The sequence below is a fragment of the Williamsia sp. 1138 genome (assembly GCF_002095435.2).
Lineage (GTDB): Bacteria > Actinomycetota > Actinomycetes > Mycobacteriales > Mycobacteriaceae > Williamsia.
Window position 1 is genome coordinate 1 of sequence record NZ_MJEJ02000048.1, and the last position, 57,671, is coordinate 57,671.

Here is a 57,671-nt window from a genome sequence, read left to right on the forward strand (position 1 = left end):
CCAGCGAACTCCGCGACTTCATGGAACACGCCAAACAACTCCCCGACTGGGCCGACGAACAAAAACTCGTCAGCGCAGTCAACTTCAACCAAAAACGCGGCACCTACCTCGGCGTCCTCTACGGCTTCGCCAGCGGCATGATGAGCACCGTCATCCCCAAAGAAGCCCGCGCGGTCTACTACTCCAAAGGCGGCGCGGACATGAAAGACCGCATCACCAAAACCGCCAAACTCGGCTACGACATCGGCTCACTCAACGCCTACCAACCCGACGGCGAAATGGTCGTCACCTGCGTCAAAACCCGCCTCGCACACGCCGCCGTTCGCCATTTGCTACCCCAATCGCCGCACTGGGTGAACTCAGCACCCGAAGACATACCCATCAGCCAAGCCGACATCATGGTCACCTGGCACTCACTGCCCACCACGGTGATGCGCAACCTCACAAAGTGGAAAGTCCCCATCGCCGCCGACGAATCCGAAGGGTTCCTGCACTCCTGGCAACTGGCCGCGCACCTACTCGGCGTCGAAGACCAATACATCCCCTCCTCCTGGAACGAAGCCGACTCCCAAGCCAAACAAGTCCTCGACCCCATCCTCGCCCCCACCCCCGAAGGCATCAAACTCGCCGACATCCTCCTGAGCCTGGGCATGAACCTCGACCTCACCCTGCTCAGCAGACCCATCCTCGGCGCCCTCACCCGCTTCATGCTCGGCAACGACATCGCCAACTGGCTCCACATCCCCACCGAACCCGTATGGACACCACTACTCGAAACCGCCTGGGGCCCCTACGTCATCGTCCGCGAAGGCGGACTCGACCTCGGCGTACCCGAAGAAGCCTACTGGCTCTTCGACGAATTCCTCCGCCAATTCGTCCTGTTCTACATGTCAGAACTACGCATGCCCATCAACATCAGCATCCCCGTCATCAACAACCCCAACCACCCCTGACGCGCGTCGCGTTCTGGTGAGTACCGGGATACCGGCCATGCAGCACGATCGCACCCGGCAGAGATGGCACAGGATCGGCTTCCTCACGCTCGTGCTGGCACTGCTCGGGACAGCCGGTGTCACAACGGGTTCGGCAACTGCTTCACCGACGCAGTGTCCGGCACTGTACGTTCTGGCCGTGCCCGGCACCTGGGCGAACGGAGACCAACCCGGGGTCCTGAATGAGGTCACCTCTGATCTGGGGCCCGAGACGGCAGTGCAGTACGTGGGTTACGACGCGACCGCATTCCCTTGGGAGAAGGCGATCTACGGCAAATCGAAAGCGCAGGCAGCGGCGAACGCAACCGGTCTTGCCGCTGCGATGCTGCAGCGTTGCCCCGGTACCAAGATCGCACTGACGGGTTACAGCCAAGGTGCCGACGCGGCCGGCGACGTCGCCTCCGAGATCGGCACCGGCCGCGCGGCGATCAGCCCATCGAATGTGGCAGGCGTCGTCCTGCTGGCCGACCCCCGCCGCTCTGACAAAGACAACGTCATCGGTCCGCAACTGACCGGGGAGGGGAGCGGTGGCGATCGGCCGGGCGGGATGGGCTGGTTGCGGCCGCGCTCGTTCAGCCTGTGCGCACCAGAAGACCTGTATTGCAATCTGCCGCAGGACTACTACGTGACAAGGATCGTCGGATATCTCGCGGAGACGAGTGATCCGACACCCAGCCAGATCAGTCAGTACCAGGTCGAGGCGGGAGCCATTCTGCAGGAGCTGCTCACCCACGGAGGACCGGCCGCGGTGGTTCGCGAGGTCAGTGACGTCCGTGCGCGAGAGCAGATCCGCATCTTCGATGAGTTCCTGCGATCAGGCGCTCACGCGAACTACACCACATTCCAGGTCGACGGTGGAATCACCGCCGCGCAGTGGGCTCGGACGTATCTCGCCGGCCTTGCATGACCGTCACGGAAAGGACATGACGATGGACCAACCACTGCTCGAGCGCAGTCTTGCACTCGTAGCCGACACCGACCCCGACTTCACCGTGCACTTCTACGAACGCCTCTTCACCGAGCACCCCTCGGTACGGCAGCTTTTCGGCGATGAGATCCGTCCTCAGGCGACCATGCTGCAACGGGCCATCGTCTCCGTTCTGGAGCATCTCGACGACCCCGAATGGCTGCGCACCTCTCTGGGTTCGCTGGGTCGAGTGCACGCGTCGCTCGGTGTCACACCACAGATGTACGGCTGGGTGGCAACAACTCTGGTCGACACGATGGCCGACGTCGGCGGCGAGAAGTGGACCGACGACATGTCGACCGCATGGAAAGACGCACTCACCGCCGTCGCCGCCATGATGCTCGACGCCTACCCAGCCGACCCGAGCGACGACGGACCCGACAGCGAACGATCACTCAGCGGCAGCGGCCGCCACAGGAGGTAGAACAACATGGGCGCAATGCAACCTTGGCACATCATCGTGGTGGTGGTGGTGTTTCTCGTTCTGTTCGGATCGAAGAAGCTACCTGATGCAGCACGAGGACTCGGCCGATCGATGCGCATCTTCAAGAGCGAGGTGAGCGAGATGCAGAACGAGTCAGGGCCGGAGCAAAACGCCACGCGCGGCGAACTCGAGGCCGGATCGACGGGTCACGCCACTCAGGTTAATACGAATGGCGCCGGAGTAGCGACGAACAGCATCCGACCGCCGACACCCTAGAAAATCCGAAAGTAATTGCGCTGCAGTCGTTGTGTCTTGCGCAGAATCGACGCAGTCACCCAGCGTACGTGGGGGCTGTTGGTGCCCGCCCGTTGAACCGAGCGGGCACCAACACTTTCCGGGGGTCAGCGACGCCAGCCGGTATGCCAGGTCAGATTGTTGGGAATCTCGGTCAACCCGGCGTAAAAGGTGCCCGACGGAGATGCCGCGGCGCGTCCGGAAAATTGATCGATGGCGGCGCCGAAAGTCAGCCCACTATCCGGGTCGGGTTGCCAACCGGTCACCGCATCAATCGTGCCGCCCAAATGCGCATCGTGAAGGACCTGTGCCTCATCAGAACTCAAGTGCACGTATCCCCCACCTGGCGCCGGCGTCACCGCAAACGCCGATGCGATCGGCGCCGCCGCCATTGCTCCCGCGCCAGCAATGATCAGTCCCGCAGAGACTGCAGCTACACGTCGTTTCACATTCATCATGGTTCCTCCCCAAAGTTGCAGACCGTCCGCGACATACGGGCGGCCGTTCGGTACAGCGAACCCTACAGCTACTTTGCTAACGTGAATATGTAATTTATTGTGATACACGCCATAGGCATGGCATCCAAGAGCGAGCGCGGACACGCGGCTATCTAACGGCACACTCGACACGCCGGAAAATCGGGCGGTACGACAACGTTTGCGTCGGGTAGGTCAGCGCCCGAGGCCGATAGACAGTGGGCCCAGCGTTCTGGGCTGCCCAGGCCGAATGAGACTGTGACCTTCGAAGGGGGTTCTGACGTGATGTTTGATAGCGTTGTAGCGCAACATGTTCAGATCTTCAGGTTCCGACTCCTGGGTGACTTGTTCGATCGCGACGGTAGCGAGGTCGATCACACTCCCATTCTGGGGCGGCCACGGCGTGTGACCATCGGTAGGTGCCTACGACTCGTCCGCAGATCCTGTCGGCGATTGACGATGCGGCGCTCGCCGAGGGCATAGTTCTTGATGACTCTCAGCGGCAGCTCGTCCATCGTCTCGCCGACCTAGATGTGACGACGCAGCGTCGACGCCGGCCGTGCCCGCGGGGGCTTTATGTGTACGGCTCGGCGGGGCGGGGCAAGTCATGGCTGGCCAATGCGTTCTATGACGCAGCACCCACACCCCGGAAGATCCGAATCCATTTCCACAGCTTCTTTGACGACCTCCATCGCCACATGCACACCCATCGACACGATCCATCAACGATGCGTCAGGCACTCGACGATGTGATCGGACAAAGCCAATTGTTGTACTTCGACGAACTACATGTGCACGACTCCGGAGATGCTCGGCTTCTCACTCGCATGCTCGAACACGTCCTCACTCGTCGCGTGACGATTTTGGCGACATCGAACTACGCACCCGAAGACCTGCTGCCGAACCCCATCTGGCACCACATCTTTGAACCGGGAATCGACCTGATCAAGACCCACTTCGACATACATCACCTTGCCGGCCACACCGACTACCGCGCAGCTACACGCTCCGGCACCTCCGCCGGCTTCTCCAACAGCGACTGGACAAGTACCGCACCTACACAGGAACTTCCATACCCCAGCGAGCTGCCAATGCTGACTGTCGGCAGCCGCGACTTCTCGGTCCTCGCCGTCCGTGACAACCAGCTGTTTGTATCGTTCCCTCAGCTCTGCGACTCACCGCTGTCAACGATCGAATATCTCAACTGGGCGCGGACTTACACCCGATGGACGATCCTCGACATCCCCGAGTTCGCTTGTGTCTCACCCGAAGCCCAGCAACGCTTCATCAACCTCATCGACATTCTGGTCGACACCGACGTACAGGTCACCTTCGTGTCAGCGCATACGCTGACCGCCTTCCTCGACGCCGCGTCGCCGCGACCAGACGCCTTTCGCATGGCAAGCCGCTTACAGTTACTACGCAGACACGGACAAGCACATCGTGCGTCGACAGATGTCCTCTGAGCAGCCATCGACGTCTCACCCAAGTCGATGGGTGCTCCAGGCTGCAACGAGGGGAATGCCTCCGATGGGTCAACGCAGCCAAGGTGGACATATCCGCGGATGTCTAGGTGCACCCATGTCACGCGCAGACAATGCCAACAGCGGGGAATCCGCAGCTACTGTGACTCATGCAATCGGCGCGTCGGGCGAGACTGCGGTGTCGCCGCGGAGGACCTACACCGTCTGGGTCAGCGCCTCCTGCCTCCGACGTAAAACGTTCGCACCCAAGCGACATGCCTACAGCCACCGCCACGAGGAACAGCCGAATACCATGAACGCCAGAATCCAGATCGTGACGGCCTGCCTCGGCCTCGTTACAGCGCTTATATGCACGGTCACTGCATGCACCACCAGCGACGGCGACGCTGGAAGGCTCAACAGCTCCACGGACCGCGCAAGCACGACGCTCGCGACCAGGCCAGGCCCGCCTGTCCCGGTGGACGCCGCGGCCCCCGACGATCTCGTCCCCCAGCTCCCGGTCATCCTCACCGTCGACGGCCAGATTTTCACCATCACCGAACGCGACGGCGGACACGACTACACCTGGGACACCGGCCCCAACCCCGGCTATGGGTTTTCGGAAAGCGCACCGATGACCGCACAAGTGCCGGAACAGGATGCAACGAGAATCCGACCCACGCCACCGCCATCCAATACGCTCAGCCATTACCGAGCCAGCATCCGAGACTTCCTCGACGCGATCGACCCCAACACCGGATACCTCGAGGAATAAGGCGCCGAATCACTCAGACAACTTGGAGTAGTCCACACATTCGACGTAATCTAATTGTGCTGCAACGGATCATGTCAGGATTGTGTAGACCATCGCGATCAGAGCGCCCACGCCGAGGACGCGACCAGCACCACCCACGACGGTGTTCTCATGCCACCGAGCCAATTGGGCTCGACTTGAACGCAATTGCCACCGATCAACTGCTGCCGAAAAGGCCTGGACCGATGCAGACCGAGCCCGTGCAGGGTGACCCCGGTGGCCGGTAGGTAATAGTGATCGACGGGCCCTCAAGAGTGGCTCCGTGGTAGCCGTCGGACAACAACGAAGAGCCGCCGCCGCCGGAGTGACCAAGCGATCCGCCGCCGCCGCCGTACAGTCCTCCGCCACCACCGGCCCCGCTGAGAATCGACTGCGCCACCGGGAAATCGGCGACAGATCCACCGGTTCCGCCGACACCTGGCCGCCCGGGTAGCCCATCGCCGGGTATGTTCTCAGACCTGCCCCCGGCACCGCCCGCGGTCTGCGTCCCCGCATGACCACCCCATTCCGACGGGCTCGGGGAATCCGCGTTTCCACCATTTCCGTAGTAGCTCCCACCACCGCCGCCTGCGGCGATCAGTACCCGTGAATCCAGATCAGTGGGATCGGTGCGGATATCCGACGCCCCGCCCCCGCCCGCCCCAGGCGCATAGTCGTTGCGCCCCGGCCACTTGGGGTTTCCTGCCGTGCCGCCGCCGTTGAACCCACCCACCCCGGGGCTGTCATCGGGCCCCACGCGAGTGTCGCCGCCATCGCCGGCTACCACCGGGTGCAGCGTGCGTGATCCTGCTGGGACAGCCACGGTTCCGTTCACCACAGCTCCTATCCCACCGGAGTAATAGCGGTTGTCGCCCTCGATGTAACTACCGCCTCGCCCACCGATGGCTGTCACAGTCACCGTCGCAACACCTTCGGGCAGTGTCAGTGCGTGCGTCCCCGTGGAGTAGGTGCATGTCACCACACCTGAGGAACCCGCCTGGACGCATTCCGCGGGCAACGGAGCGGCTCCTGCACTACCCGGCCACACCAGCAGGGCACCTAGCACCGCCACCGATCCGGCTACCGCGATTCCGGGCCGATACCAGTTAGTTCCCGAAGCGCCCCGTTCGCGATCGCGTGGGAGTAGCCCGTTTTCAGTCGACATCCGCCTTGCCCCTCCGTCAGTTCGCAACATCGGATAGAGCGTAACTCTATCGAAGTGTTGAAGGTGACCAAACCGGCAAAGCACTGGCCCGTTACAGCGTACGACGACAACGAACTCGATAAAAGGAGAGTGAGATCTACCGATATCGTCGGCCACGTCTGAGTCGGCCGCGACGACCGCTTTCACCAGCCAGTGGTAGTCGCACGCCTCTCAGGAACACAGCTGGAGCCGAACGGCTCCAGCTGTAGTGCAGGCAGTTTCGTCTCTCACGCACTGTTGATCGCATCGACAGCGACCCGCAGCGTTTACCCGTAGCGAGCGTCATTTCCTGCTAGGAAAGAGAACATGAGGCGGATAGGGGTGCTGGTGGCGGCGATCGCAATTGTCATAGTCGGCTGCTCGTCAGAGGACGGAACCGAGAACTCGCCGGCCCCGAGCTCACCAACGACGTCCGCGGCACCATCGACGACGACACCACAGCCACCACCGCCTCCGCCTGCACCACCCCCCGCCACTGAGCCGACGTACGAGGCTCCTGCCACTGTCGAAGAAGCTGAGCCAACAATCCAACCTGTCACCCTCGGCGACTACTGCTCATCCCGGGGCGCCTCGGCGCCGACTGCGGACGGGTCGACAGCATACTGCGCGCGGCTGGCCGGCACAGATGCGTACGTCTGGGCGCTGACACCGGGAGTGGCGTCGAATCCGGATTTTCCGCTGCCAGGCAACGGGACTTCCGCGCCTGGTGACGTCTGCTACGACCTGTCCGCGACAACCATCAACTCTCAGGGCCAGACCTTGTATTGCAATCCGTCAGTGGACGATCAAGGCGCTGTAAACGTTCTGCGCTGGGAGCTGACGCCCTGACCGTGGGCGCCGGGTTGTTGATCATGTTGAGACTGTTGACCGTCGCACGAGCTTGCGGCAAGCAATCTACCGCAGGAAAAACGTCTACCCTCGCGCCATATCCACGAACCGGCTCAAATGCAGTTGGTGCGCAACAGTAATCGTCGCTGTCGGACCGTTACGGTGCTTACCCAGGATGATGTCGGCTTCACCCGCACGTGGGTCGTCACGCTCGAACGCGTCAGGTCGGTGCAACAGGATGACCATGTCGGCATCCTGCTCCAGCGAGCCCGACTCGCGAAGGTCAGAAATCATGGGACGCTTGTCAGTTCGCTGTTCGGGACCACGGTTCAGCTGACTGATCGCGACCACCGGGACTTCAAGTTCCTTCGCGAGCAGCTTGATGCTTCGCGAGAACTCCGAGACCTCCTGCTGACGAGATTCGACCTTCTTGCCCGACGACATCAGCTGCATGTAGTCGATGACCACCAGCTTGAGGTCGTGCTTCTGCTTCAAACGCCGTGCCTTGGCACGGATTTCCATCATCGTCAGGTTGGGCGAGTCGTCGATGAACAGCGGCGCCTCAGAGATCTCGCCCATCCGGCGTGCGAGCCGTGTCCAGTCGTCGTCGCTCATCTTGCCCGAACGCATGTCGCCGAGCTTGATCTTCGCTTCGGCCGAGAGCAACCGCATCACGATCTCGGTTTTGCTCATCTCCAGCGAGAACATAGCGCTGGTCATGTGATGCTTGATGGAACATGAACGCAAGAAGTCCATGGCGAGCGTGGAGTTGTGGGTCGGGATCATCGACTCACCGGCGAGGTACATGTGGTCGACGTTGTCGACCTGGACGCACCGCACGGGGACGCTGGCGATGGGGCGTACGTCGACGATCGTACGAGTACGCCGAACACTTCTTGAAAGTTCTTTGTGTAGCAACGCTTTCTGCGCGGAAAAGAAGACCTTGTCGACGGTTTCAAATGTGACTGACGTCGCCTCAGACCGCATGTCGACGGAATAGCCCAGGCCCGACACGAGGTCGCGAACCTGCATCGCCAAGGCGGCAGGCCCCCGGAACTCGACTGCGCCCGATTCGGCGACGTCGCCGGCAACATCTAGCAGACCGGCCAACAAATCCAGACGTTGCGCTGCTGACCCCCGCAGGTAGTCGGCCGAAAGATGATCGATATCAAGTGCGTTGAGAGAATCCACGGCGGCGACGCCGTCGACACGCATGGCAACATCCGGCGCCGCGAACTCCAAGGTTCCGCGCGAACCGACCCAAGCGCCTACCGCGTAGGCGTCGACATTCAAGTCGGCGAAGTGCAGCTCCAGCGGATCGACGTTGGCTACGGTCGGTGCCTGGCCTGCGGCCAACGCCGCTGCGATCTCGGCGGTGGTCGACACCGTTGAGTCCGCCAACCACTGATGCTGCTCATCGGCGACGATCACTGAACCATCAGAGAACTCGACCTCATAGCAAGGCCGACCGGCCATCACCTCGGTAGCGGCAACAACGCGCGTGGGCTTGCCGTCGGCGCCTATCAGGTGATCGCCGACCTGCACCTGCCCCATGGTGGTCCATCCCGACGGCGTGGCCAACGGTGTGTCGAGGGCCAAGGCTTTTCCGACACCCGGCCTCGCAGCCACGATGATCATCTGACCTGCGTGCAGACCGTTGGTGAGTTCGTCGAGATCGTGGAAACCCGTTGGCACACCGAGGGACAGACCACCACGCGACGCGATGGAGTCGATCTCGTCCATCGTCGGCTGCAGCAGCTCTTCAAGGGCCACATAGTCTTCTGCGGTCCGGCGTTCGGTGACTTCGTACACCTCGGCCTGCGCGCGGTCGACAACCTCAGCGACGTCTTGACCGTCGGCTCCGGCGTAGCCGAACTGAACGATGCGTGTGCCGGCTTCGACCAGCCGACGCAGGATGGCCTTCTCCGCGACGATTTCCGCGTAGTAGCCGGCGTTGGCAGCGGTCGGAACCGTCGAGATCAGGGTGTGCAGGTACGGGGCGCCACCGATGCGGCGCAGCTCTCCCGCACGGTCCAGTTGCCCCGCCACGGTGACGGCGTCGGCGGGCTCACCTTTGGCGTACAGGTCGAGGATCGCGTCGTACACGGCCTGATGCGCGGGACGGTAGAAGTCGCCGGGGCGAAGCTTCTCGAGAACGTCGGCGATCGCGTCCTTTGACAGCATCATGCCGCCGAGGACGGATTGCTCTGCGGCCATGTCTTGAGGAGGCTGACGACCGAAATCCTCACTCGGGGGAGCCTGCTCTCGAGCCTCGGCATGCCCACGGTCGTCGACTACGGCCAAGACGCCACCCCTTCTCGCTTACCTGTTCGAAATCAGTCTCGCAGGACTGTCCGACAAGTCCCGACCAGCTCCGGTCACGCCGGTCCGTCAATCCACTCGGCCAGACACTAAGGGCTCGGGGCGGACCTGCCAAACCGAGCTGTGCACCACCCTGTGCACCAACTGTGGACGCTCCGCGCATACCTGTTAGCGCCCTGTTGGGAACTTGTGGATAAGTCGACGACTTTCTTCAGTTTTGCCACTTCAGGATGGGTTTCGCATATTTGGACACTGTGGATACCTCTCCGGCGGCGTGTCTCTCCAAGTCCGCTTTCGGCGTGTTCCTTTTCGTCGGCCAGTTCCACGGCAGCCCGACTGCGCCTCGGTGTCCCTCGATCGGGTGAACATCTTGACCGGCTCTGAATTGATCGTTACGATCACGCCTCCCGCACCGGCCAACCCGCCACATCTCGAGCCGCGAAGTGGTGCAATGATCATCACGCAAGCGATGCTGGGGAGGCATTCATGAGAAAGCTCATCGGTGTGTTGGCAGCGCTGGTCGCCACGGCCGCGATGCTCTCGGTCGGCTCGCCGGCTTCGGCCGCGCCAGGGCCCGACTACACACAGGTGCCCGACCTCTCCGGCTACGCGGCGGTCGACCCCGCTTCATACTTCTCACTCGACTACAAGGACAACGGGCGGACCTTCTTCGTCACCCCGGGCGGTCGGGTGTGTGCGCTCGGGTCCGGGTACGCGTACGTCGGCTGCAACGGCCGGCCCGGCGGTGCACCCCGCGACGCCGTGGGCGTGGCCATCTCAGGAGGCCAAGAAGGCCCGTACTGGGTTCCCCGGGACACGGCGTACAGCACAGTTCCCCAAGGATGGTTCCAACCACCGTTGCTCGATGTCGGGCAGTCGATCACGGTCGCCGGTTCGACGTGCGCGGTGAGCCCGGTCACCGTCACGTGCGTCGGCGGTCCCCGTGCGTTCACGCTCGCGCAGTCGTGGTTCAAGTTCGTCTACCCGGCGGGCGACAAGTACCACGACAACAACATCGACCCGAAGTATCTGCCGGCAGATCAGCGCTAGCGCGAACCCTGATCTCGCGTAACTCCTGACCTAGGCCCCGTTCAGCTCGTCCTGGTACGTCTTCATAGCGCTGATCATCGCGCTGAACACCCGGTGTGCAGCCTCGAGATCCTGGTCCGGGAGTTCGGCGAGCGCGTCGTGCGTGTGCTTTCCCAGGGGCGCGAAAAACGCTCTGGCCACCGCCATCCCATGATCGTCGTAGTGCAACATCACTTTTCGACGGTCCTTCTCGTGCGCCTCACGCCGGATGTGCCCGGACCCGATGAGCCGTTCGACGAGATGCGTCACCGCACCGCCGGATACCTGCATGCGCTGCCCGAGCGCGCCGGACGTCAGTGGCTCGCCTGCCGAATCTGCAACCATGACGTGCAACAGAGCGCGAAAATCATTGGCACTGAGATCGTTCAGCCCGGCGAAGACTCGCGAGATCTGATCCGATTCCGCCGAGAGCGCCCGCACGTCAGCCGACATCTGAAACTCCAACTCGGCACGCGGGTCCCCCGAAGGGACTTGCTCGGACATCGTTTCCTCCTGCCGGCGGTGCAACCCCGCCGGAAGATAGTTTACTTGCTCAATATTTGAAAATATGAGATTGTCTGAAATATGGCGATAAAAGACACGTCAGTTGATTCTCGCACCCTTTGGGATCAGCTTGCCGCCTCAGTGACCGGACGACGATCGTGGTGCATCGCACTCGTGATCGTCCTGATCTCGATCGCCGCAATGGGCCTCATCGGTGAGAACGACTCCGCCGGCGAGGCTCCCCAGTCGCTGCCGGCCAACGCCGACTCCGCGGAGGTCAACGAACTACTGGAACAGTTCCCCGACTCCGACGTCGCCCCAGCGGTTCTCGTCGTGGTCCGCGGCGACGGCAACGCCTTGTCCCCGGCCGATCAGGAGGCCGTCGCAGCAGCCCAGCAGCGCATGCTCGCCGTCGAGCGGTCAGTTCCCGCAGACAGCCCCGCCGGCCCGCCGGTGGTGCTCTCACCGGACCAGATGGCAGCGATCTCGATCGTGCCGGTGAGTGCCGACCTGAACGGGTTCAAGCTCACCGACCTCGTCGACGAGCTTCGCGCCGCGGCCGACGACGGATTGCCCAGCGACCTCACCACCTACGTGACCGGCGGCCCGGCGTTCGGCGCCGACACCGCCAACTCGTTCTCCGGCGCCAACGTCACCTTGCTCGCGGTCACCGCCCTGGTGGTCGCCCTGCTGCTGATCGTCACGTATCGATCACCGGTGCTGTGGTTGGTTCCGCTCATCGTCGTCGCCTTCGCCGACAGGCTGGCCAGTTCCGTCGGCACCGGGTTGGCCGAACTCACCGGACTGTCGTTCGACGGCTCCACCTCAGGCATCACCAGCGTCCTCGTGTTCGGCGCCGGCACCAACTACGCCCTGCTGCTCATCTCTCGCTACCGCGAGGAACTGCGCGCCGAGCCCGACCATCGAATCGCGTTGCGACGGGCGGTCCGCCACGCCGGACCGGCCATCCTGGCGTCCAACGCGACGGTGGTCCTGGCACTGCTGACCCTGCTGCTCGCCGTCCTCCCGAGTACCCGGAGCCTCGGCGCACTGGCCGCAGCGGGTCTCGTGGTGGCGGTGATCTTCGCGCTGCTGGTGCTGCCTCCGCTGCTGGCCTTGTTCGGCACCAAACTCTTCTGGCCGTTCGTACCGAAGGTCGGCGATCCGGTGCCCACCGAGGGTGGTGCCTGGTTCCGTATCGCGGGTGCCGTCTCCCGACACCCCGCGCGAGTGCTCGCCGTCGCCCTGACCGCACTGATCGCCTGTTCGCTCGGACTGGTCGGGGCGAACATCGGTCTCTCCCAGACCGAACAGTTCCGGGTCAGTGCCGACTCGGTCGAGGGTTTCGACAAGCTGTCCGAACACTTTCCACCCGGACAGTCCGACCCCACCACCGTTGTCGCGAAAACATCAGCGGCCGGGCAGGTTCAGGGAATCATCGAGTCCACCGACGGGGTGGTGTCCGTGACGGAGAGCGGACAGTCCGATACCGGTTTCACGAAGTGGTCCGTGGTGCTCGACGCAGACCCGGCGTCGCAGCAGGCCTTCGACATCATCGACGAGTTACGCACCTCCACCGGAGAACTGCGCGGCGCCAATGCACTGGTCGGCGGATCAGACGCCAAAGCCCTCGACATCCAAAACGCCTCCGAGCGTGATCGATTGGTCATCATCCCGCTGATCCTTGCGGTGGTGTTCGTCATCCTGATCGTGTTCCTGCGAGCGCTGGTCGCGCCGGCGGTCTTGGTTGCGACGACGGTCCTGAGCACCCTCGCCGCCATCGGCATCGGTAGCCTCATCAGCGAACACGTCTTCGGATTCCCAGGCCTGGACAACAACGTCCCGCTCTACTCGTTCCTGTTCCTCGTCGCCCTCGGCATCGACTACACCATGTTCCTGGTGATCCGCGCCCGCGAGGAGACCCCGGAATACGGTACGAGACAAGCGATCATCCGAGCGGTCGCGTCGACCGGAGCCGTGATCACCAGTGCCGGAATCGTTTTGGCTGCTGTCTTCTGCGTGCTCGGCATCCTGCCGCTGATCACGCTGACCCAGATCGGGATCATCGTCGGACTGGGTATCCTTCTCGACACTTTCCTGGTACGAACAGTGGTGATACCAGCTCTCTTCAGCCTGATCGGGCCACGCATGTGGTGGCCCGGCAATGTGGATACACAAGCGCGTCCACACCCGCAGTTACAACCGCAACAGAATTAGGAGATGGCAACCATGGCGTTCTCACCTCGAAAACTCACCCGCGCAGTGATCGGCGGTATGGCACTCGCGTTCGCGCTCGCCTGTGCGGCCCCGGCCTCGGCCGACACCAGTTCACTCCCCCAGCCGCTGAAGCCGGTGGCCAAACTGGACACCACGAAATACCTCGGGACGTGGAACCAGATCGCCGCAATCCCGCAGCCGTTCAACCTGATCTGCGCGCGCGACACCCAGGCGCAGTACGACCTGATCGACGCGAGCAACATCCGGGTCGAGAACACCTGCACCACATGGACAAACGGAGAGAACAAGATCGTCGGCAACGCGCGCGTCAACGACGCCGTCACCGGCGCGCAGCTGCACGTGAGCTTCCCGGGTGTCCCGACGCAGGAGTCCAAGGACGGCCCCACCAACTACGTCGTCACCTACATCGCCGACGACTACTCCTGGGCCTTCGTCGGAAGCCCCGAACGCACCTCGGCATTCGTGCTGTCCCGGTCGCCGAATGTGACCACCGCCCAGTGGAAGCAGATCCGCAAGATCGCTGAGGATCGCGGCTACAACGCCTGCACGATCCTCACCTCACCGACCACCGGTGGCTCCAACGAGATCCGCCCACTCTGCACGGTCTGACCTGAGCTGAGCTTCCTGGCTCCCACTCCCCCACCCGTTTTTGCGCCACCCACCGATTACGACAGGTGGAGCGCCCGAAAACGGGTGGGCGGGGGCCTATCAGAGCCACCCGGGAACACAACACTTCCAGATACAACAAACCCCCGACCATATGGCCGGGGGTTTGCTGTCTGACTTGTCTGTGACTACTCGCCGGCAGCCACGGTCAGGCTGAACTTGGCGGCGATGTTGCCGTGCAGGTTCACCACGACCGGGTACTTGCCGGTGGCCTTGATGTGGCCCTCGGGCAGTTCGACGGTGCGCTTGTCGAGAGCCGGTCCCCCGGCAGACTTGATCGCGCCCACGACGTCAGCCGTGGAGACCGAACCGAACAGCTTGCCGGAGTCGTGGGTCTTGACGCCCAGCTTGACCTCGGACAGGCCTTCGATGGCCTGCTTGAGCTCGTTGGCGTGCTCGACGCCACGAACCTCGCGGAGATCCCGCGAGCGGCGGATGCCGTCGACCTGCTTCTGTGCTCCACGGGTGGCGACGATGGCCAGTCCGCGGGGCAGCAGGAAGTTACGGCCGTAGCCGTCTTTGACCTCGACGGTGTCGCCTGCGACACCCAGGTTCTCAACCTCTGCGGTGAGGATCAGTTTCATGTTCTTGGTCCTTTCCGCTTATCGAGAGGTCGAGGTGAAGGGCAGCAGGGCAACTTCGCGCGAGTTCTTGACGGCGATGGCCACGTCCCGCTGGTGCTGGACGCAGTTACCGGTGACCCGACGCGAACGGATCTTGCCACGATCAGACAGGAAACGACGCAGCAGCGCGGTGTCCTTGTAGTCGATCAACAGGTTCTTCTCTTTGCAGAAAGTGCAGGCCTTGGCCTTGACGATCTTTTCTGCACCACGGACCTTCCGTCCGCCTTTAGCTTTTCCAGCCATGTGTACATACTCCAAAAGTGTTCTCTGGCCGCGGCATGTGACTGCCGCGCCCGAGGATGTTCGTCAGAACGGTGGTTCGTCGTCCCCGCCGCCGAAAGATCCGCTCGCCGGGGCGCTGCCCCACGGATCGTCGTTCTGCGCAGCGCCGCCGCCGCCGGAATTGCCTCCGCCGCCGCGGTTTCCACCGCCGACGCCGGATCCGGCATTGCCGCCACCGCCGCCTCCACCGCGCGAGGCCCGATTGACCTTGGCGGTGGCATAGCGAAGCGAGGGACCGATCTCGTCGACCTCAAGTTCGACCACTGTGCGCTTCTCACCCTCACGGGTTTCGTACGACCGCTGCTTGAGCCGGCCGGACACGATCACGCGTGAACCCTTGGTGAGAGACTCTGCGACATTTTCGGCGGCATCGCGCCAGATGTTGCAGCGCATGAACAGCGCTTCGCCGTCTTTCCATTCGTTGGTCTGCCGGTCGAACGCCCGCGGCGTCGAAGCCACGGTGAAGTTCGCGACGGCGGCACCCGACGGCGTGAACCGGAGTTCCGGATCTGCCGTGAGGTTCCCAACGACGGTGATGATGGTGTCGCCTGCCATGTGTATCTCCCGAGTTCAGTTGCGATTGCGCAGTGGTTGGGGTCGATGTGCACCGAGTGAGCCCCTAGTCAATAAGGAACCCTAGAGCCCGGTACCGACACGCATTGGACGTTCAAGAGACCCGATCGGTTCTCTCGAACATCCAGCGGCTACTTGGCCGGTTTCGCGGCAGCCTTGGCTGCGTGCTTGGCAGCAACCTTGGCGCGACGTACCTTGGCACGCTCGTCGACGCGCATCACCTTGGTGCGCAGCACCGACTCGTTCAGCTTGAGCTGACGATCGAGCTCGGTGACGGTTTGGGGTTCCGCATTGAGATCGACGACTGCGTAAATTCCCTCGGTGTGCTTGAGAATTTCGTAGGCAAGACGGCGCTTGCCCCAGACATCGACGCCTGCAACATTTCCGCCATCCTGGCGAATCACGTTGAGGAAGGTATCCAACGATGGAGCAACAGTTCGCTCATCCAGGTTGGGGTCAAGAATGACCATCAATTCGTAGTGACGCATAAGACCTCATCACCTCCTATGGACTAGGTCGGCCACGGACGTTCCGTGGCAGGAGGGTCGCCGCGTCGGCAACGCTGGCCAGGCTACCTCAACTGACCGTGACCAGCGAAATTCGCCAATCTGCGCACTGAAACTGAATCTGCAGTTAGTTTCTGCGAATGAGCACCCCGACTGTGATAGCCGTCACCGAAGACCTGACCGCCGACTGGCTGACCGGAGTGATCGGCGGTGGTTCTGTCGGCGCCTTCGAGACCACCCGGATCGGGACGGGTCAGATGAGTGAGAGCCACCGGGTCAGGGTCCGCTACGACGACGGGGGCGGGCCGGAGTCGGTGGTGTTGAAGATCGCGGCCTCCGACGAGACGAGTCGCTCGACCGGGGTCTCGCTCGGACTCTACGAACGCGAGGTCCGTTTCTACGCCGACATCGCCGGTTCGATCGGCCCCGGCGCCTTGGCCCGCTGCCACCACGCGAGTTACGAAGCCGACTCGGGAACATTCGCCCTGGTGCTCGAGGACGCGGGGCCGGCGGAGGTCGGCAACGACATCCTGGGCGCCACCCTCGGCCAGGCCGAACTGGCGGTACGGGCCCTGGCGCGCATCCAATCCGCGGTCCTGGGCAACGACGAGCTGGCCGCCACCGACTGGCTCAACCGCGAGGCGCCGATCAACCAGGCGCTGCTCGCCTCCCTGTTCCCGGCTTTTCTCGATCGGTACGGGAGCCGGTTGGACCCACGACATCGAGACCTGGCACAGCAGATGGTCGACAGCTGGGACGCGTATCTCGCCGAGCAGCAGGCCATGCCGCATCAGAGTCTGATCCACGGGGATTTCCGCCTCGACAACCTGCTCTTCGGGCAACCCGGCGCGGCCCGACCCGTGACGGTCGTCGACTGGCAGACCGTGGCGTGGGGCCCGGCGACCAACGATCTGGCGTATTTCCTCGGGGCGTCATTGCCGACCGAGCTGCGACGCGCGCACTTCGACGATCTGCTGCAGATCTACTTCGACGGGCTCGGTGGGCGCGGTCCGGCCTCGGTCGACGAGGTGCGCGACGGCGTTCGCAAACACACCTTCTTCGGCATCTTGATGACCATCGTCCCTTCGGTGATCGTCGAGCAGACGGACCGCGGCGACGAGATGTTCATGACGATGTTCGCGCGGCACTGTGAACTCGCCCTCGACCTCGAGTCCGCGGCGACGCTGCCCGCTGCCCGGGCCCTCGAACCGCTGGCACCCGAGCCGACGGACGAGTTCGCCCATACGCCCGGCGACGAACAGCTGTGGAACGAGAGCTGGTATTTCGACGTCGCCGACGCCGAGGCCGGAGTCGGCGCCTACGTCCGGATCGGGGTGACCCCCAACCAGAAGAGCTCCTGGTACACCGCGATGATCTGCGGGCCTGGGCGCCCGACCGTCGCCGTCCTCGACTTCGATCTGCCCACTCCGCAGGATCTGAGCTTGTCCACCGAGAATCTGCAGGCAACTCACCGTTTCGACGAACCCCTCACCACCGCGTCGGTGACCCTGCGGGGGCGAGGCGAGGCGTTCGACGACCCCGCAGCAATCCTGCGCGGAGAGCATGGCAGGGCCGTCGAGGTGCGCATGGACCTGCAATTCACCAGCGCGGGCGACGCGTACCGGTACCGCGTGACACCGCGCTACGAGATTCCCTGCCTGGTCACCGGGACCATCGCCGTCGATGGCGAGGTCATCTCGCTGCAGGAGGTGCCGGGGCAGCGCGACCACTCCTGGGGTGTCCGCGACTGGTGGGGCATGGACTGGGTGTGGAGTGCGCTGCACTCTCCCGATGGCACCCATCTCCACGGCCTCGACCTCCGGATACCCGACCTTCCACAGATGAGCATCGGCTACGCACAGCTGCCGGGCCTGCCCCTGGTCGAGCTGAGCCGGCACGTCGCCGACTCCGAGTTCACCGACGACGGCCTGCCCATCTCGGCACTGCTGGAGATCGAACCGGGAAACGCCGCGCTCACCTTCGAACCCCTCGGACACGGGCCGCTCCGCCTGCAATCCGAGGACGGCAAGGTCGCCTACTTCGCCCGCGCGTGGGGGCGGGTGACCAGCGCCGACGGGACGATCGGGGTGGGCTGGATCGAATGGAATCGCAACCAGATTTCGTAGGGCCAGATGCGCGCCCTTACTCTGTAGCCCATGCCATCGCCACCCCGCGCTTCGACGTGGGAAGAGGCGACCCCCAAGGAGCCCTCTGGCCAGGCACCTTCGTGGCGAACCCGCATCAGCGCAGGACGCGGCGAACTCATCCTCATCCTGCTGATCTCGTTGCTGGTCAGCTCCTTCTTCATGTGGTTGAGCTATCTGGGTAAGGCCACGTGCGGAGGGGCGCCCTTCGACGAGTTCGGCCGCAGCTCCGTCTGGCCGGTCGGTTCGGGCGAGATCGTGATGCCCTGCTACTCGGATCTACAGTTCCTGTGGGTCGGCCGCGACATCAACAATCACATCTTCCCGTTCATCCACGGCGGAATCGACGACAACGGCGTGCTCTACGGCGGCGTCGTCGAATACCCGGTGCTGTCCGGACTGCTGATGTACATCGGCGCCAGCGGCGCCCACACCGACATCGACTTCCTGACCCAGTCGGCCATCTTGCTCGCACCGTTCGGCGTTCTCATCGTCATCCTGCTCGCCCTGCTCGCGCGCTGGTGGGTGTTGCTCTGGGCCGCGACCCCGCCACTGATCCTCTACGCCTTCCACAACTGGGAATTGCCCGTCGTCGCGACCACGGTCGGCGCGATCGCGGTGATGGTGCTCGGCGCACGGATCAACAGACGCACAGGTAGACCGTGGATGTCGTTGCGTACCAGCGCGCTCTGGGCCTCGTTCATTCTGTCGATCGGGTTCTCACTCAAGATCTATCCGGGCCTGTTCGTCCTCCCGTTGGCCATCTTCGTGCTCACGCGCGGTATGGCACCGAGGTCACCCGGGGACCAGGATGATTCTCGGATCCGCCTCGACTGGGCGGGCGCAGGCGCGGTGGCCGGCGTCGCGGTCGCGACCGTGCTCGCGGTGCAATTGCCGTTCATGATCGCCGGATTCGAAGGCTGGCAGGCGTCCCTGTCGTTCCAGGGCAAACGCAAGGCAGACGTCGACACCAACTCCATCTGGTACTGGGGCCTGCGGCATTTCACCGGCAGCGGACCCAGCGACGACCCGAGCCTGTACAACTCGATCGTCGGGGTTGCCTCGCCGCTGCTGATCATCGCCTCGCTCGCGTTGGCGGTGTGGTTCGGCGTACGGCATTGGCAGCGCGGCAACGTCTTTCCCTGGATCGGCGTCAGCGCAGCGATGCTGGCCGGCTTCATGCTCTTCCACAAGGTGCACTCGCCGCAGTACACGCTGTGGATCCTGCCGTTCTTTGTTCTTCTCAAAGTCGACTGGCGCGTGATCCTGTTGTATCTCATCGGTGATCTCGCCTTGGATCTCACCATCTTCCGGATGTTCGGAATCCTCACCCGCGGCGACGACATGACCTGGTGGGTCATGGGTGGCGTGCAGCTCGGCGTGTGGTCTCATGCGCTCTGCCTCGCGTTCCTGATCTACCACTTCGTGGGCAGAGGGCTACGCGTGCCGCCTGAAATACCCTCGACGGCCGGGCAGCGGAGCGCTACCGTACCGGCATGACCTGGTTGAGCGCCCCCGTCCTGTCCGGCACGCGAGTCACATTGCGGCCCTTCGAGCTTTCCGACGCGGCCGACCTGGCTGCTGCCGTCGACAACCCTGAGCCGTTCCGCTGGACGACCGTCCCCGCCGGCGAGCAGGAAGCCCGCGACTACATTCAGACCGCTCTCGACACCCCCGATCGGGTCGCCTTCGCCGTCGTCGACGAGGCGACCGACCGGATCGTGGGCTCGACCAGCTACTACGACATCAGCCCCGTGAATCAGGCGCTCGCCGTCGGCTACACCTGGTACTCGGCGGCGGTGCAGGGCACGACCGTCAACCCTGATGCGAAACTGCTCCTGCTGCGCCGCGCGTTCGAAGATCTGGGCGCGGTGCGAGTGGTGTGGCACACCGACGAGCGAAACGCCCAGTCACGGGCGGGAATCGCGAAACTGGGCGCCACCTTCGAAGGTTTGCTCCGCAAGCACAAGCCGTTGGCGGGCGGCGAGTGGCGGACCACCGCGCAGTTCGCGATGACCGATGACGACTGGCCCGCTGCGCGGGCGAAACTCCAGGAACGCCTGCGCTGAGTTCAGGTCCGGGGCTCGGAGTCCTCGACAAGTAGCGGACCCGTCGCCGGGTCGTCGTCGCGGTGGCGGACCGTGGGTGTGCGGCGCGGCCACGGCATCCGATCGGGTGCGAGATCCAGAACGCCGCCGCCGGGGTCGTCGGCAGACAGTCGCCGCCACCCGTGCCCACGGCGAACCAGGTCCTCGGTCGGATGATAGATCTGCCAGATGACCAACGCGCACAGCGCGATCACGGCGATGTCGCGGATCACCACGGCCGTGAGGAACCACTGCTCGGGCAGCCCGTCACCGGTTTCCTGGAACAGGTACCACATCATCCGCGGCACCCATACGAGTGAATCGATCACCATCCAGGCCAGCAAGATCCGGGTGTGAGGTAACGCGAGCACCGCCAACGGCACCAGCCACAGCGAGTACTGCGGGCTCCACACCTTGTTGACGAGCAAGAATCCGGCGACGGTCAAGAACATGAGCTGCGCCAGTCGCGGACGCATGGGAGCGTGAAACCCTATGAACGCCACCACGAGGCAGATCAGGATGAACAAGGCCATGCTGATCGCGTTGAGCAACGACGGCGCTTGCCCCGGCTGATTGCCCCACTGATACCCGGAGACCGCCGAGATGACGTTGAAGAGGGTGTCGGGGTCGGTTCCACGTTCTGAGTTGTAGCGGAAGAACTCTGACCAGCCGCGCGGATACAGCACCATGATCGGCAAGTTGATCACCAGCCAGGTCGCGGCGGTCATCACCGCGGTGATCCCGAAGTCGCGAACCTTGCCAGCCCGCAGGCACAGGATGAGCAGAGGGATCAGCAACAGCCCGGGATACAGCTTTGCAGCCATCCCGATCCCCAGGAAAAGTCCGGTGAGCCAGGGGTTTCGACGCGACCACGCCAACATGGCCACGGCCAGCGCGGCGGTGGCGATGGCGTCGAAGTTCGTGAAGATGTGCACGATCACCAACGGCGATGCGGCGGCCAGGGCTGCGGCCCACACGCGGCGCTGCGCGGTCAGCGCGGTGGCCCAGATGGTGACTAGCCAGCACAGCGCGAGACCCAGCGCGACCAGGTTGAAGAACAGCACCACGTCGAGAGCCGCAGGCACGCCCCAGTTCTCGTGCGCCCACTCCCACCCCTGCGCGGTTTGCGCCGCGGCGTACATGAACATGCCCGTCGCCACCGGGTACTCCATGAACCGCTGCTCCTGGCCGCCGTTTCCGTCGTCCTGGAACCAGGACGACTTGTACGGCAGTGCACCCTTGTTGAGTTTCTCGGCACCGTAGAGAGGGATGGTGTCGGCGTAACACATCGCCGTGTACTGGCGGTGGTTGTCCCAGTCCAGACCCAGGACCTTGGTGGTCTTGTCCGGAGCCTGTTGCAGACACCCGGCTTTCGCGAACCACCCGAGGGCCAAAAACACCAGGGCGATCAGCAGGATCACCCGGATCGGCGTCCAGCCGGGACTGCGGCCCACGACTGCGTGCAAGCCGACGGGGCCACCGATCACCATGCTGCCCGGAGCCACGATGGCATCGCTGCGACTCGGCAGGATTCGGGTGCTCGCCTCGCGCCGATCGGGAGCGAACTCCGTCGGCGACTCGAACAGGTCGAGCGAATCGGTCGTCAGCGACTGCTCGGCGCGCACATCATCATCCCGGGCCCCGACTCCGCTCTCCGAGTCCCCCTCAGTCGTCACGAACCGTCGCCTACGGGCTACCGCGGCCCGGGCCGCCCTCTTCGGGAGGCAGGGTCGGTGCCGTCTCCGTCTCTGTGTCGGGATCCGGGTTCGCCTGCCCCGGCAGCGGTATCACCACGCCCGGCGCAAGGGTCACCCCCGGCTGGGTGGTCGTGGTCGGCGGGGCCGTCGTCGTGGTCGGCGGCCTGCTGCGGGTTGTCGTGTAGGTCTCGGGCGGCGGCTCGTAGGGCACGCCTGCGACCCCACCGATCTCCGTGGGCTCCGGGAAGTTCTCGATTGGCTGGCCATCGAGCGCACGGTTCATGGCGGTGCGCCAGATCTGGGCGGGCAGTCCCGATCCGTAGATGGTTGCGCCGCTGTAGTTCTTCAGCGCACCACCCTTGTCGGTACCGACCCACACCGCCGTCGACAGCTGCGGGGTGTAACCGACCATCCAGGCATCCTTGTTGAGGCCGGTGTCCCCGAGCTGGGTGGTTCCGGTCTTGGATGCCGACGGGCGTTCGCCGCCATCAAGTGCGTTGCCGTTGGAGTACGCCGCGATCGGTTCCAGTGCCGCGGTGGTGTTGTCGGCGACCTCGGCGGGGAGCCGGCGCTCACCCTGGTTTTCGGTGCGCTCGTACAGCACCTCACCCTTGGAGTTCTCCACCTTCTGCACGAAGTGGGGGGAATGGAACATGCCCGACGCGGCGAGGGTGCCGTACGCCGAGGCCATGTCGATGACCCGCGAATCGTACTGTCCGAGAACCACGCCACCCTCGACGCCGCCGTCCGGGTTCTGCAGGGTCTTGACCCCATTGCTGGAGACCTCGGGGATGCCCGCGCGGTGGGCCGCTTCCGCGACAGCGTTGGGTCCGCCGTTGAGGTCCATCATCAACCGGTAGTAGACGGTGTTCAGCGACATCTTCATCGCGGTGGCCAGGTTGCAGCTGCCGCACGATTCGCCGTCGGAGTTGTTGACGGTGAATCCGCCCGCGCCCTCGAAGGGCGCCGAGCTGTAGTTCTTGGACAGCGGGATACCTTGCTCGAGGGCGGCCACGAGCGCGAAGACCTTGAACGAGGACCCGGTCTGCAGGTCGGCCTGGGCGTAGTCGTAACCGTTGCCGTCGTTTCCGCCGAAGTAGCCCTTGACCCCACCGGTGCGTGGATCGATCGACACCACTGCCGTTCGGATGTCGTTGGGTTCGCCTTCGCGTAAGTCGTTGGCGCTGCTGACGTTGGCGTTCTGCACCTGCGGATCGATCGTCGTGGTGACCCGAAGCCCGCCGGTACGGATCTCCTCCTCGGAGATGTTGAGCGTACCCAGCTCGGCCAGTACCTGCCGCTTGATCAGGCCGTTGGGGCCGTTGCTCGCCGGGTCACCCGTCTCGGCCTGCTGCTCGACGACCTTCGGGTACTGCTGCGCGAGACGGTCTTCCTCGGTGATGGCCCCGGTGGTCACCATTCCGTCGAGGACATAATTCCAACGGCCCTCGGCTGCCTGCAGATTCGTCGCGGGATCGTAGTACGACGGGGACCGGATCGAACTCGCCAGGACCGCGGCTTCGGGCAGGGTGATGTCGCGGATGTCCTTGTTGAAGTACGCCTTCGACGCCGCCGAGACGCCGTAGGCGCCGCGACCGAAGTAGATGGTGTTGAGGTAGGCGGCGAGGATGTCCTGCTTCGACCATTCGTTGGCCATCTTCGTGGAGATCGCGAGCTCGCGGAACTTGCGCTGGTAACTGGCCTCGTCACCGGTCAGCACGTTCTTGACGTACTGCTGGGTGATCGTCGAGCCGCCGCCGGCGTCTTCGCGGCCGGTGATCTTGCCGAGCGCTGCGCGACCGTAACCGCTGATCGAGAACCCGGCGTTCTCCTCGAACTCGCGGTCTTCTGCGGCGATGACCGCCTGTTGCAGGACGAGCGGGATCTCTTCGATCGGGACGTCGGTGCGGTTGCCCTCGGGCGGCACGATCTTGGCGATCTCGCCACCGCGGGAATCGACGACCGTCGCGATCTGGCTCTGCTTGATGTCGCCGGGTGCGGGCACGGACAGATCGGCGTAGGTGAACAGGAACACTGCCGCCATCACCAGGACGAACCCCGGCAGCAACGCGCCACCGAGTCCGACGATCCAGGCGATGACCTTGTGCAGACGTCGCTTCTTCTGCGCCGGGGTCCGGCCAGTCGACGCGGGACGCCCGCCGTCGTGCTCCGAGGTCCAAGTGGACCTGTTCGGTCCGTCAGGGCCGCTGTTCACAGATACTTCTCCATACCTTCGTTGCCCAGTACTTCTGGGCCACCGGCAGTGTCCACTTGCGATGAACCACCACCGGCTGAATTGTTTGCCACGCGTCCACCGGCCACCTTGCGACTGCGTCGCACTCGTGGCCGTGGCGGCAATCCAGATACGTACGACTGGACCAAATGGTTCCAGCTACATGTCCGGCACACCTCCACCACATGTACCGAGAACTCCTCCTGGCTCACTGCCAGGCGCAGGATCTCCTCGGTCGTCCGGGCTGATCCCGAAACCTGTCCGAGCTTCTCGCCGAACACCCACGACACGATGGTGACCTGCTCTTTTCTGCAGATCGGGCACCGAGTCGCGGAGGGTCGGCCGTGAAACTTGGCCGCTCGCAGCAGATAGGGGCTGGCATCGCAGACCTCGGCGACCCCGGTACGTCCGGAGTACACCTCGGCCAGCCGAGACTTGCGCTGTAACGCGTAGTCCACCACCTGTCGCTGCAATCGCACTCGTCAAGAGTACGTGCCACCACTCGGCGGTCGTCTGCGGTTGTCGCAGGGGCCCGGTCCGAACACCGACCCCGCCACCGGCATCAACACCGCACGCCTCAGGCCGTTCCGCACGGTCAGCGGAGGACATCTGGACGCTTTCTGGCCGATACCGCTCGGATCGCCCCAGTTCAGACGCAGTTTCCCACCCGGTTATATCGGCGCGATACATTCGGGTGTACTGTTTAGCACACAGGTTTCTGCAACACGTTGAATGGAGGTGTCATCCCGATGCTCGAACTCGCAGTACTCGGTTTGCTCCTCGAGTCCCCGATGCACGGCTACGAGTTGCGCAAGCGGCTCACCGGTCTTCTCGGGGCATTCCGAGCGTTTTCGTATGGATCGCTGTACCCGTCGCTGCGCCGTATGCAGGCCGACGGATTGATCGCTGAGGATGCCGGCCCACAGGGAACGCTCAAACGACGCGCACGTCGCGTCTATGCGCTCACTCCCAAGGGACGCGAGCGGTTCGCTGAACTGGTCGCCGACACGGGTCCTCAGAACTACACCGACGACGGCTTCGGAGTGCACCTCGCATTCTTCAGCCGGACCCCCGCGGAGGCGCGGATGCGCATTCTCGAGGGTCGCCGCCGGCAGGTGGAGGAACGTCGCGAAGGTCTTCGTGAGGCCGTCGGACGCTCCAACCGCACAGTGGATCGCTACACGAAGCAGCTCCATCAACTGAGTCTCGAATCCAGCGAACGTGAAGTCCGCTGGCTCAACGAGCTCATCGCCGCCGAGGGATCGGAGCGAGTCGAGGACCCGACAGCAGCGTCGCGTAACCCCGGCCCGCTTCCCACCGAGACGGTCCACGCAGAACCAGAAACAACCTCAGTTACACCACACAAAGAAGGGGAACCCGACCATGGGTGACAACACCAATTCAGTTCGCGTGGCGATTGTTGGCGTGGGAAACTGCGCCTCATCCCTGGTCCAGGGCGTGCAGTACTACCAGGATGCCGATGAGAACGCAGTCGTTCCCGGCCTCATGCACGTGAAGTTCGGCCAGTACCACGTTCGCGACGTGCAGTTCGTCGCCGCGTTCGACGTGGATGCCAAGAAGGTCGGATTCGATCTCTCGGACGCCATCTTCTCCAGCGAGAACAACACCATCAAGATCGCCGACGTGCCGCCGACCGGTGTCACCGTCCAGCGCGGACACACCCTCGACGGACTCGGCAAGTACTACCGCGAGACCATCACCGAGGCCGACGGCGAGGGCGCCGACGTCGTCCAGACCCTGAAGGACGCCAAGGTCGACGTCCTCGTGTCGTACCTGCCCGTCGGATCCGAGCAGGCCGACAAGTTCTACGCACAGTGCGCCATCGACGCGAACGTCGCGTTCGTCAACGCTCTCCCGGTCTTCATCGCGAGCGACCCCGTGTGGGCCAAGAAGTTCGCCGACGCCGGCGTGCCGATCGTCGGAGACGACATCAAGAGCCAGGTCGGTGCCACCATCACCCACCGCGTCATGGCGAAGCTGTTCGAGGACCGCGGCGTCACCCTGGACCGCACCTACCAGCTGAACGTCGGCGGCAACATGGACTTCAAGAACATGCTCGAGCGCGAGCGTCTGGAGTCCAAGAAGGTCTCGAAGACCCAGGCCGTGACCTCCAACCTGACCGGTTCGCTGTCGGGCAAGATCGACGACAAGAACGTCCACATCGGCCCCTCGGACCACGTCGCGTGGCTCGACGACCGCAAGTGGGCCTACGTCCGCCTCGAAGGCCGTGCCTTCGGTGACGTGCCGCTGAGCCTCGAGTACAAGCTCGAGGTCTGGGACTCCCCCAACTCGGCCGGCATCATCATCGACGCCGTGCGTGCAGCCAAGATCGCCAAGGACCGCGGCATCGGCGGACCCATCCTCCCCGCTTCGGCCTACCTGATGAAGAGCCCGCCCGAGCAGCTCGCCGACGATGTCGCGCGCACCCAGCTCGAGGCCTTCATTGTGGGAGCAGACGCCTGATCTGATCCGATCGAGCTTTACCCGAGAGCCGCGCACCTGTAAAGGGTGTGCGGCTCTTGGCATTTCCCGTGCGAATTGCGCAGCGATGACCAAGAATGTCGCCTATGACCAGTTCGATCAACTCTCGCCGCCTCAAGGTCGCCATCACGGCGCTGGCGGCTGTTCTCGTCGTGTCGGCATGCGGAGACGACAACGAATCAGCAGCCCCCCAGGGCGACTTCTCCGGGCCGCCGCCTGCCGATTCGGCGGTGGCGGTGAGCGACGCGCAGATCAAGGACGCGATCGACCGGGTACCCGAGCTCGCCGACGGCATCCTCTCGAAGACCAAGATCCCCGGCCTCGCGGTCGCGGTCGTGCACAACGGTGAGGTGGCTTTCGCCGAAGGTTTCGGGGTCAAAGAGGTCGGCAAGGACGACAGGGTCGACGCCGACACCGTGTTCCAGATCGCGTCGCTCTCGAAGTCGGTGGGTGCAACGGTCATCGCCGAGCAGGTCGGCAAGGGTGTCGTCGAGTGGGAGACCCCTGTCCGCCAGAACCTTCCGTCGTTCACCATGAGCGATCCGTGGATCAGCGATCACGTGACCATTGCCGACATGTACACGCACCGGTCGGGGTTGCCGCTGCACGCAGGAGACATCCTCGAAGACCTCGGCTATGGGCGACAAGAGATCCTGAACAAGCTGGCGCAGGAACCCATCGAGGTCGCCAACTTCCGGGTTCACGACAACTACACCAACTTCGGCATCACCGCGGCCGCCGAATCCGTCTCGGCCGCAGCCGGAACCGACTGGGCGACCCTGAGCCAGAACTCGCTGTACGGCCCGCTCGGCATGACCAACACCAGTTCTCGCTTCGCCGATTATCTGGGGCACACCGACCGTGCGATCCCGCACACCCTGGTCGGCGAGAAGTATGAGCCCAGGTTCCAGCGGGATCCCGACGCCCAGGCCCCCGCCGGCGGCGTCTCGTCGACGGTCAACGACCTGGCGAAGTGGATGAACCTGGTCCTCGCCGGTGGCGAACACAATGGTCAGCCCCTGGTCGAGAAGGAGCCGCTCGTCGCTGCATTCACCAGCGAGTTCGTCAACGGACCGGGACAGAACACCGAGTTCCGCTCGGGTACGTCGGGCTTCGGCGTGAACGTGAGCACGACGTCGTCCGGACGCGTGATCAACAGCCACTCCGGCGCATTCAACCTGGGTGCGGCGACCAACTACGTGATGATCCCGTCCCTGAACGTCGGCATCGTCGCCCTGAGCAACGCCGGACCGATCGGTGCCGTCGAGGCGCTGACCGCCGAGTTCGTCGACCTCGTCCAGTACGGAGAAATCACCCGCGACTGGGTCGCGGCCTACGCACAGCTCACCGCCGAACCCGCAGAGGGTGAACTCGCAGGCAAGCAACGTCCCGCCGACGCCGCGCCTGCCGGACCGCTACCGCAGTACGTCGGCACCTACGCCAACCCGTACTGGGGCGAGGCGACCGTGGCAGCGATGCCCGACGGCAACCTGCAACTGACCATCGGCCCGGATCGGGTGCAGTACCCGCTCTCGCCGTGGAGCGGCGACACCTGGACCTTCATACCGACCGGTGAGATGCCGAACCCGGGCACGGTGTCGCAGGCGACCTTCGACGGAAACACCGTGGTGCTGGAGTACTTCGACGACAACGGGCTGGGGACGTTCACCAAGATGGGGTGAGCGCGCTCCACCTAGCGGCCGGTGGTCTTCTCGATGAGCTCGTAGGCGATATCGGTCCGTATTCCGTCCGGATTCTCGAGATCGGCTTCGTCGTACCACGACTGGTCGGCTTCGGGGTGTGGGCCGCTGACCCCGACCTTGCCTTTCCCGTAGGGCGCGACCATGATTGCGGCGATCCCGTTGGGGTAGGTCGCCAGGACTTCGGCATTCGAGTTCGGCTTCACTGTGAATGCGGGACCGTCCTGGAAGTACATGTGCCGCTTCTGTCCGCGGTAGGTGACGTCGACGACGGTGTCCCGGTCGTTGTGCACGGTGGCGCCGACGGTGTCGGTGTACCCGCCCACCGCGGCGGGCAGCAGGTCGAAACCGGGATCAGCTCCCGCCAGATAGCCTCCGAAGCACACGCCGAGATAGCTACCTCCGCCGCTGATCCACGCGCGCAGGTCGTCGGCCACTCCCTTGAGGTCGTCCCAACTGGACTCCAGATCCTGGCCTCCCCCGGGTTGCACATACAGCGACGCGGTGGCCAGAGTGGCCGCGGTGAGAGGGGTGCCGGTGCCGGGACCCACATACTTGGTCCGGAACGCGTGCGGCGCATTGCGCAGCAGCGTCGCGATGGAGGGCGCGCAGTCGTCGCACCCTTGAGGACCGTTGTAGATCAGCGCAAGGGGGAGTTTGGGGTCCGGCGCACTGGTCGCAGGAGCGCAACCCATCACCATCACCAGCGCGGCCAGAGCCGTCGCCACCAGCGCACGCACACTCGTCGAACGGAAAGGACGCGATCTCCCCTGGCGGCGAACGGGCACGTCGTCTCTCCTCGCGCACGGCTCGCGGCGGCGACCACGAGCGGGTGACCCCGGTGTTTGTTCGATCAGACAGCAGTTTAGATGGTTTCGGCTGTTCGGGCCGGAGATCGACGAGCACGATCACGGGCGAAGACCCACCGGATGTCGGTGGGTCTTCGCCCGTGTGAGTCGGGAAGTTCCGCGGCGGATCAGCCGACGACGGTGGTGTCGTAGTAGCCGTCGCCGTCGGTGTCGACGTGCACCGTGTCGATGTAGCCGTCGTTGTTGGCGTCCTCGTGCATCTCGTCGGCCATGCCGTCGCCGTCGGTGTCGTACTCCTCGTAGTTCGCGATGCCGTCACCATCGGTGTCGGTGAGTGCCGTGTCGACGATTCCGTCGGCGTTGGTGTCGTAGTACTCGGTGGCCATGATGTTCTCCTCGCTGGTGTGTGGGCTTTCAGGGATAGGAGAGCCACGCACCGGCGAATGTTCCCGATGGCTGAGTTTTTTCCGGGCCCAGGCCCTACATCTGCCAGTGCACCGGCTGCGAGATGATGTCGGCCAACCGCCTGCGGTAGTACTTCGCCGACTCCTCGTTGAACGCGCTCATCGTCTTCGCGGTCGACTCGGTGTCCCGCGCACGCATCGCGTCGAGGACGTCCTGCTGCATCTCGACCGCGGCAAGTCTGGTGGCCATCGGATGCTCGTTCGGTTCGGCATCACGCACCAGCAACCACAGCGTCTCCATGACGATCTTCAGTGCCGGATTACCGGCTGCCTCGTACACACAGCGCTGGAAGACCGCATTGTTCTCCTGGAAGTTCGCGTAGTCGCCTGGATCTTCGCGCATCCTGTCGAGTGCGGTCTGCATGACCTCGATCTGCTCGTCGGTCACGTTCGCCGCGGCGGCGCGGGCCACGATGGGCTCGAGCATCAGCCGGACATCGATCACGTCACTGATGTTGGCGCTGTCGATCTGCAGGAACAGCTTCATGGTGTTCCCGAGAGATTCGAGCTCGGGCCGCTTGGCGACCGGGCCGCCACCGATACCGGACTTGATCGTGACCAGGTCCCGGCTCTCGAGCAGACGCAGAGCCTCTCGGACCGTCGTGCGGGCTACCCCGTGCTCGGCCACCATCTCTTTTTCGGTCGGCAGCCGCTGACCGACCACGATGCCGCCGGTGAGGATCTGATCCGCGATGATGTTCGCGATCTTTGCGGACATTTTCTGCCCGCGGACCTTCGGCCCTACGGTGTCTTCAGCGGTCATCTCTCCCCCATGGCGATCAGCTGGCGCTGCGTGGCTGTCAGCGCATCCGGCTCGTACGCTGACAACACTTTCAGCGTTCCGGCATTGCGCCCAACAGTACCCATCCGAACTGTGATGTGGGTCAAGTCTGTACATAGTTAGCGAGATTAGATACTGTAGCCGGTGTCAGAAAAGTACGTAACGCAGCGCAGGAGGTAGCCATGTTGCCAACACGGCTACCGAATGCCGAACTTGCACAGTCGTTTCGCGCTGGTGGGCACTGGAGAGACCAACCGATCGGCCATTTTCTCGCCCGCGCGGCCCAGCGCTATCCCATGGCAACAGCGGTGATCGACGGCGACCGCAGGCTGACCTTCGCCGAGGTCGACCTCCAGGCAACCCGGTTGGCGGCCGCACTGCAGGCCCGCGGGGTCACCGCGGACGACGTGGTCTCCTTTCAGCTTCCCAACTGCGCAGAAGCGGTCATCGTCTTCCAGGCCGTGATGAAGATCGGTGCCGTCGCCAACCCCATCGTGCCCATCTACCGGTCCCGCGAACTACGCTTCATCCTCGGTCAGGCGCGGGCCAAGGTCGTGTTCATCCCGGCCGAGCTGCGGGGCGTCGATGTGGGCGAGATGTACCGAGGCCTCGCCGCTGACCTCCCGGACCTCGAATGGATCATCTCGCTCGGGGACGCCTCCGGTGCCGGCAGTCTTGCGGTCACCTGGACAGATCTCATGAGCTCCGTCACGACCCCGATGATCAGCAAGGCCCGGGCCATCGCCCCTCCGGTCGCCGATGACGTCTGCCTACTGCTCTACACCTCGGGCACCACCGCCGACCCCAAAGGGGCGCTGCACAGCCACAACACACTGGTCTACGAAAACCACTCGATGATCGACTGGTTCGGCCTCAACGAGACCGACGTGATCTTCAACCCTTCGCCGGTCACCCACGTCACCGGTATCAACTGCGCGTTGATCCTCCCCTTTCTGCTCGGCGCACCCGTTGTCCTGCAGGATGTGTGGGATCCCGCGGTCGCCCTGCAACGCATCGTCGACGAACGCGGCAGCTTCATGATCTTCTCCACGCCGTTTCTTCGTGGGCTGCTCGACGTCGCCGAATCGACCGGCACACCTACGCCCTCGATCCGGTACATCGTCTGCGGCGGTGCCGACATCCCGGACGCGCTCACCGCTGCAGCCACCGAGCGACTCGGAACGGTGGTACGGATGTACGGCGCCACCGAGGGCCCGTCGGTCAGTACCGCCGATCGTTGGGATCCGCTCTATCTCCGGATCAACACCGACGGGCGGCCGATCGGCCCGACCGAACTCCTGGTGTCCGACGGCAAAGGCGGCCTCGCGCAGACCGGCGACGTCGGTGAGATCATGTGGCGCGGTCCCGACACCTTCCTCGGCTACCTCGAATCCTCACTCAACACCGAAGCTTTCACACCAGATGGGTTCTTTCGTACCGGCGATCTGGGGCGGTTCGACAGCAGCGGCGGCATCAACGTCGTCGGTCGTATCAAAGACATCATCAACCGGTCGGGCGAGAAGATCAGTGCCCACGACGTCGAGAATCAGCTCAGCGAACACCCGGCTGTCGTTGAGGTCGCCGTCGTCGCCGGACCTGACCCCCGGACAGGCGAGCGCGGCTGTGCGTTCGTGGTGACCCGCGATCACCGCGACCTCACCCTCGGAGAAGTCCACTCGTTCCTGCTCGACCGAGAGATCGCAGTCCAGAAGATCCCGGAGAGCGTCTTCGTGGTCGATTCACTGCCCAAGACCGCGAGCGGCAAGGTGCAGAAGTTTGCGCTGCGCGACTGGACCCGCGACCGGGATGCGCTTCCACCGCAGATGTCGGCGATGAAGTTCGCCGCAACACATGAGAAATAGGGGCCGAATGACTGTTCAGACGCCTGGGATCGAACACCTCGTCGTCACCCAGCCGGAACCGGGTATCGCACTCGTCGAGCTGGCCCGCGGCAAGGTGAACGCGATCGACACCCAGATGTACGACGAGATCGCAGAGGTCTTCGACGTCTTGTCCGACAACCAGGACATCCGTGCCATCGTGCTCACCGGCCGCGGCAGGATCTTCTGCGCTGGTAACGATCTCGGCAATTTCCGGGTGATGGATGCGGTCAGCGGCGATGTCGAGATGCGCAGCGTGCGACGCGCGCTGTTCGGGCTGTACGACTGCGCGTTGCCCGTCATCGCTGCGATCAACGGTCCCGCTCTCGGCAGTGGTCTCGCGTTGGCCTCGCTCAGCGACATCGTGGTCGCCTCCGATCGGGCGACGTTCGGCCTGCCGGAGATGGGAGTCGGCGTACTGGGTGGGGGCCGGTTCACCGCCAGGATGCTTCCGCAACAGGCGATGCGCCGCATGTTCTTCACCGCCGAACCCGTCGACGCCGACACCCTACGCAGCTGGGGTGCCCCGATCGACGTGGTGCCCCACGACGAGGTCCTGGAGGTCGCGATGTCGAGGGCGCGCGTCATCGCTGCGAAGAGCCGCTATGCGCTGACCCTCGCGAAACAATCGCTGAACGGGTGCGAAGACGTCGACCTCAAGCGTGGCTACGAACTCGAACAGACCTTCACCGTGAGACTGTCCGAACACCCCGACTCCAAGAAGGCCGTCGAGGCCAGGATCGCCGAGATGGCGAAGGGAAAGAAGTCATGACGCCGGCACCCGGATCGAACAGTTCCGGCGCAGCACAGGTCATCGACCTGGACGCGTTCTCAGAGAAGTGCGTTGCCTGGCTCGATGAGCACCTGGACCGGCGCGAGAGCACGGCGACGGTAGCCGCGGACCCCAATTACGCGATCTTCCACAACCACACCCACGACGAGGAACGCGCGCTGATCGACGCTGCGCGGGATTGGCAGCGGCGCCGGGTCGACGCCGGATTCGGCGCCATCACCTGGGGTCCGGAGTGGGGTGGCGCAGGCCTGACGGCCAGCCATGAGCGCGTGTACGTGGGTCTCGAGCGTCAGTACAACACCCCCGATCGTCACGAGACCGTGCTCGTCACAGTCGAATTGGTTGCACCCACCCTGCACGTATTGGGTACCGAGGAGCAGAAGAAGCAGTTCGTCGAACCGTTCCTTCGGACCGATCTCCTGTGCTGCCAGCTGTTCTCGGAACCGGGTGCAGGATCCGATCTCGCCGGCCTCTCGACCAAGGCCGTGAGGTCCGGCGACACCTGGCGCATCAACGGGCAGAAGGTCTGGAGTTCGGGGGCTCAGTTCTCCGAGTGGGGTCTACTCATCGCCCGGACCGATACCACCGTGGCCAAACACCGCGGGATGACGGCCTTCATGGTGCCGATGGACGCGCCAGGGGTCGATGTGCGACCCATTCGGCAGAGTTCTGGCGGTTCGACCTTCAACGAGGTGTTCCTCACCGACGTCGAACTCCCGGATTCGCTGCGCATCGGTGCCGAAGGCGACGGCTGGAAAGTCGCCCTCACCACGCTCGGATTCGAACGCAATTCCAGTGCCGGAATCGTCAGCGCCGGCGGCAACAGCGCCGATCTGGTGCGCCTGGCCAAGAGCCTGGGCATCACCGACGACCCGCTGGTACGACAGCAATTGGCGGACGCGGTGATCTACGAGCGCGCATCGGCGTTGATGGTGGCTCGCTACGCCGAGCGTGAGCAATCGGGAGCCGTTCCGGGAGTGGAAGGTTCGATCGGCAAGCTGGTCTGGACCCAGAACCTCAAGCGGATCGGCGACGCCGCAGCCTCGTTCCTCGGGCCCAAGATCCTCGCCGACACCGGCGAACCGAACACCTTCGCCTGGACCGAACATCTACTGGGCGCACCCGGCTATCGCATAGCGGGCGGCTCCGACGAGATCCAGCGGAACATCATCGGCGAACGCGGGCTCGGACTGCCCCGCGAACCACGTTAAGGAGCTCGGCAATGCCCCTCGAATTGACGGTCGAACAACGCGACCTCGAATCCAGCCTCCGCTCGTCACTCGCACGCACCGCAGCCGGCGACGACGTGTGGAGTTCTCTGCTGGAGATGGGTTTGACCGAGGTCCCGTTTCCGGAGAACTACGGGGGAGCCGGATTCACCCTTAAAGACACCGCGGTGGTGATGGCCGAACTGGGTCGATCGCTGGGCGCAGCCCCGTACTTCTCATCCGTCATCCTGGCAGGCTTCACCCTGCTGCACGCAGGGTCGGAGGCTGCCAAAGCGCAGCATCTGCCGACGAGTGCCGATGGCAGCGTGACTGCGGCACTGGTATCCGGCTACCCGTTCGCGACGACCTCGGTCACTGCGTCCGATGGTGACGGCGACACACTCGTTCTCGATGGCGCGCAGGAGACCGTGGTCGCCGGAGCAGACGCTGACCTGCTCGTCGTCGTCGCCGAAGGGCCCACCGGCCCGGAATTGGCGGTGATCGCCGGTGACGCCGCCGGCGTGGTGCGCACCTCGCGCGAGTCCCTCGACTTCACCAGACCACTTGCCCGGATCGAGTTCACGGGGGCGACAGCCCACCGCGCGGGCGGAGACGACCTCGCGGCAGGTCTCGCCAGAGCGCAGGCGATCGCCATCACGGCGCTCGCCGCCGAACAGGTGGGGGCTGCGCGCGCTTGCCTCGACATGTCCGTCGACTACGCCAAGACCCGGCAGCAGTTCGGCCGGGCCATCGGATCGTTCCAGTCGATCAAGCATCGGCTCACCGACATGCTCGTAGCGATCGAACTGGCCGAGGCCGCGGTGCTCGATGCCGCCGAAGCGGACACCCGCAGCGACGGCGAGTTGTTCGTCGCTGCCGCGACCGCCCGGGTACTCGCGTCGCGGGCCGCAACCTTTGCGGCCGAGGAGTCGGTCCAGATCCACGGCGGCATCGGCTTCACCTGGGAACACCCGCTGCACAGGTACTTTCGCCGGGCCAAGACGAGCGAACTACTGTTCGGGAACACCGCCGTCCACGCCGACACGGTTGCTGCCGCGCTGGTGCCCTGAATCACACGATCCGTATATACGAAAGACGAGCCACCTGTAGGTGGCTCGTCTTCGTACTCACGGCTCGTGTGTGCTGTGCAGCAATAACGTCAGAGCGCGATCACGGCTTGTTCACCGCGCCCGCATCGACGGAATACTGCGAGGCCGTCACGTAGCGCGCCTCGTCGGAGGCCAGCCAGGCCACGAGGTTGCTCACGTCGCGAGGGTCGATCCACGGAACCGGAAGCAGGTTGGTCACCTTCATCGCCTCGGCGGCGGCGTCGCGGGTGGGATTCGGGTCATCCGGAGAGAACAATCCCCAGGTCCGCTTGTTCTGGATCATCGGGGTGTCCACACCGGTCGGGTGCACCGTGTTGACCCGGATGCCGAAGGGCCCGAGCTCCTGCGCGAGACTCTTCATCAACCCGACCACCCCGTGCTTGCTCGCCGTGTAGTGCGGCGCATTCGCGTAACCCTGCATGCCCGCGGTGGAACTGGTCAGCAGGATGACGCCGCCGCCCTGCTTCTTGAGGTGCGGGATGGCCGCGTGCGCAGTGAAGAAGACGCCCGTCAGGTTGATGTCCAGGACGTCACGCCATGCCTCTTCGGGCATGCCGTCGGCGTCGTGACTGATGAAGATGCCGGCGTTGGCCAGAACGATGTCCAATCCACCCAGTGCAGCAACGCCTTCGTCGAGGGCGGCGGTGAGCGCCGAGAGGTCGCGAACATCGACCTCCCGCGCAACGATTCGCCTGTCCAGCCCCTCGACCAGGCGCACGGTCTCCGCCAGGTCGGCGGGCTCCGCCAACTCATAGAACGGCGTCACGCTCTCGATCGGCCGACAGATGTCGACCGCGATGATGTCCGCCCCTTCTTCGGCGAGACGGATCGCGTGCGAACGTCCTTGTCCTCGTGCGGCTCCCGTGATGAAGGCGACTTTGCCCTCGAAACGACCACCCATGTTCTCTCACTCCTTCACATTGTTTGGCCACGGGCGACATCGCGCCCGCAGCCCTGATCTAGCCGACGACGAGCAACAGGTCTCCACCGTCGACCTGTGCGCCCCGGCTGATCGGGACCCTGGTCACCACACCGGCTTTGGTGGCGGTGATGGTCGCTTCCATCTTCATCGCCTCGATCGAACCGACCGACTCCCCCTGAGCAACGTTGTCCCCCTCTTTCACCGACAGCGTCACCACACCGGTGAACGGCGCCGGTAGATGTCCGGGGTCGTTACGGTCGGCCTTCTCAGCCGAACGTGTGGTCGTCTCGATGCTTCGGTCGCGAATCTGTACCGGGCGCAGCTGTCCGTTGAGGATGCACAAGACGTTGCGCATCCCGTTCGCGTCCGGGTCGGAGATCGCCTCGAGACCGATGAGCAGTTCCACGCCCTTTTCGAGCTGCACCCGATGCTCCTCGTCCTGCCGAAGACCGTAGAAGTACTGGTTGGTAGACAACTGCGAGGTGTCACCGTAGCTGTCGCGGTGCGACTCGAACTCGGCGGTCGGCCCCGGGAACAACAACCGGTTCAACGCCTCTCGCCGCTCGCGCGAGCCGGCGCCGAGTGCGGTGGTGTCCGCCTCGGTCAGCGGGACGATCGCCCGCGGCTCGGCGCGGCCCGCCAGCGCACGCGAGCGCAGCGGTTCGGGCCAGCCACCGGCGGGCTCGCCCAGATCTCCACGTAGGAAGTCGATCACCGACGCCGGGATGTCATAGCCCGCGGGGTCGGCCTCGAAGTCTGCCGCCGTGGCATCCGCACCGACCAGCGACAGCGCGAGATCTCCGACGACCTTCGACGACGGGGTCACCTTGATCAACCGGCCCAGGATCCGGTCGGCGCCTGCGTACGCGGCCTCGATGTCTTCGAAGCGGTGCGCCAATCCGAGCGCGTCGGCCTGCTGCCGCAGATTGGACAACTGGCCACCCGGGATCTCGTGGGTGTAGACCCGACCGGTGGGCGCCGGAAGTCCTGACTCGAACGGCGCGTACGCCGATCGCACTGCTTCCCAGTACGGTTCGAGGTCGCAGACGGCGGCCAGGTCCAGCCCGGTGGCCCGGTCGGTGTGGTCGGTCGCTGCGACGATCGCCGACAGCGCGGGCTGGCTGGTGGTGCCGGCCAGTGCGGCACTGGCGCCATCGACCGCGTCGACGCCCGCCTGCCAGGCCGCGTAGTAGGTCGCGAGCTGACCACCCGGCGTGTCGTGGGTGTGTAGGTGGACCGGCAGATCGAAGTTCGAGCGTAGTGCGGTGACCAGCGTTGCCGCCGCTGCGGGACGCAGCAGGCCTGCCATGTCCTTGATGGCCAGGACATGCGCACCGGCCTCGACCATCTGTTCCGCCAGGCGTAGGTAGTAGTCCAGGGTGTACAGCGTCTCGCGCGGGTCGGCGAGGTCGCCGGTGTACGAGATGGCGACCTCTGCGATGGCCGTCCCGGTCTCCCGGACCGCGTCGATGGCCGTACGCATCTGATCGATGTTGTTGAGCGCGTCGAAGATTCGGAAGATGTCGACGCCGGTGTCGGTGGCCTCGCGGACGAACGCGTGGGTGACCTCGTCCGGGTATGCCGTGTAACCGACTGTATTGCGGCCGCGCAGCAACATCTGCAGGCAGATGTTCGGCATCGCGGCGCGCAACGCGGCCAGACGTTCCCACGGGTCCTCGTGCAGGAAGCGCAAGGCCACGTCGTACGTTGCTCCGCCCCAGGCCTCGACGGACAACAGTTGCGGGGTCATGCGTGCGACGTGCGGCGCCACGGTGACCAGGTCGCGGGTGCGCACCCGGGTCGCCAGCAACGACTGATGAGCGTCCCGGAAGGTGGTGTCGGTGACGGCCAATGCTGATGCGGCACGGAGGTCGGCCGCGAACCCGGCGGGACCGAGTCGGAGCAGTCGATCCCGCGACCCGGGTTCGGGCCGGGACGTCAGGTCGACGTCGGGCAGCTTGTCGGTGGCGTAGACCGACGTGGGCCGTTCCCCGTGGGGCCGGTTCACCGTGATGTCGGCCAGGTAGCGCAGGATCTTGGTGCCCCGGTCTGCAGAGACGTTCTGGGTCAACAGTTCCGGATGCTCTTCGATGAACGTCGTCGTGACGTTCCAGGCGAGGAAGTCGGGATTGTCCAACACCGCTTGCAGGAACGGGATGTTCGTCGCCACCCCGCGAACACGGAACTCCGCGATCGCACGCCGGGACCGCGCGCAGGCGGTGGCGAAGTCGCGGCCACGGCAGGTGAGTTTGACCAGCATCGAGTCGAAGTGCGAGCCGATCTCCGAGCCGACGCCGACACTGCCGTCGAGGCGCACGCCGGACCCACCGGGGGTGCGGTAGGCGGTCACCCGGCCGGTGTCGGGGCGGAAGCCGTTGGTCGGGTCTTCCGTGGTGATGCGACATTGCATCGCAGCGCCGTGGATTTCGATCGAATCCTGGGTCAGGCCCAGGTCGGCGAGCGTCTCGCCGGAGGCGATCCGCAGTTGCGAACCCACCAGATCGACGTCGGTGATCTCCTCGGTCACGGTGTGCTCGACCTGGATCCGCGGGTTCATCTCGATGAACACGTAGTTGCCGTACGGATCGAGGAGAAATTCGACGGTGCCGGCGCAGGTGTAGCCGATGTGCCGGGCGAACTTCACCGCATCGGCACAGATTCGTTGCCTCAGTTCGGGATCCAGCCCCGGGGCGGGCGCGACCTCGACCACCTTCTGATGGCGGCGCTGCAGCGAACAATCCCGCTCGTACAGATGGATCACGTCGCCCGTGGCGTCCGCAAGGATCTGTACCTCGATGTGGCGAGGATCGACGACCGCCTGCTCGAGGAACACCGTGCCGTCGCCGAACGCGGTCTTCGCCTCCCGCGACGCCGCCTCGATCGACTCGCGCAGTTGCTCTGGCTCGGCGACGCGGCGCATCCCGCGGCCACCACCACCGGCAACTGCTTTCACGAACAGCGGGAACCGCATCTGAGCCGCCGCCTCGATCAGGGTGTCCACGTCGTCGGACGGTGCGGAAGAAGCGAGCACCGGGAGTCCCGCGGCGCGAGCGGCGGCGATGGCCTGGGACTTGTCGCCGGTCAGTTCCAAGATCTGCGCGGAGGGACCGACGAACACGATGCCCTCGGCCTCGCATGCAGCGGCCAAGCCGGCATTCTCCGACAGGAACCCGTACCCCGGGTAGACGGCGTCGGCGCCGGAACGTTTCGCCGCCGCGATGATCTCGCCGACCGAGAGATACGCGCGGACCGGATGCCCCACCTCGCCGATCTGGTAAGCCTCGAAGGCTTTCGCCCGGTGCGCCGAGTTGCGATCCTCATAGGGGAAGACGGCAACGGTCGATGCTCCCAGCTCGACGGCTGCGCGAAAGGCGCGAACCGCGATCTCTCCGCGGTTGGCGACGAGGACTTTCGAGAACATGGCGTTCCTCCGGGGTAGCGAGTCAGGGCGGAATGGCAAAGACGCCTCGCGGGCCGACGAGGCGTAGAACAGGGGATGTGAGCTGAGTCTCCCATATTGGAGCACAACTTACTAGATGAATAATCAAGTTACTCGCCAAGCGGTGAACGCGAGAAAAGATCGCCAACTTGCTGCGCAATATCTCTGTACATGTTTCTATTGTGCCGATGTTTCTATAGTGTGACTTGAAATACAGTCCGACAGCACCTCGAGGAGGACTCGTGACGAACGAGCAGAACGCCGACACCTGGATCACCGACTGGGAGTACAGCGAGCGGTACCCCGTGTACACGCGGGCCAACGCAGGAGAGGTGCTGCCGGACCCGTCGAGCCCTCTCAATGTCAGCCTCGTGTGGAACAAGGGCCTCAACATCGGGTGGCGTGAGGGCTACGTCGAGCATCTCGGTACGCATCTGGCCTCCGAGCTCGACGAGGTGATGCCCGAAACGCTCGGCAACTTCGGTGGATACCACTTCACGAATTTCTCGGCGACCGAACTCAACGGCGCCCGCCTGCCCGGCATGACCGTTCCGGAGTGGAACCGGCTGTGGGTCGGCGACCATCCGGACCTCCCCGACTATGTGGAGAAGCCCGGCCACGCCAATGCCGAACTCACCGCACGACTGGCGGAGAAGAGTGCCTGGGCGCTGACCACCGACGAGTTCCCGGAAGCCGAGGAGACGAAGCGACGGGCTGACCAGGCGCGGGCGAACCGACCCGATCTGAGCACCCTGAGTGATCAGCAATTGGTCGATCACGCCCGCTCATTCGTCCCCGACCTGATCTTCTGCTACGCCTATCATCCGGTCACCACCACACTCTCGACAGTCGGCCCTGCGGTCGCAGGCGCCCTGCTGGCCTCGATCGGCGAAGAGGACAAACTCGGTGACCTGCTGAGCGGACTCGGTGGCGTCGACTCGGCCGCCCCGTCTTTCGCGCTGTGGGACATGGGCCGGCTGGTGGCGGGCTCCGAGGAGTTGACCTCGCTCTTCGACAACGGACTGGCCACCCTGCTCGACTCCGTGGATGCGAGCGGCTCTCCCGATGCCAAACAGTTCCGGACGGACTTCGACGACTTCCTCTTCAAGTACGGCTCGCGCGCGCCCAACGAATGGGACATCCGTTCGGACAGCTGGGAATCCAAGCCCGTCCTGGCCCTGCTCGCGATCAACGGGATGCGGCTGAGCCCCGACTCGTCGAACCCCGAACTGATCCGCCAGCGCAACGAGGCCAAGCGGGTCGCCCTGACCGAAGAACTCGCCGCCAAGATGCCCGACGAGGCGACCCGGCAGAGCTTCCTCGACGCCGCCAAGTCGATCACGCGGTTCATGCCGTGGCGCGAGCGCACCAAGACCGCCTGCGTCAAGGTGATGGGCGAGATGCGCACTGCGCTCTATGAATTGGGGCATCGAATGGTCGCTCGCGGCGTGATGGAAGATCACCACGACGTCACGATGCTGCTCGCCGATGAGCTCGATGCCTTCGCGGCCGACCCCGAGTCCTTCAAAGACACCATCGCGCAGCGGCGCGAGCAGTACCTCGCCCTCTTCGATCTCGAGCCGCCGTTCTTCCTCTTCGAGCCACTCCCGCTGTCGCAGTGGCCGAAGCGCACCGAGCACAAAGCGGAGATCGCTGTTCCCGGCGATTCGCTGGCCGGTGTCTCCGGCGCACCCGGGGTGAGCCGCGGCCGCGCTCGGATCCTGCACGATCCCTACGAGGCCGGACATCTGGAAGAGGGCGACATCATCATTGCGCCCCAGACAGATCCGGCCTGGACGCCCCTGTTCGTCTTTGCCGGCGGTGTCGTGGTCAATGTGGGCTCGACCATCACACACTCGTCGATCGTCTGCCGCGAGCTGGGAATCCCGTGCGCGGTCTCGGTGCAGGACGCCACCGCCCGCATCCCCGACGGTGCGATGATCGAGGTCGACGGCAACACCGGAACTGTGACGGTGCTCTAGTGGTCGAGATCGGTCTGACCCTGCCCCAACTCGGTGAACACGTCGACGCCGCGGCGATCCGCGCGTTCGCCACCTCTGCCGAAGAGCTCGGGTTCGCAAGCCTGTGGGTGCAGGAGCACCTGTTCTACCCCGAGGCGAATGAATCGATCTACGGCGGACGGCACACCACCAGCGTGCACCCGGCATACCGTTCGGTACTCGGTGCCACCGAGCTGATGGCTTTCGTTGCCGCATGCACCGACAAGGCGATGATCGGCAGCAGCATCCTGGTCGCCGGCTACCACCGCCCGGTCGAACTGGCCCAACGTCTTTCGACGCTCGACGTACTGTCCGGCGGTCGCCTGGTCGCGGGCCTCGGGGCCGGCTGGTCCGACGAGGAACACGGTCAGATGGACGTCGATCCCCGCACGCGTGGTCGACGGATGAGTGAACTGGTCACGGCCGTACAGGCATGCTGGGGGCCTGACCCGGTCGAGTTCTCGGGCGAGTTCTTCACCATCCCGCGGTCGGTCATCCGTCCCAAGCCCCTCCAGCAACCGCACCCACCACTACTGTCCGGATTACGGTCGACGGCCGGATTGGCCCGCACCGCAGCATTGTTCGACATCTGGAACCCCAGTAGCGGGACCGCCGAGGCCTTGCAACAGCAACTCGACACGATGGCAGGTCTACGTGCCACCGACGCGGCGCCGGTCCGACTCTTCCTGCGCTCGTACCTGCAACGTCCCACCGATGCCGTCGGATCCGGCGGACACGGCATCGAGGGCGTTCGCGGCGACCTCCGTACCGCGGTCGAAGCCGGGGCCGAGCAATTCATCGTGGAGATAAACTTCTGGGACGAGATGCGATCCACCCAGGACTGGGCGGATGCGCCGGCCCGGCTGGCCTCGCTGCTCGAGACCGCCGAAGAACTCTCGACCGACATTTCGAAAGCGAGTGTGTTGTGAAGGCTGCAGTATTCGACGGGACCAGCCCGTCGTTGACGATCGAGAACATCCCACGGCCCGAGCCGCGGCGCGGCGAGATCCTGCTGAAGGTCACCGCCTGCGGCGTCTGCCACACCGACCTGCACGTGCTCAAGTCCGAGGTGAAGTTCCCGGTCCCGGCAGTACTCGGTCACGAGGTGTCCGGTGTCGTCGAGCAGACCGGAGAAGGCGTGGACAACGTCGCCGTCGGCGACCGCGTCGTCTGTAGCTTCATCATGCCGTGCGGCGATTGCAGGCACTGCGTCAGCGGCAAAGAGGATCTCTGCGAGAAGTTTTTCGCGCACAACAGACTGAACGGCACCCTGTACGACGGCGAAACGCGACTGGGCCGTGACGACGGCACTCCGTTGGCGATGTACTCCATGGGTGGGCTGGCCGAATACTGTGTGGTGCCGGCATCCGATGCCTTCAAGGTTCCCGAGGGAGTCGGGCTCGGTGAGGTCTCGATCCTCGGTTGCAGCTCGTTCACTGCCCTCGGCGCGATCAACAACGCCGAACTCGTCCTGGGTGACCGGATCGCGGTCATCGCCGCCGGTGGGGTCGGATCGTCGATCGTGCAGTTCGCGGTCGCGTCGGGTGTCTCGCAGATCATCGCGATCGACATCGACGACGAGAAACTGAAAGCCGTTGCGGCACTGGGTGCCACCCACACCATCAACTCCCGCGCCACCGACGTGGTCGCCGAGGTGAAGGCCCTCACCGACGGCCACGGGGTCGACGTCGCTTTCGAGGCCCTCGGTAACAAGCACACCTTCGCCACCGCGCTGGACATCCTCGACGACGGCGGTCGCGCTGTGGTGGTCGGTATCGCACCGGCAGGCAGCGTCGGCGAGATCGACCTGGCCCGCCTGGTCAGGCGCAAACTGGAGATCCACGGTTCCTACGGCGCCAAGGCCCGCACCGACATGCCCGCCTTGCTCCGTTTGGTCTCGGGCGGGATCGTCGAACCCGAACGGGTCATCACCCGCCGGTACACGCTGGATCAGGCCGATGAGGCCTACCAGGCGCTGGCCCGCGGTGAGATCATCGGGCGCGCGATCATCGAGATGGCCCCATTAGAATGACGGAGAGGGGCATTGTTGCTGTTGTCACCGGCGCAGCATCCGGTATCGGCCGGGCCGCCGTCGAGATCATTCTCGAGCGCGGCGGATCGGTCGTCGCCTTCGATACGACCCCGGAGTCGCTGGATTGGTTGGCGGGCAACGAAAACGCTGTGCCTTTTGTCGGCGATGTCACCTTTGACGTCGACAACCGCGCTGCCATCGAACTCGCCGAAGAGTCGTTCGGCAGGCTCGATGCCCTGATCCTCAATGCGGGGGTACCGGCCTCCGGCTCGATCGAGACCCTCGACATGGACGTCTTCGACCGCTCGATCAACGTCAACCTGCGCGCCGTGGCGCTCGGTGTGCGCGAATCGATTCCGGCGTTCCGGCGCAACGGCGGCGGTTCGGTGGTCATCACCGCATCGGCGACTGCGATGGGCGGTGAACCCAATCGCTGGCCCTATGCCGCCGCCAAGGCAGGTGTGGTCAATCTGGCGCGATCGTTCGCCATCGATCTCGCGAACGACAAGATCCGGGTCAACACCGTCTGTCCCGGTCCGATCAGCACCGGCATGACCAAGCGCATCGAGGAGAACACGCCGGAGCGGTATCAGTCGCTCGCGTCGATGGTCCCTTTACAACGGTGGGGCACCGCCCGTGAGGTCGGTGAGGTCATCGCCTTCCTGGCTTCACCGTTGGCATCGTTTGTCACCGGCGCATCGATACCCGTCGACGGCGGGGCGACCTGCGGCAGTGGGCAGACCATCCCGATCCCCGCACCCGCCTGACCGCAAACGCTCCACCTTTACGAAGACGCGCCACATATTTGTGGAGCGTCTTCGCATTAGTGGAGCGCCTTCGTATTTCTGGACAGTTTGTGGGCTAGCGGCGGGGGTCGACGAGGACCTTGGCGTGTTCGCTGGTTCCCGAATCGAGCTCGCGGAACATCGCCACCAGATCGCCGAGCCCGATCGTGCCGGTGTGCAGCGACTTCACGTCGATGCGTCCGTCCGCGATCAGCCTCATGGTGGCGGCGAAGTCTTCGTGGGAGTACGCGAGCGATCCGATGACGGTCAGTTCCCGGCTCTGCCAATCCCCGTAGCTGACGGACGAATTGGTGCCCGGGTAACCGAGTAGCGCGAGGGTTCCACCGCGCCTGACCAGCTCGGCCGAGGGCTGCAGCAGAGCCGCGACCCCGGTGCATTCGAACAGCACATCCGCGCCGAGCCCGTTCGTGGCCTCGGCCAGCAGCCCGGGCAGGTCGGCAGGCTCGACCACATCGGTGAAGCCGAGCGCTGTCGCCGCCGCCCGGCGCGGAGCCGACGGTTCACTGATGATGAGTCTGCCCGCACCGCCGGTGCGAGCGTGTTGCGCGGTGAGCAGGCCGATCGGTCCCGCGCCTTGGACCACGACGGTCGACCCGAACCGGAGCTGAGCCCGCCGGACCGCGTGAAACGTCACCGTCGCCGGTTCCATCAACGCCGCTTCCTCATCGGACAGCTCGTCGAGCACCGGAATCGCCCGGCGAGCAGACACTTTCAGCTTGGTCGCGAAGCCACCATGGGCCGGGGCGTCGTCGGTGATGCCGTTGGCCTCCGCAAACGCCAGGTCACAGTTCGACGCGTGACCCGCCCGGCACTGTGCGCAGACGCCGCACGCGGGTCCCACACCGGCGACCACGCGCTGGCCGACGCGCACCGTCGTGACGTCGGTGCCGACCGCGGTCACGGTGCCCATCCATTCGTGGCCGAAGACCGCAGGAGGTAGGGCTGCCGACGCGTACCCGTGGGTGTCCGTGGCGCAGATGCCACAGAAGCCGATGTCGACCACCACACCGTCGGGCGCCGGCTCCGGCTCGGCCTCGACCACGGTTTCCGCGACTTCCGGCGCAACCATGTGAACGAACTTGTTCTCCACTGCAGATGTCATGCGAGTCATCACTTTCCGGTCATGCGCCCGACGATGGGCGCGAATTGTTCGTACGCTCGGTCACCGATGGTGAAGTAGGAGAAGCCGAACTCTTCGCGACGTTGTTCGAGCTGCTCGCAGATGTCATCGACCGATCCTACGAGCGCGTGGGGAAAGGCCCGCAGCTCGTCGCGCGTGAATCCCGTGCGCTCGATCAGGGCTTCTTCGGTGACATCGGTCTGACCCTCGATGGCGACGAAGTAGGCACCCGTCTCGAGTTCGATGTCGGACATCCGGTCTCCCGCGCCGGCGCGCACCCAGCCCAACTTCTTGTGTGTCTCTTCGACGGTCGAGGTGAGCACGCTGTCCGAGCCGAGCACGCCCGAACGGTTGTTGAAGTTGATGCTGACGATGTCGGCAGTTCTGCCTGCCAACGTCAGCACCCGCCGCGCTCCGCCGCCGATCATGATCGGGGGCGCGATCTCGGGGACCGGCAATGGCGAGAAGCCGTGCGCCTTCACGAACGTGCCGTCGACCTTGATCTCGCTTCCGGACAGGTACTGGGTGATCAGCTCGACGGTTTCCTCGAGCCGGTCCACTCGCAGACCTGCCGACGGGAAGTCGATGCCCATCGCGTCGTATTCAGAGCCGAGCCAGCCTGCGCCAAGCCCGATCTCGATCCGGTCTGGTGCGAACATCGCCAGCGTCGCAGCCTCTTTCGCCAGCACCACCGGTTCGTGGTAGCTGGTGCAGAACATGCGGCAACCGACCTTCAACGTGTCGGTGACCTCGGCGGCGACGGCCATGCTCGTGATCGGCGCCATGGTCACCGGTCGGTGCCCGGTCGGGTCGAGTGCGGGGCCCGGCCCGATGTAGTGATCGGACACGTGCAGGGCTGAATAGCCCATGTCTTCGACCTTGTGCGCGACGTCGCGCCATTCCTGTCCGGTGTTTGCCCGATAGACCTGGGCAGCGAACCTGAAGGGTTTCTTAGTCATGACTACAGTTTCTCATTTTTCGTCGATTTTCACGAGGCCGGGCTCGGTGCCGGGGTCGCTGCTCTCAAGACCTCGCGCGCTGCCCGGCCGAGGTCGGCGGTCCACCCACGTGGGTCGGTGACGGACCGGGCCGAGGGCGCCTCCACACTGACCGCGGCCGTCTGCGGCAGCCGCCGCAGCAGCTCCACCAGGGGCAATGCCCCCGTTCCCGGCGCGAGGCGATCGGTCCGGGCCTCCGTGATGGCCGTGTTGTGGTCTGCGGCCGGTGCGTCCGTGGGTGCATCGCAGAGCTGGCAGTACGGCAGCAATTCGGGGGCGATGGCGTCGAGCTCGGACCACTGTGAGCCTGCGCGAGACCAGTGCAGTGCGTCCACCAGAAGGCCCGCATCCGAACCACGCGCATCCACCACGAACCTCGCCGCGGCGCTCATGTCGCGGACGGACGAGAAGATCATGGGCTCCAGACAGGCTCGAAGTCCGTGGGCCCCGGCCAGCTCTGCCAGCTCGGCGAAGTTCTCGGTGGCCCGCGCGTAGTCGTCATCGAGCACCGTCACCAGTAGGAAACTCGCGTTCAGTTCCGCCCCCGCCTCGAGCACCGCCGACCAATCCGTCCGCGAACTCCCCGGATGCAACTTGACCACCTCGACATCGAGTACGCGCATCCCGTTGGCGGACAGGGCACTCTTGGTCTCACGCAGCAGCGACGACCCCGCGGAGATCCGAAACCCGCGGTCCTGCGCTGTCTGCGCCACCCGCAGCCCGACCGCGTCGAAACCACCGAAGGCGGCGTTCTCGATGAACTGCGGTGGCGGCACGCCGATCGCCGACAGGTGCGATAGGGACAATATGCGTTGCGCTGGAGTGACTTCCACCCTTACTCCGATCTGGTTGCCGCCTGAGACGACACTGCCCGGGCGGTCGTGCTCGGGCCCGGGCAGTGTCATTTCAGGGGGTGCTGATTCCTACTTGAGCCACAGGGCCTTGAACTGGTCCTGGTAGTCCGCGACACCTACCCAGTAGCCCGTGTCGGCGTCGATGACGGCGGAGTCGATGTTCTCCGCGTTGAGCAGCTGAGTCGGGAGGAACGCCGCGTCTGCCGGAGCGAGGTCGTCGCCGTTGAACTGGCGGGCCAGCATGTCGATGACACGCCATCCGAGAATCTGGACCGGGAATCCAACCCACACGCTGTTGTCGCCGTCTTTGAGCGACTTCAGGTTGTCGGGAGTGGGGGTCTGACCCGCGAAGGTCACCTGATCCTGCAGTCCCGCGCCGCGCAGGGCCGCGTCGACGCCGAGCACGAGGTCTCCGAAGGAGAACACCGCGTAGTTGATGTTCGGATCACGCTGCAGCGTACTGACGACACTCTGCGGGGTCTTGGTACCGAGATCGGCGACCTGCTGGTTGACGAGTTCGACCTTGCAATCGGGGCACTGAGCCTTCATCTGCGCGGTGAACGCATCGGTGAAGATGTTCAGGATCGGGTAGTCGGTGATGGTGAAGATGGCGACGTTGGCCTTGCCCTCGGACTCGGCGACCACCTGGCTGGCGACCATCTTGCCCCACTCCTGCACCTGCCCGTCTCCGTCCAGCGACGTCGAGATGACGCCGGGGATCGGCTCACCGGACACGCTGTCGGCGATCACCGGGATGCCGGCCGCCTTGGCGGATTCGATCTGCTTGGCGACCATCGACAGCGGGGTGCCGGACATGTGGATGGCATCTGGTTTGAGCGCGATCGCCTGGTCGATGGCCTTGCCTGCAGCCTCGGCGTCGGTGCCCATGATGATGCGCTGGTAGCGCCAGCCCAGCAGATCGGCCGCCTGCTGGATGGCGTCGTTCTTGGCACTCGAGATCGGCTGAGGCGTCTCGATGCTGATGACGTACTTGCCGGCGACGGGAGCCTTGCTCAGTGGGGTGTCGAGGACGAGACCGGCAGGCGCCGCCTCGTACTGGTCTGCCACTGCCTGCGCGCCGGAGACGTCGGCCGCTTGGCCGCTTCCCCCGCCGTCGGAGCTGCTACACGCTGTCGCGAACATACTCGCGGCGACAACGGCGACGAACGCCTTTGTCCATCTGGTGGTCTTCACTGGGATTCCTCTCGGGGGGTGGCTTGAGCGCCGTGGACTGAACGAAAATTGTTGTCGGGAAAACTATTTGAGCCAGAGCTTCTCGAACTGCTCCTGGTAGTCGGCCACACCGATGTAGAAACCGGTGTCGGGATCGAGTACTGCGGAGTCGATGTTGTTCTTGTTCAACAACTGCGTCGGCAGGAAGGCGTCATCGGCGGGTTGCAGGGAGTCGCCGTTGAACTGACGCGCGAGCATGTCGAGAACACGCCAGCCGATGATCTGGATCGGGAACCCGACCCACACGCTGTCGTCACCGTCTTTGAGCGACTTCAGGTTCTCGGGCGACGGGCTCTGTCCGGCGAACCGGACCTGGTCCTGTAGGCCTGCTCCCCGCAACGCGGCGTCGACACCGAGGACGAGGTCGCCGAACGAGAAGACCGCCCAGTTGATGGAGGGGTCGCGCTGCAGCGTGCTGACCACACTCTGCGGGGTCTTGGTACCGAGGTCGGTGACCTGCTGATTGACCATCTGGGTCTTGCACCCAGGGCACAGGGTCTCGAGCTGCGCCTTGAACGCATCGGTGAAGATGTTCAGGATCGAGTAATCGGTGATCGTGAAGATGGCGATGTTCGCGTTGCCGTCACTGTCCGCGACCACCTGACTCGCCACCATCTTGCCCCACTCCTGCACCTGGGCGATGCCATCGATGGAGGTGGAGATGACACCCGGGACCGGCTCGTCGCCCACACTGTCGGCGATGACAGGAATGCCTGCCGCCTTGGCGGATTCGATCTGCTTGCTCAGCATCGCGAGCGGGGTACCTGCGATGTGGATGGCGTCCGGCTTCAGGGCGATGGCCTGGTCCATGGCCTTCGGTGCGGCCTCGGCATCGGTGCCCATCAGGATGCGCTGGTAGCGCCAGCCCAGCACGTCCGCCGCCTGCGCGATGGCGTCGTCTTTCGCGACCGCGATCGGCTGGGGCGTCTCGATACTGATGACGAACTTGCCGGTGTCCGGGGCACGGCTCAGCGGAGTGTCGAGGATCAGGTTGGTCGGCGCGGCCTGGAACTGATCCGCGACAGCAACGGCCGCCGACACATCCGCGGGCTCGCTCGATCCGCCGCTGTCCGAACTGCTGCATGCAGTCGCCAAGAGACTCGCGGAGACAACGGCGACGATCGCCTTTGTCCAGCTGGTTTTTCTCACAGGTGTCCTTTCCAGGGTGGCCGAGCGGCCGAGAAGTGAACGAAGAGTCAGACCCGGCGAGCGGTCCGCGCAGCGAGCGCGACGGCGATGATCAGCGCCAGACCGTTGAAGAGGTCATTGACGTAGCTCGGTGCGCCGGCGAGCTGCAGGCCCTTGACACCGGTGGCGAGGAGGTAGATCGCGATGAGGGTACCGAGAACGTTCACCCGGCCTGCGCGGATCTGGGTGGAACCGAGGAATACGGCCGAGAACGCCGGGAGCAGATAGGACGGCCCGATGTCGGGTGCCGCGGTACCGAGCTTGGCGGCCAGGATCACGCCGGTCAATGCCGCAACCGTCGCTGATGTGACCAAGGCGCCGAACATGATTCGCTCGACGCGGAGTCCGGCGAGGCGAGCTGCCTGCCGATTGCCTCCGGTGGCATAGAGGTAACGGCCGAGCGGAGTCTTCTCCAGGACCACGTACATGACCGCTGCGACCGCGATCATGTAGAAGAACGGAAGCGGCAGACCCAGAAACGGCTTGCTGCCCATGTCCAGGAATCCGTCGGTGAAGCCCTCGGTGATCTGCTTTCCGTCTGTCACGAAGTAGGTACCTGCCAGCAGGATGCTGGACATACCCAACGTCGCGATGAACGAGTCGACGTTGAGCTTGACCACCACGAATCCGTTGACCGCACCGATGAGGGCACCGCACAACAGGGTGGTGATGACGGCGATCGGAGCGGCGATCCCCTGCGACAGCTGATACGAGACCATCGCCACCGAGAAGCCCATCACCCCCGCGATCGAAAGGTCGAAGACTCCTGCCGCGAGGGGCACGATGAGGCCGATGGCGAGCATCGCCGTGATGGCCTGATCGCCCGCGATGATACGGAAGTTGCCCTCGGTCAGGAACAGGTCGGGGATCCAGATCGCGAACAGTACGATGATGGCGACCCACACGTACAGTCCGCTGAATCGGTCGAGTCCCAGATTGATCTTGCGGCCCTGTGGCTTGTCGGGCAGAAAGTCGCCGCCACCCTGGGGCTGACCCTTCGGTGACGTCGCCTTGCCTTCGGCCGATTGTGTTGTCATGGTGTTCCTTTCGGACATCGCGGGGGAGGCTCAGGCCTCGACGCGAGCAGGTTTCTTGAGTGTCGAGGCGGTCAACCGGTCAGGGTCGATCCGGGGGCGGGAGAAGTCGTCGACCACGCAGCCGGCCGACAGCACGATCACGCGATCGCACAGGCGGGTGAGTTCGCCGTGATCGGTGGAGACCACCAGCACCGCGGCGCCGGACTGCGCGGCGTCGTCGACAAGTGTGTGGATGTCAGCTTTTGCGCCGATGTCGACGCCTTGGGTGGGTTCGTCGAGCAGTAGTACGCGCGGCTTGCGGCGCAGCCAACGGGCCAACACCACCTTCTGCTGGTTGCCGCCGCTGAGAGTGCCGAGATGACGTTCGGTGTTGCCGGAGGGGCGTACTCCGAGCCTCTCGAGCCACGTCGCGACGTCCGACTTCTCACGCTTCATCCGCAGCATGCCGCCCTTCGTGTACGCCCAGGGATCGGCGACCGAGACGTTCTCCCGGAGGGATGCGGTGGCGAAGGCTGCATTGCTCAATCGTTCGGCGGGAACACATCCCACGCCCGCAGCCATCGCGAGATCGGGACGGCCGTTTTCCACGGTCTTGCCGTCGACGACGACCGTGCCACCCCTGGTCTCGGCGCCGAACAGTGCGGGGACGATCTGTTCGCGACCCGATCCGGTGATACCCGCGATTCCGAGCACCTCACCCGATCGAATCGAGAAGTCGAGGTCTGTCACGGAACCGCAGGACAACCCACGGACCTCGAGGACGGGATCTCCTGCGGTGTCGGTGGTCTCGTCGGGTTCTGCGAGGAACTCCTCGACGCGGCGACCGATCATCAGTTCCACCAGTCCCGGCTCATCGAGACCCTCGAGGCTCCGGGTGGTCACGATGTTGCCGTCGCGCATGACCGTCACGCTGTCGCACAGCGAGAAGACCTCATTGAGGTGGTGCGAGACGAACAGCACCGCGACCCCACGATCCCGAATCCTGCGCACGAGGTCGAAGAGTCGGACCGCCTCGGCCGCAGGCAGGTTCGCGGTCGGCTCGTCGAGCACCAGGATGTTCGTCGCGCCCGAGCGGTCCTGCACGGCGCGGGCGATCGCCAACATCGTGCGTTCGCTCATGCTCAGTGCGGAAGCGAGCTTCTTGAGATCGATGTCGAAGCCGAGTTCGGCGAGGGCGGCTCTGGCCTGCGCTCTTTCGGCCTTGAAGTCGATCGTGCCGACGGCCCGGGTCTTGTAACCATGCCCCAGCGCCAGGTTGTCGACGACGTCGAGACTCTCGACCAGCCCCAGCTCTTGGTGGACAAACCGCAACCCGGCTGCTTCACCGCTCCCGGGGACACCGAGGTTCAGTTCGCTGCCCGCGACGACGATCTTCGCGCCGTCGTCCGGATCATGATATCCGGCAAGAACTTTGATGAGTGTAGATTTTCCGCATCCGTTCTGTCCGACCAGACCGCGAATTTCACCGGGCGCGAGAACGAGAGTCACATCATTGAGTGCTCGCTGACCGCCGAAAGTCTTGGAAAGACCGCTGATACTGAGCGCGTCTGTCATTTGGGCCTACCTACGTGAGGTGAGTTACTTGAACCGTTGTTTTGTTACCTACGTCATACTGAACTATGTACATGGATAAGTCCAGCGTTCGGGCAAAGTCGTTACATTTGCCCCTCACGTGCACAATTGCCGCCATGAGATCGTCCAGCTCGCACGTTCTTGTTCAATCAACATCGGCCAGAGGCTGCCTGTATCTATAGTCACCAGAAAGTTAGCGAGTGCCGCTATGGCTGCTCGCCCGAACGTTGAGGGCTGAGTGATGACCGAGTACACGCCAGGCGCGATCGTCCAGATCGCCTATATCGTCGACGACGTGCGAGCCGCAGCGCAAGACTTCGCATCGCGAACCGGCGCCGGTCCGTTTTTCGTGCGGCGCAACCCGGTGACATCAGCGCTGGGTCCGGACGGGACCGCGGGTTCTTTCGACCACTCGTCCGCCTACGGACAGTGGGGGCACACACAGATCGAACTCGTCGAGGTCCACAGCGCAGAGCCCGCCGCGTTCGCCCAGACGGCGTTGGTGAGCAACCACATTCATCATGTCGCGATCATGGTGTCGTCTTTCGGGGATCAACAGCGCCAGTTCGCCGACAGCGGGTGGCCGGCGGTACTGACCGCCACCACACCCAACGGCAACAATTTCGCCTTCCACGACGCCCGTGCGCAACTCGGGCACCTGGTGGAGATCTACGAACCGCGCCCCACGATCCTCGCGCTCTACCGCAGGGTCGCCGACGCAGCCGTCGACTGGGATGGCCGCGACCCGGTCCGGGACATGTGAGTCGTGCCAGACGAGGCCCCCCGCCCTCAGGCGTCTGCGAGGAGTGCGGCTGCGCGTTCGCGCGCCATGGTCAGGACCGCAGGGTTGCCGGAGTTCCACAGCACCGTCAGCTGCTTCTTGCAGATCCTCCACTCACCACCAACGCGCACAACGGAATCGGTGTAATACCCGCCGATGGTGAACATCGCATCACCCGCAGTGTTCGGCAGTACGTGCTCGGCGCGGACGTACGAGATCACCGTGCCGCGATCACCCTCGACTGTGATGTGCAGATTGGACAGGAAGTGCTGCGACGCCGTCAGCCCCGGGAACAGCATCCGCCCGCGTTGCACCCAGTCCTCGGCGCGGAACATTCCGCCGTTGCCTGCCCGATAGCTGGTGTAGTCGATCTCGATCTCGTCGGTGAACACCGATCGGTACATGTCCCAGTCCCGCAGGTCGATACCCCGCGAGAAGCGCGACATCAGGTTGGTGATCTCCCGGTGCGCGGTGTTCAGTTCTGCTTCCGTGGCCATGTCGGATCGCTTTCGTCGTGGGTGGGGGCGGATCAGGCGGGTAGCTGAAGGGAGATCTTCTCGAAGTACTCATCCAGGCCGTCGGGACCGAGCTCTCGGCCGATCCCCGACTTCTTCATGCCCCCGAAGGGCGCCATCGCATTGAAACGACCGCCGTTGATGGAGACCTGCCCGGTACGAAGTCGGCGCGCTATCGCGATCGCCGCGGCGTCATCGGCGGCGAAGACACCACCGGACAGTCCATAGTCGGAATCGTTGGCGATGTCGATCGCCTCGTCGATGTCGCTGTAGGTGAGGACAGTGAGCACCGGTCCGAACACTTCGTCACGGGCGATCGCCGAGGTGTTGTCGACGCGGCTCACGACCGTCGGGCGAACGAAGAATCCGGCCTGCAACCGTTCATCGAGACCGGTGACCTCTCCCGGACCGCCGACCAGGAAGACTGCGTCTGCGGGGACGTCCGAAAGCATGTCGAGAACGGTCTGCTGCTGTTCACGCGACGCCATCGGACCGATGTCGATCGCCTCATCGAGCGGATCACCGACACTCTGGCCGCCGACCAGTTCGACGAGTTTGGCCTCGACCTGCTCGAGGTCCCCGATGGGCACGAGCAGCCGCGTCGTGGCGGCGCAGGTCTGTCCGTTGTTGACGTAGCAACCCCGGACAGCGGCGGTGACCGCTGCGTCGACATCAGCGTCGGGCGCCACGATGAACGCGGACTTGCCCCCGAGCTCGAGGGTTACTTTCTTGATGTCGGCTGCAGCTACCTGTCCGACCCGAGCCCCTGCCGAGGTGGATCCGGTGAGGCTGACGAGATCGACGTCGGGGTGGCCCGCAAGGCGCTCGCCCACACGGCCGCCTGCGCCGGTCACGATGTTGAGGACGCCCGGGGGCAACCCGGCTTCTTCGGCGATCTCCGCGACCACGAACGCTGCGAGCGGCGCGACACTGCTCGGCTTCACGACGGACGTGCAGCCGGCGGCAATCGCAGGCGCGACCTTCGCGGCGAGTTGGTAGAGCGGGTAGTTCCAGGGCGTGATCGCCCCGACCACACCCACCCCGACCTTGAGGATCAGGGAGTTGCCCCGCCTCTCCTCGAGACTGGTGGTCTCCAGGATGTCGGCCATCGACCGGAAGATGGTCACCCCCAGCCCGACCTGGACGGAGCGGGAGCGGGCGATCGGCGTACCCACCTCGCGGGCCATCATCTCGGCCAGTTCGGTTTCCCGTGCGACAAGACCGTCGGCGATCCGGCGCAACACAGTGATCCGATCAGCGACCGGCGACTGCGACCATTCACCGAAGGCGGCCCTCGCCGCGGCGACCGCGTCGTCGACGTCGCTTTCCGTGCCCGCCGGAACACGTGCCATGAGCTGCCCGGTGGCCGCCTCGAGGACATCGATCGTGCCCTCACCTGCGGAAGGAACCCACTTGCCGCCGATGTAGAGCTCGTTCCGGTCTGCCATTGCCGCGCCTCACTGTTGTCCGATATCTGGTCGAGCTACGCCGTCCCATGTCGCCTCCGCGGAGCCGAGTGGTGGCCGTCACAGAGAGCGTATCCGACTTTGAGGATGCACTGTCAAGTAACTTGACCGCATCAATTCTGTACATAGTTTCGGGCTCTTTCTTGACATCCACTACTATTTGGGTAGGTTATGAGCACCGTCACAGTCCCGGCCGAGGTGGTGTATCAGTCACCGCCGACGCAGGTCCCCCGACCCCGGGGCACCGAGAACCAATCGAGGAGCACCATGAACGACCTCGCGACCAATACGTCCACGCAGGCCACCGCATCGAGCGAGTTGGTCGGCCTCGTGGTCAAGGGGATGTTCCGCGGCCCGGTCTCACCCGAGCTGCAGCTGGTGATCGACGCCGGGGACGCCGTCGCCAAGGGCCCGATGGTGATGCCGACCCCCGCCGGGATCAGCGCGGCCGGCGCACTCGTCCGGTTGCCGGAGGGCAGCGACGAAGAGAAGGCGGTCAACGACTTCCTGCACGCCTTCCTCCCGGTCAACCGACGCCTGCGCGAGTTGTGCACCGCATGGCAGTGCCGGCCGGACGGCTCGGTGAACGATCACTCGGACGCCCAGTACGACGCCCGGATCCGCGACCAACTCGACGACATCCATACCGACGTGTCGAAGATGCTCCGGCGCGCGGGCAAGCAGTCCGCAGACCTCCTCGCATATCGGGATCAGCTCAATGTCGCGCTCGAGCGCTTCGACGGTGGCGACACCGCGTCCCTCACCTCTCCGCTGACCGACGGCTACCACACCGTCTGGATGTGGCTGCACCAGCACGTGCTGATGATGCTCGGCGTCACCCGCGCCGAAGACGAGGCCCTCGAAGAGAAGCTCGTCGCTGGCAGCGCGGAATGACTCTGTCCGACAACTCTGTTCATTCCTATACCCGAGCTGCGGTCCCCTATGGACAGGGCCGCGGCCGGGGACTCGGAGCCGACGTACTCGGTGTTCACGGTGTCGAGATGGACAATCTCGTCGCTCTCGGTCTACCGGTGGTGCCGGGCCTGACCGTTCCGATCGGATCCGGCAGTGGCCTGGAGAACCGGGAAACCGCGAACACCGCGATCGATCTGCTCGAAAAGCTGGCAGTCCGCGGCATCTGGCCTGCCACCCGCACCGAACGTCGCCCGATGTTGATGCACCTGCGCTGCAGCGCGCCGGTGCCGGTATCGGCGCTGCCGCCCGCGATCTCGGTCATCGGTTTGTCGAACCGCAACATCGACGCCCTGGTCGAGGTCATCGGCCGCGACCGCGACATCTACGACTCCTGGGCCGCGAATCTGCGCTTCGTCGCCGAAGGCGCCCTGGGTGTCGACGTCGACGATCTCGATGACCTCGACGACGATCATCCCGACAGCCGCGCTCGGGTCCCCGCGTTGCTCGATCTCATCGAGGAAACCACCGGCGCGCCCTATCCCGCCGATCCTGCCGAACAACTCGGACTCGCGGCCAAGGCGATGCTGGCCCGGTGGGCCTCCCCCCGCGGCCAGCGTGCCCGCAAGGCGCTTTCTCTGCCCGACGATCTCGGCATCGCCCTCCACGTCCGGGCCCTGCGACTCGGGTCGTGGAACGAGTCGGGGTACGGCTCCGCGATCAGCCGCGACCTGGAGACGGGAAAGTATGCCCCGCACGGCGTCTTCCACCTCGGTGTCCGCCGCACCGACCCCAACCCCGGCCCCGGCGAACCCCTCGGCCAGGTCCCCGGTGGCGTCACCATCCTCGATCAGATCTTCGCAACCCTCGAACCACATCTACGTGGCGTCGCGGAGGTCGAGTTCGAAGTCCGCGACCGGCAGCTCGCCCTGCTCAGCGCGGGCGCGCTCGAACATCCGGGCCCGCGTGCGGTCACCCACCTCGCGGTCGACCTGGCCAACGACCACTCGATCGAACGCAGCGAAGCAGTCCGGATGCTCGAGCCCGACCTGATGCAGGATCTACTGCACGCGCAGCTCAAGCTCAGTGGCAACGAGGAACTACTCGCCCAGGGCCTGCCCGCATCTCCGGGGGCTGCGATCGGCGAGATCGCCCTGTCGAGTGAA

50 protein-coding genes and 1 pseudogene (1 of these 51 running past the window's edge) are annotated in these 57,671 nt (G+C 64.6%); 26 read left to right on the forward strand and 25 right to left on the reverse strand.

Features of this window, described 5'->3' with window-relative positions:
* From BH683_RS18470 to tatA, 4 genes are all read left to right on the forward strand, one after another.
* Positions 1 to 953 (forward strand): oxygenase MpaB family protein (locus BH683_RS18470; protein ID WP_143696021.1); only part of this gene is annotated, 953 nt, incomplete at its 5' end.
* A 37-nt stretch (positions 954 to 990) separates the two neighbouring features.
* On the forward strand, positions 991 to 1,899 hold the full coding sequence (locus tag BH683_RS18475) for a cutinase family protein (protein ID WP_084837948.1): 909 nt from the start codon (positions 991 to 993) through the stop codon (positions 1,897 to 1,899).
* Between the two features lie 22 nt (positions 1,900 to 1,921).
* On the forward strand, positions 1,922 to 2,383 hold the full coding sequence (locus BH683_RS18480; RefSeq protein WP_084837949.1) for a globin domain-containing protein: 462 nt from the start codon (positions 1,922 to 1,924) through the stop codon (positions 2,381 to 2,383).
* A gap of 15 nt (positions 2,384 to 2,398) precedes the next feature.
* Entirely contained in the window at positions 2,399 to 2,659 is a 261-nt protein-coding gene (tatA, locus tag BH683_RS29165; RefSeq protein ID WP_281492325.1) for a Sec-independent protein translocase subunit TatA, read from the forward strand.
* 125 nt (positions 2,660 to 2,784) lie between these two features.
* Here tatA and BH683_RS28465 read toward each other — a convergent pair whose 3' ends face one another.
* Positions 2,785 to 3,279, reverse strand: a complete 495-nt coding sequence (locus BH683_RS28465) for a hypothetical protein (protein WP_143696090.1) — start codon at positions 3,277 to 3,279, stop codon at positions 2,785 to 2,787.
* A 293-nt stretch (positions 3,280 to 3,572) separates the two neighbouring features.
* Between BH683_RS28465 and zapE the strand changes: the two genes are divergently transcribed.
* Together zapE and BH683_RS28840 are read left to right on the forward strand one after the other, a co-directional pair.
* Complete coding sequence (gene zapE / locus BH683_RS18500) at positions 3,573 to 4,619, forward strand: cell division protein ZapE (RefSeq protein WP_084837755.1); 1,047 nt, start codon at positions 3,573 to 3,575, stop codon at positions 4,617 to 4,619.
* 310 nt (positions 4,620 to 4,929) lie between these two features.
* Positions 4,930 to 5,391: a hypothetical protein gene (locus BH683_RS28840; protein ID WP_210405238.1), complete on the forward strand. Its 462-nt coding sequence runs from the start codon at positions 4,930 to 4,932 to the stop codon at positions 5,389 to 5,391.
* 196 nt (positions 5,392 to 5,587) lie between these two features.
* Here BH683_RS28840 and BH683_RS18510 read toward each other — a convergent pair whose 3' ends face one another.
* Positions 5,588 to 6,328, reverse strand: coding sequence for a glycine-rich protein (locus BH683_RS18510; RefSeq protein WP_246833455.1), 741 nt, complete (start codon positions 6,326 to 6,328; stop codon positions 5,588 to 5,590).
* 1,197 nt (positions 6,329 to 7,525) lie between these two features.
* A complete protein-coding gene (gene dnaB / locus BH683_RS18520) occupies positions 7,526 to 9,745 on the reverse strand; it encodes a replicative DNA helicase (RefSeq protein WP_084837758.1) in 2,220 nt (739 codons plus the stop codon).
* A 504-nt stretch (positions 9,746 to 10,249) separates the two neighbouring features.
* Between dnaB and BH683_RS18525 the strand changes: the two genes are divergently transcribed.
* Positions 10,250 to 10,813 carry a hypothetical protein gene (locus BH683_RS18525; RefSeq protein WP_084837759.1) on the forward strand — a complete coding sequence of 188 codons (564 nt, stop codon included), beginning with the start codon at positions 10,250 to 10,252 and terminating at the stop codon, positions 10,811 to 10,813.
* A 30-nt stretch (positions 10,814 to 10,843) separates the two neighbouring features.
* Here the strand turns inward: BH683_RS18525 and BH683_RS18530 are convergent, their stop codons facing one another.
* Entirely contained in the window at positions 10,844 to 11,335 is a 492-nt protein-coding gene (locus BH683_RS18530; RefSeq protein ID WP_084837760.1) for a MarR family transcriptional regulator, read from the reverse strand.
* 81 nt (positions 11,336 to 11,416) lie between these two features.
* Between BH683_RS18530 and BH683_RS18535 the strand changes: the two genes are divergently transcribed.
* On the forward strand, positions 11,417 to 13,552 hold the full coding sequence (locus tag BH683_RS18535; protein ID WP_084837761.1) for an MMPL family transporter: 2,136 nt from the start codon (positions 11,417 to 11,419) through the stop codon (positions 13,550 to 13,552).
* Positions 13,553 to 13,564: 12 nt separating this feature from the next.
* The gene (locus tag BH683_RS18540; RefSeq protein ID WP_084837951.1) at positions 13,565 to 14,182 is read left to right on the forward strand and encodes a lipocalin family protein; all 618 of its coding nucleotides are present in this window, start codon (positions 13,565 to 13,567) and stop codon (positions 14,180 to 14,182) included.
* A gap of 185 nt (positions 14,183 to 14,367) precedes the next feature.
* On the opposite strand, the gene rplI is transcribed toward BH683_RS18540, so the two are convergent.
* The 4 genes and pseudogenes from rplI to rpsF form a co-directional block, all read right to left on the reverse strand.
* Entirely contained in the window at positions 14,368 to 14,823 is a 456-nt protein-coding gene (gene rplI / locus BH683_RS18545) for a 50S ribosomal protein L9 (RefSeq protein WP_084837762.1), read from the reverse strand.
* An 18-nt stretch (positions 14,824 to 14,841) separates the two neighbouring features.
* Positions 14,842 to 15,105 carry a 30S ribosomal protein S18 gene (gene rpsR, locus BH683_RS18550; protein WP_023958686.1) on the reverse strand — a complete coding sequence of 88 codons (264 nt, stop codon included), beginning with the start codon at positions 15,103 to 15,105 and terminating at the stop codon, positions 14,842 to 14,844.
* A 63-nt stretch (positions 15,106 to 15,168) separates the two neighbouring features.
* Positions 15,169 to 15,699, reverse strand: coding sequence for a single-stranded DNA-binding protein (locus tag BH683_RS18555; protein WP_084837763.1), 531 nt, complete (start codon positions 15,697 to 15,699; stop codon positions 15,169 to 15,171).
* Between the two features lie 221 nt (positions 15,700 to 15,920).
* Positions 15,921 to 16,205: pseudogene (gene rpsF, locus BH683_RS18560) on the reverse strand (30S ribosomal protein S6); the annotation flags it as partial.
* A gap of 158 nt (positions 16,206 to 16,363) precedes the next feature.
* Between rpsF and BH683_RS18565 the strand changes: the two are divergent.
* From BH683_RS18565 to BH683_RS18575, 3 genes are read left to right on the forward strand one after another with little or no spacing between them, the layout of a single operon-like run.
* Entirely contained in the window at positions 16,364 to 18,349 is a 1,986-nt protein-coding gene (locus BH683_RS18565) for a phosphotransferase (protein WP_084837765.1), read from the forward strand.
* Between the two features lie 30 nt (positions 18,350 to 18,379).
* The gene (locus tag BH683_RS18570; protein ID WP_084837766.1) at positions 18,380 to 19,867 is read left to right on the forward strand and encodes a glycosyltransferase 87 family protein; all 1,488 of its coding nucleotides are present in this window, start codon (positions 18,380 to 18,382) and stop codon (positions 19,865 to 19,867) included.
* Entirely contained in the window at positions 19,864 to 20,436 is a 573-nt protein-coding gene (locus BH683_RS18575; RefSeq protein WP_084837767.1) for a GNAT family protein, read from the forward strand. Before BH683_RS18570 ends, BH683_RS18575 begins: the two co-directional genes overlap by 4 nt.
* A 2-nt stretch (positions 20,437 to 20,438) precedes the next feature.
* On the opposite strand, the gene BH683_RS18580 is transcribed toward BH683_RS18575, so the two are convergent.
* The 3 genes from BH683_RS18580 to BH683_RS18590 all read right to left on the reverse strand — a co-directional run bounded on the left by BH683_RS18580 (position 20,439) and on the right by BH683_RS18590 (position 24,863).
* Positions 20,439 to 22,040 (reverse strand): glycosyltransferase 87 family protein, encoded by a 1,602-nt coding sequence (locus BH683_RS18580; RefSeq protein WP_246833478.1) that lies wholly within the window; start codon positions 22,038 to 22,040, stop codon positions 20,439 to 20,441.
* Positions 22,041 to 22,140: 100 nt separating this feature from the next.
* Complete coding sequence (locus BH683_RS18585; protein ID WP_094647592.1) at positions 22,141 to 24,195, reverse strand: transglycosylase domain-containing protein; 2,055 nt, start codon at positions 24,193 to 24,195, stop codon at positions 22,141 to 22,143.
* Between the two features lie 167 nt (positions 24,196 to 24,362).
* Positions 24,363 to 24,863, reverse strand: coding sequence for a DUF5318 family protein (locus BH683_RS18590; RefSeq protein ID WP_094647576.1), 501 nt, complete (start codon positions 24,861 to 24,863; stop codon positions 24,363 to 24,365).
* A gap of 270 nt (positions 24,864 to 25,133) precedes the next feature.
* Between BH683_RS18590 and BH683_RS18595 the strand changes: the two genes are divergently transcribed.
* The 3 genes from BH683_RS18595 to BH683_RS18605 all read left to right on the forward strand — a co-directional run bounded on the left by BH683_RS18595 (position 25,134) and on the right by BH683_RS18605 (position 28,568).
* Positions 25,134 to 25,775, forward strand: a complete 642-nt coding sequence (locus BH683_RS18595; protein ID WP_084837770.1) for a PadR family transcriptional regulator — start codon at positions 25,134 to 25,136, stop codon at positions 25,773 to 25,775.
* On the forward strand, positions 25,768 to 26,868 hold the full coding sequence (locus BH683_RS18600; RefSeq protein ID WP_084837771.1) for an inositol-3-phosphate synthase: 1,101 nt from the start codon (positions 25,768 to 25,770) through the stop codon (positions 26,866 to 26,868). Before BH683_RS18595 ends, BH683_RS18600 begins: the two co-directional genes overlap by 8 nt.
* Positions 26,869 to 26,972: 104 nt before the next feature.
* Positions 26,973 to 28,568 carry a serine hydrolase gene (locus tag BH683_RS18605; protein ID WP_084837772.1) on the forward strand — a complete coding sequence of 532 codons (1,596 nt, stop codon included), beginning with the start codon at positions 26,973 to 26,975 and terminating at the stop codon, positions 28,566 to 28,568.
* Between the two features lie 11 nt (positions 28,569 to 28,579).
* Here BH683_RS18605 and BH683_RS18610 read toward each other — a convergent pair whose 3' ends face one another.
* The 3 genes from BH683_RS18610 to BH683_RS18620 all read right to left on the reverse strand — a co-directional run bounded on the left by BH683_RS18610 (position 28,580) and on the right by BH683_RS18620 (position 30,622).
* Positions 28,580 to 29,374 carry a BPL-N domain-containing protein gene (locus BH683_RS18610; RefSeq protein ID WP_246833456.1) on the reverse strand — a complete coding sequence of 265 codons (795 nt, stop codon included), beginning with the start codon at positions 29,372 to 29,374 and terminating at the stop codon, positions 28,580 to 28,582.
* 188 nt (positions 29,375 to 29,562) lie between these two features.
* Positions 29,563 to 29,781, reverse strand: a complete 219-nt coding sequence (locus BH683_RS18615; protein ID WP_084837773.1) for a hypothetical protein — start codon at positions 29,779 to 29,781, stop codon at positions 29,563 to 29,565.
* Between the two features lie 94 nt (positions 29,782 to 29,875).
* Positions 29,876 to 30,622, reverse strand: coding sequence for an FCD domain-containing protein (locus BH683_RS18620; RefSeq protein WP_084837774.1), 747 nt, complete (start codon positions 30,620 to 30,622; stop codon positions 29,876 to 29,878).
* 200 nt (positions 30,623 to 30,822) lie between these two features.
* On the opposite strand from BH683_RS18620, the gene BH683_RS18625 reads away from it, so the two are divergent.
* The 4 genes from BH683_RS18625 to BH683_RS18640 are packed head-to-tail and all read left to right on the forward strand — an operon-like array spanning position 30,823 to position 35,591.
* Positions 30,823 to 32,502 carry an AMP-binding protein gene (locus BH683_RS18625; RefSeq protein WP_084837775.1) on the forward strand — a complete coding sequence of 560 codons (1,680 nt, stop codon included), beginning with the start codon at positions 30,823 to 30,825 and terminating at the stop codon, positions 32,500 to 32,502.
* 7 nt (positions 32,503 to 32,509) lie between these two features.
* Positions 32,510 to 33,292: an enoyl-CoA hydratase-related protein gene (locus BH683_RS18630; protein WP_084837776.1), complete on the forward strand. Its 783-nt coding sequence runs from the start codon at positions 32,510 to 32,512 to the stop codon at positions 33,290 to 33,292.
* The gene (locus BH683_RS18635; RefSeq protein WP_084837777.1) at positions 33,289 to 34,524 is read left to right on the forward strand and encodes an acyl-CoA dehydrogenase family protein; all 1,236 of its coding nucleotides are present in this window, start codon (positions 33,289 to 33,291) and stop codon (positions 34,522 to 34,524) included. The genes BH683_RS18630 and BH683_RS18635 overlap by 4 nt, the downstream gene beginning before the upstream one ends.
* A gap of 11 nt (positions 34,525 to 34,535) precedes the next feature.
* Positions 34,536 to 35,591 (forward strand): acyl-CoA dehydrogenase family protein, encoded by a 1,056-nt coding sequence (locus tag BH683_RS18640; protein ID WP_084837778.1) that lies wholly within the window; start codon positions 34,536 to 34,538, stop codon positions 35,589 to 35,591.
* Positions 35,592 to 35,691: 100 nt separating this feature from the next.
* On the opposite strand, the gene BH683_RS18645 is transcribed toward BH683_RS18640, so the two are convergent.
* Together BH683_RS18645 and BH683_RS18650 are read right to left on the reverse strand one after the other, a co-directional pair.
* Positions 35,692 to 36,531, reverse strand: coding sequence for a mycofactocin-coupled SDR family oxidoreductase (locus BH683_RS18645; RefSeq protein WP_084837779.1), 840 nt, complete (start codon positions 36,529 to 36,531; stop codon positions 35,692 to 35,694).
* 58 nt (positions 36,532 to 36,589) lie between these two features.
* Positions 36,590 to 39,973 (reverse strand): pyruvate carboxylase, encoded by a 3,384-nt coding sequence (locus BH683_RS18650; RefSeq protein WP_084837780.1) that lies wholly within the window; start codon positions 39,971 to 39,973, stop codon positions 36,590 to 36,592.
* Positions 39,974 to 40,233: 260 nt separating this feature from the next.
* Between BH683_RS18650 and BH683_RS18655 the strand changes: the two genes are divergently transcribed.
* The 4 genes from BH683_RS18655 to BH683_RS18670 are packed head-to-tail and all read left to right on the forward strand — an operon-like array spanning position 40,234 to position 44,790.
* Positions 40,234 to 41,973 carry a PEP-utilizing enzyme gene (locus BH683_RS18655; RefSeq protein WP_084837781.1) on the forward strand — a complete coding sequence of 580 codons (1,740 nt, stop codon included), beginning with the start codon at positions 40,234 to 40,236 and terminating at the stop codon, positions 41,971 to 41,973.
* Complete coding sequence (locus BH683_RS18660) at positions 41,973 to 42,920, forward strand: TIGR03619 family F420-dependent LLM class oxidoreductase (protein WP_084837782.1); 948 nt, start codon at positions 41,973 to 41,975, stop codon at positions 42,918 to 42,920. Before BH683_RS18655 ends, BH683_RS18660 begins: the two co-directional genes overlap by 1 nt.
* Positions 42,917 to 44,023, forward strand: a complete 1,107-nt coding sequence (locus BH683_RS18665) for a zinc-binding dehydrogenase (protein ID WP_084837783.1) — start codon at positions 42,917 to 42,919, stop codon at positions 44,021 to 44,023. The genes BH683_RS18660 and BH683_RS18665 overlap by 4 nt, the downstream gene beginning before the upstream one ends.
* A complete protein-coding gene (locus BH683_RS18670) occupies positions 44,020 to 44,790 on the forward strand; it encodes an SDR family NAD(P)-dependent oxidoreductase (RefSeq protein WP_084837784.1) in 771 nt (256 codons plus the stop codon). Before BH683_RS18665 ends, BH683_RS18670 begins: the two co-directional genes overlap by 4 nt.
* A gap of 94 nt (positions 44,791 to 44,884) precedes the next feature.
* On the opposite strand, the gene BH683_RS18675 is transcribed toward BH683_RS18670, so the two are convergent.
* From BH683_RS18675 to BH683_RS18705, 7 genes are all read right to left on the reverse strand, one after another.
* Positions 44,885 to 45,931: a zinc-binding dehydrogenase gene (locus BH683_RS18675; RefSeq protein ID WP_084837954.1), complete on the reverse strand. Its 1,047-nt coding sequence runs from the start codon at positions 45,929 to 45,931 to the stop codon at positions 44,885 to 44,887.
* A gap of 8 nt (positions 45,932 to 45,939) precedes the next feature.
* A complete protein-coding gene (locus tag BH683_RS18680) occupies positions 45,940 to 46,908 on the reverse strand; it encodes a TIGR03621 family F420-dependent LLM class oxidoreductase (protein WP_084837785.1) in 969 nt (322 codons plus the stop codon).
* Positions 46,909 to 46,937: 29 nt separating this feature from the next.
* Complete coding sequence (locus BH683_RS18685) at positions 46,938 to 47,780, reverse strand: sugar phosphate isomerase/epimerase (RefSeq protein ID WP_246833457.1); 843 nt, start codon at positions 47,778 to 47,780, stop codon at positions 46,938 to 46,940.
* A gap of 90 nt (positions 47,781 to 47,870) precedes the next feature.
* Entirely contained in the window at positions 47,871 to 48,995 is a 1,125-nt protein-coding gene (locus BH683_RS18690; protein ID WP_084837787.1) for a substrate-binding domain-containing protein, read from the reverse strand.
* 63 nt (positions 48,996 to 49,058) lie between these two features.
* The gene (locus BH683_RS18695) at positions 49,059 to 50,183 is read right to left on the reverse strand and encodes a substrate-binding domain-containing protein (RefSeq protein ID WP_168187078.1); all 1,125 of its coding nucleotides are present in this window, start codon (positions 50,181 to 50,183) and stop codon (positions 49,059 to 49,061) included.
* A gap of 47 nt (positions 50,184 to 50,230) precedes the next feature.
* On the reverse strand, positions 50,231 to 51,259 hold the full coding sequence (locus tag BH683_RS18700) for an ABC transporter permease (RefSeq protein ID WP_084837789.1): 1,029 nt from the start codon (positions 51,257 to 51,259) through the stop codon (positions 50,231 to 50,233).
* A 30-nt stretch (positions 51,260 to 51,289) separates the two neighbouring features.
* Positions 51,290 to 52,813, reverse strand: coding sequence for a sugar ABC transporter ATP-binding protein (locus BH683_RS18705; protein ID WP_084837790.1), 1,524 nt, complete (start codon positions 52,811 to 52,813; stop codon positions 51,290 to 51,292).
* Between the two features lie 259 nt (positions 52,814 to 53,072).
* Here BH683_RS18705 and BH683_RS18710 point away from each other — a divergent pair, with 259 nt between their 5' ends.
* Positions 53,073 to 53,594 (forward strand): VOC family protein, encoded by a 522-nt coding sequence (locus BH683_RS18710; protein ID WP_084837791.1) that lies wholly within the window; start codon positions 53,073 to 53,075, stop codon positions 53,592 to 53,594.
* 26 nt (positions 53,595 to 53,620) lie between these two features.
* On the opposite strand, the gene BH683_RS18715 is transcribed toward BH683_RS18710, so the two are convergent.
* Positions 53,621 to 54,109, reverse strand: coding sequence for a nuclear transport factor 2 family protein (locus BH683_RS18715; RefSeq protein ID WP_084837792.1), 489 nt, complete (start codon positions 54,107 to 54,109; stop codon positions 53,621 to 53,623).
* Between the two features lie 32 nt (positions 54,110 to 54,141).
* Positions 54,142 to 55,575 carry an aldehyde dehydrogenase family protein gene (locus BH683_RS18720; RefSeq protein WP_084837793.1) on the reverse strand — a complete coding sequence of 478 codons (1,434 nt, stop codon included), beginning with the start codon at positions 55,573 to 55,575 and terminating at the stop codon, positions 54,142 to 54,144.
* Between the two features lie 189 nt (positions 55,576 to 55,764).
* Here BH683_RS18720 and BH683_RS18725 point away from each other — a divergent pair, with 189 nt between their 5' ends.
* Both BH683_RS18725 and BH683_RS18730 read left to right on the forward strand, forming a co-directional pair.
* Complete coding sequence (locus BH683_RS18725) at positions 55,765 to 56,487, forward strand: hypothetical protein (protein ID WP_246833458.1); 723 nt, start codon at positions 55,765 to 55,767, stop codon at positions 56,485 to 56,487.
* Positions 56,484 to 57,671, forward strand: the start of a protein-coding gene (locus BH683_RS18730; RefSeq protein ID WP_084837794.1) for a putative PEP-binding protein. It continues 1,359 nt past the right edge of the window; the window shows 1,188 of its 2,547 coding nt (coding positions 1-1,188); the start codon lies at positions 56,484 to 56,486; its stop codon lies off the right edge, out of view. Before BH683_RS18725 ends, BH683_RS18730 begins: the two co-directional genes overlap by 4 nt.

Bases quoted from the DNA above. Each gene is read 5' to 3' on its own strand.
- BH683_RS18525 (WP_084837759.1), top strand. From the start codon at position 10,250: ATGAGAAAGCTCATCGGTGTGTTGGCAGCGCTGGTCGCCACGGCCGCG.
- BH683_RS18680 (WP_084837785.1), bottom strand. From the start codon at position 46,908: ATGACTAAGAAACCCTTCAGGTTCGCTGCCCAGGTCTATCGGGCAAAC.
- BH683_RS18705 (WP_084837790.1), bottom strand. From the start codon at position 52,813: ATGACAGACGCGCTCAGTATCAGCGGTCTTTCCAAGACTTTCGGCGGT.
- BH683_RS18715 (WP_084837792.1), bottom strand. From the start codon at position 54,109: ATGGCCACGGAAGCAGAACTGAACACCGCGCACCGGGAGATCACCAAC.
- BH683_RS18615 (WP_084837773.1), bottom strand. From the start codon at position 29,781: ATGGCCACCGAGTACTACGACACCAACGCCGACGGAATCGTCGACACG.
- BH683_RS18670 (WP_084837784.1), top strand. From the start codon at position 44,020: ATGACGGAGAGGGGCATTGTTGCTGTTGTCACCGGCGCAGCATCCGGT.
- tatA (WP_281492325.1), top strand. From the start codon at position 2,399: ATGCAACCTTGGCACATCATCGTGGTGGTGGTGGTGTTTCTCGTTCTG.
- BH683_RS18710 (WP_084837791.1), top strand. From the start codon at position 53,073: ATGACCGAGTACACGCCAGGCGCGATCGTCCAGATCGCCTATATCGTC.
- BH683_RS18645 (WP_084837779.1), bottom strand. From the start codon at position 36,531: ATGGGTGGTCGTTTCGAGGGCAAAGTCGCCTTCATCACGGGAGCCGCA.
- BH683_RS18585 (WP_094647592.1), bottom strand. From the start codon at position 24,195: ATGGCGGCAGTGTTCCTGTTCACCTACGCCGATCTGTCCGTGCCCGCA.
- BH683_RS18675 (WP_084837954.1), bottom strand. From the start codon at position 45,931: ATGACATCTGCAGTGGAGAACAAGTTCGTTCACATGGTTGCGCCGGAA.
- rplI (WP_084837762.1), bottom strand. From the start codon at position 14,823: ATGAAACTGATCCTCACCGCAGAGGTTGAGAACCTGGGTGTCGCAGGC.
- BH683_RS18725 (WP_246833458.1), top strand. From the start codon at position 55,765: ATGAGCACCGTCACAGTCCCGGCCGAGGTGGTGTATCAGTCACCGCCG.
- BH683_RS28840 (WP_210405238.1), top strand. From the start codon at position 4,930: ATGAACGCCAGAATCCAGATCGTGACGGCCTGCCTCGGCCTCGTTACA.
- BH683_RS18535 (WP_084837761.1), top strand. From the start codon at position 11,417: ATGGCGATAAAAGACACGTCAGTTGATTCTCGCACCCTTTGGGATCAG.
- BH683_RS18570 (WP_084837766.1), top strand. From the start codon at position 18,380: ATGCCATCGCCACCCCGCGCTTCGACGTGGGAAGAGGCGACCCCCAAG.
- BH683_RS18650 (WP_084837780.1), bottom strand. From the start codon at position 39,973: ATGTTCTCGAAAGTCCTCGTCGCCAACCGCGGAGAGATCGCGGTTCGC.
- BH683_RS18600 (WP_084837771.1), top strand. From the start codon at position 25,768: ATGGGTGACAACACCAATTCAGTTCGCGTGGCGATTGTTGGCGTGGGA.
- BH683_RS18605 (WP_084837772.1), top strand. From the start codon at position 26,973: ATGACCAGTTCGATCAACTCTCGCCGCCTCAAGGTCGCCATCACGGCG.
- rpsR (WP_023958686.1), bottom strand. From the start codon at position 15,105: ATGGCTGGAAAAGCTAAAGGCGGACGGAAGGTCCGTGGTGCAGAAAAG.
- BH683_RS18480 (WP_084837949.1), top strand. From the start codon at position 1,922: ATGGACCAACCACTGCTCGAGCGCAGTCTTGCACTCGTAGCCGACACC.
- BH683_RS18620 (WP_084837774.1), bottom strand. From the start codon at position 30,622: ATGACCGCTGAAGACACCGTAGGGCCGAAGGTCCGCGGGCAGAAAATG.
- BH683_RS18640 (WP_084837778.1), top strand. From the start codon at position 34,536: ATGCCCCTCGAATTGACGGTCGAACAACGCGACCTCGAATCCAGCCTC.
- BH683_RS18700 (WP_084837789.1), bottom strand. From the start codon at position 51,259: ATGACAACACAATCGGCCGAAGGCAAGGCGACGTCACCGAAGGGTCAG.
- BH683_RS18475 (WP_084837948.1), top strand. From the start codon at position 991: ATGCAGCACGATCGCACCCGGCAGAGATGGCACAGGATCGGCTTCCTC.
- BH683_RS18625 (WP_084837775.1), top strand. From the start codon at position 30,823: ATGTTGCCAACACGGCTACCGAATGCCGAACTTGCACAGTCGTTTCGC.
- BH683_RS18530 (WP_084837760.1), bottom strand. From the start codon at position 11,335: ATGTCCGAGCAAGTCCCTTCGGGGGACCCGCGTGCCGAGTTGGAGTTT.
- BH683_RS18720 (WP_084837793.1), bottom strand. From the start codon at position 55,575: ATGGCAGACCGGAACGAGCTCTACATCGGCGGCAAGTGGGTTCCTTCC.
- BH683_RS18630 (WP_084837776.1), top strand. From the start codon at position 32,510: ATGACTGTTCAGACGCCTGGGATCGAACACCTCGTCGTCACCCAGCCG.
- BH683_RS18565 (WP_084837765.1), top strand. From the start codon at position 16,364: ATGAGCACCCCGACTGTGATAGCCGTCACCGAAGACCTGACCGCCGAC.
- BH683_RS18555 (WP_084837763.1), bottom strand. From the start codon at position 15,699: ATGGCAGGCGACACCATCATCACCGTCGTTGGGAACCTCACGGCAGAT.
- BH683_RS18575 (WP_084837767.1), top strand. From the start codon at position 19,864: ATGACCTGGTTGAGCGCCCCCGTCCTGTCCGGCACGCGAGTCACATTG.
- BH683_RS18595 (WP_084837770.1), top strand. From the start codon at position 25,134: ATGCTCGAACTCGCAGTACTCGGTTTGCTCCTCGAGTCCCCGATGCAC.
- BH683_RS18635 (WP_084837777.1), top strand. From the start codon at position 33,289: ATGACGCCGGCACCCGGATCGAACAGTTCCGGCGCAGCACAGGTCATC.
- BH683_RS18540 (WP_084837951.1), top strand. From the start codon at position 13,565: ATGGCGTTCTCACCTCGAAAACTCACCCGCGCAGTGATCGGCGGTATG.